Source organism: Mesorhizobium sp. M1143, from assembly GCF_040318435.1.
Classification (GTDB): Bacteria; Pseudomonadota; Alphaproteobacteria; order Rhizobiales; family Rhizobiaceae; genus Mesorhizobium.
Genome location: NZ_JAMYMJ010000047.1, coordinates 1 through 46,268 on the forward strand (window position 1 = coordinate 1; position 46,268 = coordinate 46,268).

The 46,268-nt window shown below is 63.3% G+C and carries 48 protein-coding genes and 1 pseudogene; 15 read left to right on the plus strand and 34 right to left on the minus strand.

Annotation, left to right across the window (positions count from 1 at the left end; genetic code table 11):
• Positions 1-156: 156 nt before the first annotated feature.
• Positions 157-501 carry a RidA family protein gene (locus tag NKH35_RS24680; protein WP_023672906.1) on the minus strand — a complete coding sequence of 115 codons (345 nt, stop codon included), beginning with the start codon at positions 499-501 and terminating at the stop codon, positions 157-159.
• 207 nt (positions 502-708) lie between these two features.
• Here NKH35_RS24680 and NKH35_RS24685 point away from each other — a divergent pair, with 207 nt between their 5' ends.
• A complete protein-coding gene (locus NKH35_RS24685; RefSeq protein ID WP_023689629.1) occupies positions 709-1,047 on the plus strand; it encodes a protein tyrosine phosphatase family protein in 339 nt (112 codons plus the stop codon).
• Positions 1,048-1,271: 224 nt separating this feature from the next.
• On the opposite strand, the gene NKH35_RS24690 is transcribed toward NKH35_RS24685, so the two are convergent.
• Complete coding sequence (locus NKH35_RS24690; protein ID WP_352916700.1) at positions 1,272-1,739, minus strand: Lrp/AsnC family transcriptional regulator; 468 nt, start codon at positions 1,737-1,739, stop codon at positions 1,272-1,274.
• Positions 1,740-1,873: 134 nt separating this feature from the next.
• Here NKH35_RS24690 and hppD point away from each other — a divergent pair, with 134 nt between their 5' ends.
• Entirely contained in the window at positions 1,874-2,989 is a 1,116-nt protein-coding gene (gene hppD / locus NKH35_RS24695; protein ID WP_352916702.1) for a 4-hydroxyphenylpyruvate dioxygenase, read from the plus strand.
• A 63-nt stretch (positions 2,990-3,052) separates the two neighbouring features.
• A complete protein-coding gene (locus tag NKH35_RS24700; protein WP_023672910.1) occupies positions 3,053-3,277 on the plus strand; it encodes a type II toxin-antitoxin system Phd/YefM family antitoxin in 225 nt (74 codons plus the stop codon).
• Positions 3,278-3,280: 3 nt separating this feature from the next.
• Here the strand turns inward: NKH35_RS24700 and NKH35_RS24705 are convergent, their stop codons facing one another.
• From NKH35_RS24705 to hmgA, 5 genes and pseudogenes are all read right to left on the minus strand, one after another.
• Positions 3,281-3,817 carry a DinB family protein gene (locus NKH35_RS24705; RefSeq protein WP_023672911.1) on the minus strand — a complete coding sequence of 179 codons (537 nt, stop codon included), beginning with the start codon at positions 3,815-3,817 and terminating at the stop codon, positions 3,281-3,283.
• On the minus strand, positions 3,814-4,110 hold the full coding sequence (locus NKH35_RS24710) for a hypothetical protein (protein WP_023672912.1): 297 nt from the start codon (positions 4,108-4,110) through the stop codon (positions 3,814-3,816). The genes NKH35_RS24705 and NKH35_RS24710 overlap by 4 nt, the downstream gene beginning before the upstream one ends.
• Positions 4,111-4,123: 13 nt before the next feature.
• Complete coding sequence (locus NKH35_RS24715) at positions 4,124-5,137, minus strand: fumarylacetoacetate hydrolase family protein (protein WP_023672913.1); 1,014 nt, start codon at positions 5,135-5,137, stop codon at positions 4,124-4,126.
• Positions 5,134-6,021 (minus strand): annotated as a pseudogene (locus NKH35_RS24720) (MBL fold metallo-hydrolase). The gene NKH35_RS24715 and the pseudogene NKH35_RS24720 overlap by 4 nt, the downstream one beginning before the upstream one ends.
• 10 nt (positions 6,022-6,031) lie before the next feature.
• Positions 6,032-7,345 (minus strand): homogentisate 1,2-dioxygenase, encoded by a 1,314-nt coding sequence (hmgA, locus tag NKH35_RS24725; RefSeq protein ID WP_031215466.1) that lies wholly within the window; start codon positions 7,343-7,345, stop codon positions 6,032-6,034.
• A gap of 124 nt (positions 7,346-7,469) precedes the next feature.
• Here hmgA and NKH35_RS24730 point away from each other — a divergent pair, with 124 nt between their 5' ends.
• Positions 7,470-7,907 carry a MarR family winged helix-turn-helix transcriptional regulator gene (locus NKH35_RS24730; protein WP_023724852.1) on the plus strand — a complete coding sequence of 146 codons (438 nt, stop codon included), beginning with the start codon at positions 7,470-7,472 and terminating at the stop codon, positions 7,905-7,907.
• Positions 7,908-7,938: 31 nt separating this feature from the next.
• Here NKH35_RS24730 and NKH35_RS24735 read toward each other — a convergent pair whose 3' ends face one another.
• The 4 genes from NKH35_RS24735 to NKH35_RS24750 all read right to left on the minus strand — a co-directional run bounded on the left by NKH35_RS24735 (position 7,939) and on the right by NKH35_RS24750 (position 10,971).
• Entirely contained in the window at positions 7,939-8,271 is a 333-nt protein-coding gene (locus NKH35_RS24735) for a hypothetical protein (RefSeq protein WP_027049637.1), read from the minus strand.
• Positions 8,190-8,561, minus strand: coding sequence for a DUF4304 domain-containing protein (locus tag NKH35_RS24740; protein ID WP_081839826.1), 372 nt, complete (start codon positions 8,559-8,561; stop codon positions 8,190-8,192). The genes NKH35_RS24735 and NKH35_RS24740 overlap by 82 nt, the downstream gene beginning before the upstream one ends.
• An 18-nt stretch (positions 8,562-8,579) precedes the next feature.
• Positions 8,580-9,614, minus strand: a complete 1,035-nt coding sequence (gene tdh, locus NKH35_RS24745) for an L-threonine 3-dehydrogenase (protein ID WP_023672918.1) — start codon at positions 9,612-9,614, stop codon at positions 8,580-8,582.
• Positions 9,615-9,783: 169 nt separating this feature from the next.
• Complete coding sequence (locus NKH35_RS24750) at positions 9,784-10,971, minus strand: glycine C-acetyltransferase (RefSeq protein ID WP_027049638.1); 1,188 nt, start codon at positions 10,969-10,971, stop codon at positions 9,784-9,786.
• 309 nt (positions 10,972-11,280) lie between these two features.
• Between NKH35_RS24750 and NKH35_RS24755 the strand changes: the two genes are divergently transcribed.
• Positions 11,281-13,347: a putative bifunctional diguanylate cyclase/phosphodiesterase gene (locus NKH35_RS24755; protein WP_352916706.1), complete on the plus strand. Its 2,067-nt coding sequence runs from the start codon at positions 11,281-11,283 to the stop codon at positions 13,345-13,347.
• A gap of 21 nt (positions 13,348-13,368) precedes the next feature.
• On the opposite strand, the gene NKH35_RS24760 is transcribed toward NKH35_RS24755, so the two are convergent.
• On the minus strand, positions 13,369-13,773 hold the full coding sequence (locus tag NKH35_RS24760; RefSeq protein WP_023672921.1) for a MarR family winged helix-turn-helix transcriptional regulator: 405 nt from the start codon (positions 13,771-13,773) through the stop codon (positions 13,369-13,371).
• Between the two features lie 192 nt (positions 13,774-13,965).
• On the opposite strand from NKH35_RS24760, the gene NKH35_RS24765 reads away from it, so the two are divergent.
• On the plus strand, positions 13,966-14,373 hold the full coding sequence (locus NKH35_RS24765; RefSeq protein WP_023715231.1) for a hypothetical protein: 408 nt from the start codon (positions 13,966-13,968) through the stop codon (positions 14,371-14,373).
• A gap of 220 nt (positions 14,374-14,593) precedes the next feature.
• Here the strand turns inward: NKH35_RS24765 and NKH35_RS24770 are convergent, their stop codons facing one another.
• On the minus strand, positions 14,594-16,639 hold the full coding sequence (locus NKH35_RS24770; RefSeq protein WP_352916730.1) for an oxidoreductase: 2,046 nt from the start codon (positions 16,637-16,639) through the stop codon (positions 14,594-14,596).
• Positions 16,640-16,779: 140 nt separating this feature from the next.
• On the opposite strand from NKH35_RS24770, the gene queF reads away from it, so the two are divergent.
• Together queF and NKH35_RS24780 are read left to right on the plus strand one after the other, a co-directional pair.
• A complete protein-coding gene (queF, locus tag NKH35_RS24775) occupies positions 16,780-17,241 on the plus strand; it encodes a preQ(1) synthase (protein ID WP_023715229.1) in 462 nt (153 codons plus the stop codon).
• Between the two features lie 36 nt (positions 17,242-17,277).
• Entirely contained in the window at positions 17,278-17,559 is a 282-nt protein-coding gene (locus NKH35_RS24780; RefSeq protein WP_023734223.1) for a hypothetical protein, read from the plus strand.
• On the opposite strand, the gene NKH35_RS24785 is transcribed toward NKH35_RS24780, so the two are convergent.
• The 7 genes from NKH35_RS24785 to NKH35_RS24815 all read right to left on the minus strand — a co-directional run bounded on the left by NKH35_RS24785 (position 17,537) and on the right by NKH35_RS24815 (position 24,930).
• Positions 17,537-18,139: a YqhG/Tai3 family protein gene (locus NKH35_RS24785; protein ID WP_023734224.1), complete on the minus strand. Its 603-nt coding sequence runs from the start codon at positions 18,137-18,139 to the stop codon at positions 17,537-17,539. The genes NKH35_RS24780 and NKH35_RS24785 overlap by 23 nt on opposite strands.
• A gap of 160 nt (positions 18,140-18,299) precedes the next feature.
• The gene (locus NKH35_RS24790) at positions 18,300-19,265 is read right to left on the minus strand and encodes a right-handed parallel beta-helix repeat-containing protein (protein ID WP_156937220.1); all 966 of its coding nucleotides are present in this window, start codon (positions 19,263-19,265) and stop codon (positions 18,300-18,302) included.
• Between the two features lie 450 nt (positions 19,266-19,715).
• Complete coding sequence (locus NKH35_RS24795; protein WP_050590409.1) at positions 19,716-20,633, minus strand: right-handed parallel beta-helix repeat-containing protein; 918 nt, start codon at positions 20,631-20,633, stop codon at positions 19,716-19,718.
• A gap of 78 nt (positions 20,634-20,711) precedes the next feature.
• On the minus strand, positions 20,712-20,999 hold the full coding sequence (locus NKH35_RS24800; RefSeq protein ID WP_352916710.1) for a hypothetical protein: 288 nt from the start codon (positions 20,997-20,999) through the stop codon (positions 20,712-20,714).
• A 97-nt stretch (positions 21,000-21,096) separates the two neighbouring features.
• A complete protein-coding gene (locus NKH35_RS24805; protein ID WP_023694426.1) occupies positions 21,097-21,576 on the minus strand; it encodes a DUF3828 domain-containing protein in 480 nt (159 codons plus the stop codon).
• Between the two features lie 92 nt (positions 21,577-21,668).
• Positions 21,669-23,318 carry an ABC transporter substrate-binding protein gene (locus NKH35_RS24810; RefSeq protein ID WP_352654879.1) on the minus strand — a complete coding sequence of 550 codons (1,650 nt, stop codon included), beginning with the start codon at positions 23,316-23,318 and terminating at the stop codon, positions 21,669-21,671.
• A gap of 61 nt (positions 23,319-23,379) precedes the next feature.
• Complete coding sequence (locus tag NKH35_RS24815) at positions 23,380-24,930, minus strand: trimethylamine methyltransferase family protein (RefSeq protein WP_023694427.1); 1,551 nt, start codon at positions 24,928-24,930, stop codon at positions 23,380-23,382.
• An 89-nt stretch (positions 24,931-25,019) separates the two neighbouring features.
• Between NKH35_RS24815 and NKH35_RS24820 the strand changes: the two genes are divergently transcribed.
• Positions 25,020-25,922, plus strand: coding sequence for a LysR substrate-binding domain-containing protein (locus NKH35_RS24820; protein WP_352916712.1), 903 nt, complete (start codon positions 25,020-25,022; stop codon positions 25,920-25,922).
• A gap of 274 nt (positions 25,923-26,196) precedes the next feature.
• Positions 26,197-28,050: a DNA mismatch repair endonuclease MutL gene (mutL, locus tag NKH35_RS24825; RefSeq protein ID WP_352652152.1), complete on the plus strand. Its 1,854-nt coding sequence runs from the start codon at positions 26,197-26,199 to the stop codon at positions 28,048-28,050.
• Between the two features lie 25 nt (positions 28,051-28,075).
• Here the strand turns inward: mutL and NKH35_RS24830 are convergent, their stop codons facing one another.
• Positions 28,076-28,618 (minus strand): hypothetical protein, encoded by a 543-nt coding sequence (locus NKH35_RS24830; RefSeq protein WP_352916714.1) that lies wholly within the window; start codon positions 28,616-28,618, stop codon positions 28,076-28,078.
• Positions 28,619-28,948: 330 nt separating this feature from the next.
• Positions 28,949-29,842, minus strand: a complete 894-nt coding sequence (locus NKH35_RS24835) for a DMT family transporter (RefSeq protein ID WP_352916716.1) — start codon at positions 29,840-29,842, stop codon at positions 28,949-28,951.
• A gap of 92 nt (positions 29,843-29,934) precedes the next feature.
• Between NKH35_RS24835 and NKH35_RS24840 the strand changes: the two genes are divergently transcribed.
• On the plus strand, positions 29,935-30,861 hold the full coding sequence (locus NKH35_RS24840; protein WP_352916718.1) for a LysR substrate-binding domain-containing protein: 927 nt from the start codon (positions 29,935-29,937) through the stop codon (positions 30,859-30,861).
• Between the two features lie 17 nt (positions 30,862-30,878).
• Here NKH35_RS24840 and NKH35_RS24845 read toward each other — a convergent pair whose 3' ends face one another.
• Positions 30,879-31,484, minus strand: coding sequence for a hypothetical protein (locus NKH35_RS24845; RefSeq protein ID WP_352916720.1), 606 nt, complete (start codon positions 31,482-31,484; stop codon positions 30,879-30,881).
• Positions 31,485-31,596: 112 nt separating this feature from the next.
• On the opposite strand from NKH35_RS24845, the gene NKH35_RS24850 reads away from it, so the two are divergent.
• Positions 31,597-31,830: a DUF2093 domain-containing protein gene (locus tag NKH35_RS24850; RefSeq protein WP_023694434.1), complete on the plus strand. Its 234-nt coding sequence runs from the start codon at positions 31,597-31,599 to the stop codon at positions 31,828-31,830.
• A 60-nt stretch (positions 31,831-31,890) separates the two neighbouring features.
• Here NKH35_RS24850 and NKH35_RS24855 read toward each other — a convergent pair whose 3' ends face one another.
• The 8 genes from NKH35_RS24855 to epmA form a co-directional block, all read right to left on the minus strand.
• The gene (locus tag NKH35_RS24855; protein ID WP_352916721.1) at positions 31,891-32,373 is read right to left on the minus strand and encodes a PM0630 family protein; all 483 of its coding nucleotides are present in this window, start codon (positions 32,371-32,373) and stop codon (positions 31,891-31,893) included.
• 89 nt (positions 32,374-32,462) lie between these two features.
• Positions 32,463-33,491, minus strand: a complete 1,029-nt coding sequence (gene lpxK, locus NKH35_RS24860; RefSeq protein ID WP_023734236.1) for a tetraacyldisaccharide 4'-kinase — start codon at positions 33,489-33,491, stop codon at positions 32,463-32,465.
• On the minus strand, positions 33,492-34,808 hold the full coding sequence (gene waaA, locus NKH35_RS24865; RefSeq protein ID WP_023671577.1) for a lipid IV(A) 3-deoxy-D-manno-octulosonic acid transferase: 1,317 nt from the start codon (positions 34,806-34,808) through the stop codon (positions 33,492-33,494). It lies immediately after the preceding gene.
• Complete coding sequence (locus NKH35_RS24870; protein ID WP_023682942.1) at positions 34,805-35,593, minus strand: lysophospholipid acyltransferase family protein; 789 nt, start codon at positions 35,591-35,593, stop codon at positions 34,805-34,807. Before NKH35_RS24870 ends, waaA begins: the two co-directional genes overlap by 4 nt.
• Positions 35,594-35,598: 5 nt before the next feature.
• Positions 35,599-35,844, minus strand: coding sequence for a DUF4170 domain-containing protein (locus tag NKH35_RS24875; protein ID WP_023682943.1), 246 nt, complete (start codon positions 35,842-35,844; stop codon positions 35,599-35,601).
• Between the two features lie 68 nt (positions 35,845-35,912).
• Positions 35,913-36,719 carry a 3'(2'),5'-bisphosphate nucleotidase CysQ gene (locus NKH35_RS24880; protein WP_023682944.1) on the minus strand — a complete coding sequence of 269 codons (807 nt, stop codon included), beginning with the start codon at positions 36,717-36,719 and terminating at the stop codon, positions 35,913-35,915.
• Positions 36,706-38,049: a TldD/PmbA family protein gene (locus NKH35_RS24885; protein ID WP_023709712.1), complete on the minus strand. Its 1,344-nt coding sequence runs from the start codon at positions 38,047-38,049 to the stop codon at positions 36,706-36,708. The genes NKH35_RS24880 and NKH35_RS24885 overlap by 14 nt, the downstream gene beginning before the upstream one ends.
• 197 nt (positions 38,050-38,246) lie before the next feature.
• Positions 38,247-39,293 (minus strand): EF-P lysine aminoacylase EpmA, encoded by a 1,047-nt coding sequence (gene epmA, locus NKH35_RS24890; protein ID WP_352916724.1) that lies wholly within the window; start codon positions 39,291-39,293, stop codon positions 38,247-38,249.
• A 129-nt stretch (positions 39,294-39,422) separates the two neighbouring features.
• Between epmA and efp the strand changes: the two genes are divergently transcribed.
• The 3 genes from efp (at position 39,423) to NKH35_RS24905 (ending at position 42,406) form a co-directional block, all read left to right on the plus strand.
• Positions 39,423-39,992, plus strand: coding sequence for an elongation factor P (gene efp / locus NKH35_RS24895; protein ID WP_023682947.1), 570 nt, complete (start codon positions 39,423-39,425; stop codon positions 39,990-39,992).
• Positions 39,993-40,063: 71 nt separating this feature from the next.
• Positions 40,064-41,524 carry a phospholipase D-like domain-containing protein gene (locus tag NKH35_RS24900; RefSeq protein ID WP_023697668.1) on the plus strand — a complete coding sequence of 487 codons (1,461 nt, stop codon included), beginning with the start codon at positions 40,064-40,066 and terminating at the stop codon, positions 41,522-41,524.
• 81 nt (positions 41,525-41,605) lie between these two features.
• Entirely contained in the window at positions 41,606-42,406 is an 801-nt protein-coding gene (locus NKH35_RS24905; RefSeq protein WP_023671569.1) for an endonuclease/exonuclease/phosphatase family protein, read from the plus strand.
• Between the two features lies 1 nt (position 42,407).
• Here NKH35_RS24905 and NKH35_RS24910 read toward each other — a convergent pair whose 3' ends face one another.
• The 3 genes from NKH35_RS24910 to NKH35_RS24920 are packed head-to-tail and all read right to left on the minus strand — an operon-like array spanning position 42,408 to position 46,191.
• Positions 42,408-44,375, minus strand: coding sequence for a glycoside hydrolase family 127 protein (locus NKH35_RS24910; RefSeq protein ID WP_352916726.1), 1,968 nt, complete (start codon positions 44,373-44,375; stop codon positions 42,408-42,410).
• A 38-nt stretch (positions 44,376-44,413) separates the two neighbouring features.
• Entirely contained in the window at positions 44,414-45,271 is an 858-nt protein-coding gene (locus NKH35_RS24915) for a carbohydrate ABC transporter permease (RefSeq protein WP_352916728.1), read from the minus strand.
• Positions 45,271-46,191, minus strand: coding sequence for a carbohydrate ABC transporter permease (locus NKH35_RS24920; protein WP_023747740.1), 921 nt, complete (start codon positions 46,189-46,191; stop codon positions 45,271-45,273). Before NKH35_RS24920 ends, NKH35_RS24915 begins: the two co-directional genes overlap by 1 nt.
• Positions 46,192-46,268: the final 77 nt, after the last annotated feature.

Below are 46,268 nucleotides of genomic sequence, written 5' to 3' on the forward strand. Positions count from 1 at the left end.
GGGGGGGGGGGGGGGGGCGTTCGGCGCCGCCGGGGGGCCGGGGGGCGGGGGGGGGGGGGCGGTGCAGCCTCGCCGACCCCACCCGGTCTCGCAGTCTCCGTTTCGCTTCGACTACTCGCCGACCCTCCCCTCGAGGGGAGGGTAAGGCACCGCGCTCTAAATCGCCGCCGTAACAATAATCTCGACAGTGTATTCCGGCCCTGCAAGCTTGGCCTCACCCGTGGCGCGGGCGGGCGTGTTGCCTTGCGGGACCCACTTGTCCCATTCCTTGTTCATCTCGGCGAAGGTGCCCATATCGGCCAGCCAGATGATCGCCTGCAGGATCTTGGTCTTGTCGGTGCCGGCCTTGGCCAGCAGTTCGTCGATAGATGCGAGGATCGACCTGGTCTGTTCGCCAACGCTGGCGCCGGGCGTTCCGACCTGGCCGGCGAGATAGACGGTGTTGCCGTGGATGACGATCTGGCTCATGCGCGGGCCAACATCGATGCGACGAATGCTCATGGGATGGTTCCTTCGTTTGTCGGTGCGCCTGTTTAGAGTCGCTGCCGCCTCCGGGCAAGGCCAACAGCGCGAAACCTCTTGAGCCTGGGTTGGATCTGGGGCCGCAAATGTCTATCTGCGCCGAGGGATTTCTTTCCGGCGCGGATTGCCGACCTCGTGTGAGAGTGGCAAGACTTCGCGCCAAACCAGATTGAGAGGATGAGAGCCATGGAATATCGAGAAATCAGCGAGGACTATTCGGTCTCGGGCCAGATCCAGCCCGAAGATGCCGCCGCCATCAAGGAAGCCGGTTTCAAGAGCGTGATCTGCAACCGGCCGGATGACGAGCAGCCCGACCAGCCTTCGGCCGACAGCGTCAAGGCGGCGGTCGAAGCCGCGGGGCTGGCCTTCCGCTACATCCCGGTAATCAGCGGCCAGATCACGGCCGAGAATGTCGAAGATCAGGCCAAAGCGCTCGACGCGCTCGAAGGCCCGGTGTTTGCTTATTGCCGCTCCGGCGCGCGCTGCACCAATCTCTACGGGCTGATTCAGCAGTCCAAGGGGTGAGCATCTGAGGCGCTGGCGATCCCTCACACCCCCCTCTGTCCTGCCGGACATCATCTCCCCGCAAGGGGGGAGATCGGATGTCGCCTTCGCTTTTCGCCAATCGCCGACGTTGCAGGATGAGCGCTATCGACAAAGCTGCTGATCTCCCTCCTTGCGGGAGAGATGACCGGCAGGCCAGAGGGGGGGTGCTGTCCCGCCGACGTATCAACTGAAACTCTCTCAAACTAGATCGGCAGCGCCCCGGTCTCCTTCAGCGTCTCCAGCACGATCGCGGTCTTTACATGCTGCACGGAGTCGTGCGGCAACAGCACGCCGTTGACGAATTCCGACAGCGATTTCAGATCGGGGGTCACCACTTTCAAGATGTAGTCCATCTCACCGGTCAGCGCGTGCGCCTCCTGCACTTCCGGCAGCCGCGCCAACAATTCGCCGAAGCGCCGCGCATTGTCGCGGTTGTGGGTGGCCAATGTCACCGAGATGACATTGACCAGCGAGAAGCCGAGCTTGTCGCGGTCGAGCACCGCCCGGTAGCCCTTGATATAGCTGTCCTCTTCCAACCGCTGGCGGCGGCGCGAGCATTGGGAGGCGGAGAGGTTCACCCGCTCCGACAGGTCGTTGTTGGTCAGCCGCGCATCGCCCTGCAGAAGTGCCATTATCTTGCGGTCGAACTGATCGATGCGCGTCTCATTCATGATCTTTGGCCCGTTTGTGCACAATTCACGCACGATCTATCATTTCAAGCGTTTGAATGCAAGCACCGTGCAGCCGCTCCGCGTTATGATTGCACGTGGTCCGCTGCGGCCACCGCCAGTTTTGGAGCAATGCCATGGGTCCCTTTCCGCACGACGCCTCGCCCGCCAAGATCAGCAAGGAAAACCCCGCCGGCACCGACGGTTTCGAGTTCGTCGAGTTCGCGCATGCGGAGCCGCAGAAGCTAGCAGAACTGTTCACCCGCATGGGCTATGTCGCGGTGGCCAAGCACCGCACGAAGGACATCACCGTCTGGCGCCAGGGCGATATCAACTATGTCGTCAATGCCGAACCGGGCTCGCATGCGATGAAGTTCGTCGACAAACACGGCCCTTGCGCCGCCTCGATGGCCTGGCGTGTTGTCGATGCCAAGCACGCATTCGAGCATGCGGTGTCGAAAGGCGCGACGCCCTATGAAGGCGACGACAAGGCGCTCGACGCGCCGGCCATTGTCGGCATTGGCGGCTCGCTGCTCTATTTCATCGAGACGTACGGCAAGAAGGGCTCGGCCTATGACGCCGAATCCGAGTGGCTGGGCGAACGCGATCCACGGCCGCAAGGCGTCGGCTTCTATTTCCTCGACCACCTCACCCACAATGTCTATCGCGGCCAGATGGACAAATGGTGGGATTTTTACCGCGAGCTGTTCGGCTTCAAGCAGATCCATTTCTTCGACATCGACGGCAAGATCACCGGCCTGGTCAGCCGCGCCATCACCTCGCCCTGCGGCAAGATCCGTATCCCGCTGAACGAGTCCAAGGACAACACCAGCCAGATCGCCGAGTATCTGAAGAAATACAATGGCGAGGGCATCCAGCACATCGCCGTCGGCACCGACGACATCTACGCCGCCACCGACAAGCTTGCCGACAACGGGCTGAAGTTCATGCCCGGTCCGCCGGGGACCTATTACGACATGTCGTACAACAGGGTGAACGGGCATGACGAGCCGATCGAGCGGATGAAGAAGCACGGCATCCTGATCGACGGCGAAGGCGTGGTCGACGGCGGCATGACCAAGATCCTGCTGCAGATATTCTCCAAGACGGTGATCGGCCCGATCTTCTTCGAATTCATCCAGCGCAAGGGCGACGAAGGCTTTGGCGAAGGCAATTTCCGCGCGCTGTTCGAATCGATCGAACAGGACCAGATCAAGCGCGGCGTGATCAAGGTGGACGGGAAAGCGGCCTGAAACCGTAAGCTTGTTTGCGGCTCGATCGGCTTTGATCTAAATTTCGATCACAAGGGTCAAGCCGTGAACGTCTCCATAACCGAAGCAAAGGCCAAACTATCGGAACTCGTCGGCCGCGCGGAGGCCGGCGAGGAGATAGTCATCACTCATCACGGCAAGATCGCGGCGCGGCTCGTGCCACCAGTTCGAGAAGACTTGTTGTCGCGCATAGGTGCCCTGAAGGGCAAGATTTGGATTTCTGACGATTTCGACAAACTCGGCCCTGAATGGAACGAGTACACCAGATAAAGGTCAGAGGCCCAGCCGCACGACCTCTTCCCTCCTCACCTTCAAATCATAATCGAGCAAGAACTCGTCCAGTTGCGGCGGCGCGACTGACGTGCCGGAGAGCATCGCGTGCACCTGGCCGCGATGGTGGATGTCGTGCAGGAAGACATGGGCGAGAATGTCGCCGATTTTTTCGGGGATCATGCCATCCTCGCGCCGGTCGGTGATGACCTGACGGTCGAGATCCGCCTCCGACAGCTTCTCGCAAAAGGCGATCAGGCGTCGATCTGCTGCGACCTGGGCGGCAAACAGCGCCTGCGGCACATCGAACGGCACGTAGTCGTCATAGGCGGCCGCACCGACGCCGCCTTCTTCGAGAAAATCGAGATAGAGATGATCGACCGCAAGGATGTGGTTGAGCGTTGCCTTGATCGACGGGAAGAAGTTGGTGCGTTCGGCTTCGAATTCGCCGGGGTTTAGCTGCAGCACGGCGCGATAGAGCCGGTCGTTCGACCAGAGATTGTTGCCGGCCATGCGGCTGAAATGCTCGAGCAGGGTCACGCGTTCATTCGTCTGATCAGGCCAATGCCTGCCGCCATCACCGCGAAGCCGGCGACGACGATCAGCAGCAGCCGGTTCATGCGCCGGCGCATGGCCTGTGTCTCCTCGTCGCGCGCCACGTTGGTGTTGGTGATGGTGTGAAACATCATCGCCTTGCGCGGGTAGCCACTGTGGTTGGTCAGATCGGGCGAGCGCGCCTCGATGCGGTAGCTCAGCCGGATCGCCTGGATGAAGACCACCAGAATGGCCAACGCCCAGACGACGGCCAGCAGGTAGAACGCCTCGCCCGTCATTGCATTGCCCCTCTTATGCCTGGGACTTCTCGACCTTCTGCTCGATGGCGCCGAAGATCGAGTTTCCGCTTTTATTCTTCATCTCGATACGCACTGTATCGCCAAAGCGCAGGAACGGCGTCTTGGGCTCGCCAGACTCAATGGTCTCGATCATGCGCAGTTCAGCGATGCAGGAATAGCCGGCGCCGCCGGCCGCCACCGGTTTGCCCGGCCCGCCATCCAGCTTGTTGGAGACGGTGCCGGAGCCGATGATGGTGCCGGCAACCAGCGGCCGTGTCTTTGCGGCATGGGCAATCAGCGCCGGGAAGTCGAAGGTCATGTCGACGCCGGCATTGGCACGGCCGAACGGCTTGCCGTTGACGTCGGCGAGCAGAGGCAGGTTGACCTTGCCGCCATCCCAGGCGTCGCCGAGTTCGTCCGGCGTCACCGCCACCGGCGAAAAAGCCGAGGACGGCTTCGACTGGAAGAAGCCAAACCCCTTGGCGAGCTCGGGTCCGGTGAGCGCGCGCAACGTCACATCATTGACCAGCATGACCAGCCGGATGGCGGCGCGCGCCTGGTCGAGGCTGGCGCCCATCGGCACATCGTCGACGATGACGGAGACTTCCGCCTCCATGTCGATGCCGAAGGCTTCGTCCGCCGTGCGGATCGGCTCGCGCGGCGCGATGAAGGAATCCGAGCCACCCTGGTAGATCAGCGGATCGGTCCAGAAGCTTGCCGGCATCTCGGCGCCGCGGGCTTTGCGCACCAGCTCGACGTGGTTCACATAGGCAGAACCATCGGCCCATTGATAGGCGCGCGGCAGCGGCGAATGGGCGTCATGCTCATGGAAGCGTGCCGACGGCACCGCATTGTTCTCCAGCGATTCGGCGATCGTCGCCAGGTGCGGCGAAATCCGCTGCCAGTCGTCGAGTGCCGCCTGCAGCGTGCGCGCCAGGAACGAGGCGTCGGTGAAGCGCGTCAGGTCGCGCGAGACGACGACAAGCTTTCCGTCGCGCGTCCCGTCCCTCAATGTGGCAAGCTTCATGCGGTTTCCTCTCCTGATGCGGCTTTGGCGCCGTCTAAGTTCACAACAAGGCCGTCGCGGGCAATCGTCAAGTCACCCGCCCACGATTTCCTGACGGCCGCCTCCCAGTCGGCCTCGCCGATCGCGGCATCATCGGCCGGAATGAGGTGGTTGAGCACCAGCCTCTTCACCCCGGCATCGCTGGCGATGCGACCTGCCTGCTCGGCAAATGAGTGGCTGGCAAGCAGATGCTCTTTCAGCCGCGCCCCGTTGCCGGTCCTGGCGACCAGCCGCTCGATGCCTTCTTCCAGCATGGCCTCATGGACGAGAATGTCGGCATTTCAGGCAAAGCCTGCGAGCGGCGGAAAGAAGGCTGTGTCGGCCGAGAAGACGATGCTTTTGCCAGCGTGGTCGAAACGCAGCGCGAAACAGTCCGTGACCGGCGGATGGTCGACGCGCAGTGCCGAGACCTTCAGGCCGCGCTGCGCAAAAATCTCGCCCTCGCCGAATTCCACGATCGAAGCCATTTCGCGAATGTCCGGCCTGCCCTCATCGACGATGCGAATTTCAATGTCGAACTCCATCGCCTGGCAGAAGCGGCGCCAGTATTGGCCGGTGCCGGGCGGTCCGAACAGCGTCACCGGGCTGGCGAGGCCGGCGGTCCAGGCGGTGTGGAGCAACGGACCCAGTTCCAGCACATGGTCGGAATGCAGATGGGTGATGAAGACCAGGTCGAGCGCCTTCAGGCTGACGGCGGAATCGACCAGGCCGCGCGTGACGCCGAGCCCGCAATCGACGACGATGGTTCGCCCGCCCAGTTCCAGCAGCGACGAACTCGGCCACGGCCCGCCCGGCCGCAGCGCCGGGCCGCCCTTGGAGCCGAGAAGCACCAGCCGGTCGTTCATCGGGCTGATCTCAAGACCAGTCGCCCTCCGGCGTGCCGTTGAAACGCTTCTTCAGATCGGTCCAGCAATCGATGTAATTGTCCTGCCTTGTTTCAAGCTCGGCGCCGTAGCGGGTGAGCATTTGCGGGAATCGGGTCTCGAACATGAAGGCCATGGTGTTGTCGAGCTTGACCGGTTTCAGCTCGGAGCGCGAGGCCTTTTCGAAGCCAGGCGCGTCTGGGCCGTGGGCCAGCATCAGATTGTGCAGGCTGATGCCGCCGGGCACGAAACCTTCCTCCTTGGCGTCATACTGGCCGTGGATCAGGCCCATGAACTCGCTCATGATGTTGCGGTGGTACCAGGGCGGCCGGAACGTATCCTCCGCCACCAGCCAGCGCGGCGGAAAGATGACGAAGTCGATGTTGGCAGTGCCTTCCTCGCCGCTCGGCGCCGTCAGCACGGTGAAGATCGACGGATCGGGATGGTCGAACAGGATGGCGCCGACCGGAGAAAACGTCGCCAGATCATACTTGTAGGGCGCGTAGTTGCCGTGCCAGGCGACGACGTCGAGCGGCGAATGGCCAATCTCGGTGACATGGAAATTGCCGCACCATTTCACCGTCAGCCGGCACGGCGTCTCCTTCTCCTCAAACCAGGCGCAGGGCGTCTTGAAGTCGCGCGGATTGGCGAGGCAATTGGCGCCGATCGGACCGCGGTCGGGCAGCGTCAGCTTGGCACCATAGTTTTCGCAGACATAGCCGCGCACTTCCTTGTCGATGAGCTCGACCTTGAACACCAGCCCGCGCGGCAAAACGGCGATCTCGCCGGGCCGCAGCTCGATGACGCCCATCTCGGTGACGAAGCGCAAGGCGCCGACCTGGGGGACGACCAGCAACTCGCCGTCGGCGTTGAAGAAATGATCGTCGACCATCGAGCGGTTGGCGACATAGACATGCGCCGCCATGCCGCTTTGGCCCAGCACGTCGCCGGCGGTGGTGATGGTGCGCATCCCTTGAATGAAATCGGTCGGCTCCTTCGGCATCGGCACCGGGTTCCAGCGGTACTGGCCGAGCGCCAGCTCGTGGTCGCCGACATTGGGAGCGGTCTTCCACAGGGGATAGCTCGCCGCCTTGAAGCGGCCGGTGTGTTTTACGCTCGGCCGGATGCGGTAGAGCCAGGAGCGCTCATTGGTGCCGCGCGGGGCGGTGAAGGGCGAGCCCGAGAGCTGCTCGGCATAAAGTCCGTAAGCCGGCCGCTGCGGGGAATTGCGCCCTTGCGGCAGCGAGCCGGGCAGCGTTTCGGTCTCAAAATCATTGCCGAAGCCCGGCATGTAGGAAAATTCCATCCGATCCTCCCTGATCCCGACCGCCGCGAAGCGCGGCCTGCCGGCGATGTTGACCAAACTGGTTTCGTTTGTAACCATCGAAAATGTAACTATCAACGGCTGATGCCGCATCCACGGTGCGCATATGGAAACCCTCGAACTCGAAAATTTCCTGCCCTACCGGCTTTACCGGCTGGCCGACGCTGTCAGCCGAGAATTTTCAAAAATCTACCGCGACCGTCACGGTCTGACGCGGCCGGAATGGCGCACACTCTCTGGGCTCGGACAGCGCGGCACGATGACCGCGACGGCGCTCGGCGAGCAGTCGGCCATGCACAAGACCAAGGTTTCGCGGGCGGTGGCGGAGCTTGAGCGGCGGCGCTGGCTGACGCGCACGCCGGACGAGAATGATCGGCGTGTGGAGCATTTGGCGCTGACCAAGGCGGGACTGGCCGCCTATCGCGAGATGGTGCCGCTGGCGAAAGCCTTTGAACGGCAGTTGCTGGCGAGGCTTGGTACGGAAGAGCGGGCGGCGATTGTGAATGGGGTGGCGGCGCTGGAGGCAAAACTCACCTTGGGTTGAGATCTTCCCATAAGTTCGACCGTCGCTGAAATCAGATCGCGAATGCGGCAGGCAACGCCCCTAGACCGTAATAGGCGCGTTCGGCTTCAATGAAGCCTCTGACACGGCTTCGAAATGCCGCCGGATCATCAATGTAGGCTAGAAGCGCCTGCGCTTGCGAAGCCGCGTGTCTTTGAGCGCTTTCAAACAGTCGCCTTGCCGTTTCAAAATCACCGGCCAAACCAGCCGCCACCCCGGCGTGGAAGGCCGCCCACTCGTCGTAGGCGCCCGGCTGCAATTCACTCACGAGGATTTTCGCTGTCGCCTGGACGGAAGGGAACATCGATCGGTGAACCTGATCGATTTCGACGACCTTCTTGGCCATTTGATCAACCGCGAGAAGAAACTGTGGGGGCTCTCGAACGGAACGAACTGTCCAATGCGCTCAACGCGATCGAAGGTAATCGTTTCCGGAAGCGAACCCCAGAGCCAGTGGACTGCTACGTTAAGGTAAGTGCCCTTGGACCAGGAACTGGGCTGGAACTCGACTACACTTAGCCAGAAGCCGCGATCGGCGATCCAGATTCGGGACTGCCCTTTGCGTCGAAATCCGGCCGGCTTCAGTACGAGCTTTGCCTGCGAGGCAATGATACGACCGTGCTCATTGTCCGCCATCTTGCACCCACACGTGCCTCACCAATCCATCACCACCTTGCCCGAACTGCCGCTCCGCATCGCGTCAAACCCCGTCTGGAAATCGTCGATCCCAATGCGGTGCGTAATCAGACCCGACACATCCAGCGGCCCCTGCACCAGGGCGATCATCTTGTACCAAGTCTCGAACATTTCGCGGCCGTAGATGCCCTTCAAGTGCAGCATCTTGAAGATGACCTTGTTCCAGTCGATTTCGAAGCCGGTCGGCGCGATGCCCAGAATGGCGATCTTGCCGCCATTGTTCATGGTGTCGATCATGTCGCGAAAGGCGGGCGCGGCGCCCGACATTTCGAGGCCGACGTCAAAACCCTCGGTCATGCCCAGCGCCGGCATAACGTCGCGCAGTTTTTCCTTCGAGGCATCGACGACATGCTGGACGCCGAGCTTTTTGGCCAGCGCCAGCCGCACCGGGTTGATGTCGGTGATGACGACTTTTCGCGCCCCCACACATTGGGCAACGAGCGCGCCCATGATGCCGATCGGCCCGGCGCCGGTGACCAGAACGTCTTCACCGACCAGGTCGAAGGACAGAGCGGTGTGGACGGCATTGCCCAGGGGATCGAAGATCGCGGCGATCTCGTCGGGCACATCGTCGGGGATCGGCACGACATTGTGCTGCGGGATCGCCAGATATTCGCCGAAGGCGCCGGGGCGGTTGACGCCGACGCCGAGCGTGTTACGGCAGAGATGCCCCCTGCCGGCGCGGCAATTGCGGCAATGGCCGCAGACGATGTGACCTTCGCCGGAGACACGCTGGCCGACCTTGTATTCGGTGACCGCAGCGCCGAAATCGGCCACCGTGCCGACGAATTCATGGCCGGTCACCATCGGCACCGGCACGGTCTTCTGCGCCCACTGGTCCCAATTGTAGATGTGGACGTCGGTGCCGCAGATCGCCGTCTTCTTGACCTTGATCAGCACGTCGTTGGGGCCGATCTCCGGCACCGGTACCTCTTCCATCCAGATGCCCGGTTCGGCCTTGGCCTTCACCAGCGCCTTCATCATGTTCGACATGCTACAACTCCTTACCCTCCCCCTTGTGGGGAGGGTGGCCCGAAGGGCCGGGTGGGGGTCAAAAACTGGCGGAGGTCATGACCCTGCAGACCCCCACCCCGCCGCCCGCCCGCTTGCTTCGCAAGCGGTCGAAAGTCGACCCTCCCCACAAAGGAGGAGGGTAAAACTCTCAGCCAATCACGCCCAGTTCCTTGCCGACCGCCGCGAATGCCGCCACGGCGCGGTCAATGTCGGCGCTGGAATGCGCCGCCGACATCTGCGTGCGGATGCGCGCCTGGCCTTTCGGCACCACCGGGAAGGAAAAGCCGATGACATAGATGCCGCGCTTCAGCATGCGCGCCGCCATTTCCTGCGCCAGGCTGGCATCGCCCAGCATCACCGGAATGATCGGATGATCGGCGCCGGCCAGCGTGAAGCCGAGCTTGCCCATTTCGGAGCGAAAGCGCGCCGCATTGGCATAGAGGCGTTCGCGCAGGGCGTCCCCATTGCGGATCAGCTCGAACACCTTGATGGAAGCGCCGGCAATCGCCGGCATCAGCGTGTTGGAAAAGAGATAAGGCCGCGAACGCTGGCGCAGCCAGTCCACGACCTGGCTTTTGCCGGAGGTGTAGCCGCCGGAGGCGCCGCCGAGCGCCTTGCCGAGCGTGCCGGTGATGATATCCACCCTGCCCTCGACGCCGCAATGTTCGGCCGAGCCGCGGCCGTTTTTGCCGACGAAGCCGACGGCATGGCTGTCATCGACCATGACCATGGCGTCGTATTTTTCCGCGAGGTCGCAGACGCCTTTCAGATTGGCGATGATGCCGTCCATGGAGAACACGCCGTCGGTGGCGATCAGGCGGAAGCGGCAATCCTTCGCTTCCTTCAGCCGCGCTTCGAGATCAGCCATGTCGTTGTTGGCGTAGCGGAAGCGCTTGGCCTTCGACAGTCGCACGCCGTCGATGATCGAGGCGTGGTTCAGCGCATCGGAGATGATCGCATCCTCCTCACCGAGCAGTGTCTCGAACAGGCCGCCATTGGCGTCGAAGCAGGAGCCGTAGAGGATGGTGTCGTCCATGCCGAGGAAAGATGAAATCGTTGATTCAAGCTGCTTGTGCTCTTCCTGCGTGCCGCAGATGAAACGTACCGACGCCATGCCGTAGCCATAGCGGTCCAGCGCGCCTTTGGCTGCGTTACGCAATTCGGCGCTGTCGGCGAGGCCGAGATAGTTGTTGGCGCAGAAATTCAGCACCTTGTCGCCACCGACCTCGATCTCAGCCGACTGGGTCGAGGTGATCACCCGCTCGGATTTGTAGAGCCCGGCGGATTTCAGACCTTGCAGTGCATTGTCGATATGGGAGAGGAATGCCGCGCTCATGATCGGGTCCTGTTGAGATTGGCGCGACTGTCGCGCTACGCGCACTAAAAATCCATCGCAAAAGCGACCGTTTCGGTGGCACGGCGGGCTCAACCCTGGCGCGACCCGATCGCATGGCCAGCATGCTGGAGTAGCAGGCACGCGAATACGGCCGTGCCGCGAAAGAACATGATAACCATCTCAGCAGCTTTCGTTTACTGCGGAAGCAACAGTTCCGCCGGCTTCCAAACCTGTTAACCCTTTCAAGGCAATGGTGTTCTTGCCACGAATCGGTGGCAGAAATCCGTCGACCGAGGGGTCACCTAGAATATGTCGCAGCAGCCGGCGCAAACCGTCTCGGGCAAACTCATCCTGCTGATCAAGAGCGGCTATTGGCTGGCGCTGCTGATCATCGCGGCTATGGTGATGGCTTCCTTCATCCTGCTGCAGCAGATGATGGCGGCGCAACAGCACAACCACACTCTGCTCGACATCGTCAGCACCCAGAAGGCGCTGTCGCAGCGCATCGTCTTTTTGACCAGCGCAACCGGCTCCGCCGCGCGTGACAAGCAGCCGGCCCTGGTTGCCGCGCTGAAACAGGCGACCGCCGAGTTCGAGACGAACTACGACCTGCTGCTCAAACAGACGGGAGCCGACCCGCTGTCACCGGCATTGTCCGATCCAAAGTCGATCGAGAGCGTGCTTTACGGCAAGCCGTTCCACCTCGACTATTTCTCGGTCGGGCTGGTCGCCAATGGCGAAAGGCTGATCTCGTCCTTCGAATCCCAGCTCTCCGGCAATGCCGCCTACAAGGGCGGCGGCGAGCGCGTCAATCTCGATGCTTCCGTCGCCAATGCGACGCTGTCGGGTTATGCCGCGCTCGGCCAACGCATCGCCGCATTCGCAGACGAGCGGTCGGAAAAGCTCCTCGATCTCCATCGCACCTTGTTCTACGCCACCATCGGCGTCATCGTCCTGGTGGCGCTTTTCATCTTCCGGCCGATGTCGAAGGCGATCCTGCGCAAGACGCACGAGCTTGTCGATGCCCGCAATTCGATGGCCTTCATCGCCGTACATGACGGGCTGACCGGCCTGCACAACCGCACCTTCCTGACCGATCACTTCGAAACGCTGATCAAGGGCGCGCATCGCCGGCGTGAGAGGCTGGCGGTGATCCAGCTCGACCTCGACCGGTTCAAGCAGATCAACGACACACTCGGCCACGCCGCCGGCGACTATGTTCTGGTCGTCACCGCGCAGCGCATGCGCGATTCCTGCCGCGCGTCGGATCTCTGCGCGCGCCTTGGCGGCGACGAATTCGTGATGATCCTCAATGGCGCCGGCGGCCCCGAGGACATCAACATGCTGGCCCGGCGCATCCTGGAGGAGATCAACGAGCCGATTACCTTCCAGGGCACGACCATCCTTCCAGGGGCCAGCGCCGGCATTGCCGTCTATCCCATCGACGCCGACAATGCCGAGGATCTGCTCGTCCACGCCGACCTCGCGCTCTATTCCGCCAAAAAGCTCGGCGGCGGCAGCTTCTCGTTCTTCTCCGAGGAACTCAGGCGCGAGCTAGACTACCGCAAGCAGCTCGAGCACGACATCAAGGTCGCGATTTCGGAGAACGCCTTCCAGGTCTATTTCCAGCCGCAGGTGTCGCTGAGCAACGGCGCCATCAGCGGCATCGAGGCGCTGGTGCGCTGGAAGCATGCCGAGCGCGGCATGATTGGGCCGGGCGAGTTCATTCCGGTCGCCGAAAAATGCGGCTTCATGCCCGAGATCGGCCGCATCGTCTTTACCAAGGCGATCGAGCAAGCAGCCGAATGGGATCGCGCCGGCATCGCTTTCGGCCGGCTTGCCGTCAACGTGTCCGGCACCGAGCTGCGCGAACCCGACTTCGACCGCTTCCTGTTCGCGACGCTGGAAAAGGCCGGCCTTGCTCCGCAGAAACTGTCGCTGGAAATCGTCGAATCCGTCATTCTCGACGACGAGAAGACGGGCATCGCGGCGAAGCTGCGCCACATCCGCGCTGCCGGCGTCCATCTTGAGCTCGACGATTTCGGCACCGGCTATGCCTCGCTCAGCCACGTCAATCCCAACGAGATCGACCGGCTGAAGATCGACCGCCGCTTCGTCCAGAACATCAACGAGAATGGCGACAACACCAAGATCGTGCGCGCCATCACCGAGCTGGCGCGCGGTCTCGGCATTTCGATCGTCGCCGAGGGCGCGGAAACCGAAGCCGAGCTCGATTCGCTGATGGCAATCGGCTGCGATCAGGTGCAGGGCTATTCCATCGCCTTCCCGATGCCGCAGGACAAAGCGCGCGAATGGCTGCTGGCGCGCAGCCCGAAGAAAGCCAAGCTGAAGGTGCTTCAGGGCAATTTAGCCTAGACTATTGCCCACCGGTGCCGGTCATTTGGCCGGCGCGACATTCGCCCGCAATGCCGCCAGCACCTCGGCGAACTCCGCCAGCCTGTCGTCCGGCAATCCCGCGCGCAGCCGCTTGTCGAAGATGAGAGCCGCCGCCCGCAGCTTCAGGAACATCGTTTCGCCCGCCTGCGTCAGTTCGACCAGATGAACCCGGCGGTTGTCCGGATCGCGGCGGCGCGTCAGCAAGCCTTGCGCCTCCATGGCGTTGAGATGGTGGGTGAGCGTGGCGCCCTGGATGCCGATCATGCCGGCAAGTTCGCGTTGGTTGGCAAGCTCGCTCGACTTGACCGAAAGCAAGGTCAGCCACACCGGCAGCGTGCCGCCGGCCTCGACCAAAGCGGCGTCAAAGGCCTGCGCCACCAGCTTGGAGGTGCGCGCGAGATTCATGCCGATTGGCGGACGGTCAAAGGGAGTCATGCGCCGACAGTAGAACAAGGCGCCGAGCGATGGAACGCGGCATTATACATTGACATCGAACCATTTGATACCTAACTATCATGCGTGTCGATCTACCGAGTTCGTATCATCCTGCATTCGACAGGGATCCGAGGACGGGCGGCGGGCAAGGAGGAAGCGGTCATGCAATATGTCTACATCGTCGTTATCGGCCTTCACGTCATGGCCGGTGTGTTCTGGGCCGGCACCACCATCACGCTTGCCCGCGACCCCGAGATCAGGGCGGAGCGCTTTATCGGACCGCAAATGGGCTCGGCCGGCATGGTGTTCGTGACCGGCGCCCTGCTCTGGTATTTCTTCCACGGCGCCTATTTCGGCTCGATGGAAATGGTGCTGGCGCTAGGCATCCTGGCCGCCTTCGCCGCTGCCGGCGTTCTCAACGTCGTCGTCCGCAAGACCAGCCGGCAGCTTGCCGGCGCGGACGTCGCAACGGAAGCGGCGCTGCGCACCAAAATGGCCCGCGGCGAGCGCATCGCCGCCTGGCTGCTGGTGCTCACCGTGCTTTGCATGGCGACCGCCAGGATGATTTGAGCCCTGCCGCACGTCGCCTCCCGGTTGAAGACCATTCCGCATCGTGCGTCGCCTGGCTCTCGGCTGGTAGCGTACGCGGCGCGCAGTTCGGACGGATGTGCAAGGTGGCTCTCCGCACAGAGGTTTGGCTGCGCGCCACCCATCACTTTGATCGATCGAGTTGCGCCCGCCGGAAGGGTGAGATCGAGCTTTGGAACAAGCCGTAGGCCGGCTTGTAGGCTCAAACCCGCAAGCCGAACCTGATGCCGTCATAGATGGCGGCATGGATGTTGCGCGAGGCGACCGCATCGCCGATGCGCAACAGCACGAAGCCGCCTTCAGGATTGCGTGAAGGAAAAATATCGCCGCCGCCGACCAGCCGCTCATAGTCGACCGCGCCACCATTCTTCGACAGCGGTTTCAGCTGGAGATAGAGATCGTCGAGCGGCGCCGTGCCGTGCTCGACCACCACCTGGTCGACCCGCCTTTCGCCACGCCAGCCATCGGCAAAGTCGGAGGCGAGTTCGGCGACCAGCTGGTTGCCCTCGCGCCGTACCGAGCGCAGCCTGGTGTTGATGGTGATGGTGACGCCCTTCTCCTGGAAGGCGCGCATATAGGGCACGTGGTTCATGCCGCCCATTTCGGGGGCGAAGAAGCGCTCCGGCGAAACCAGCTCCAGTTTTGACCCTGCATTGGCGATCAGCTCCGCCGCGCCCATGCCCTGGTGGCCACCATTGTCGTCGAAGAGTAGCACGTTCTCCGCCGGCTTGACACTGCCGGCCATGATGTCCCAGCTCGACGTGACGAGATTGTCGCCCGATGTCAGCGGCGGGTTCTGCGGCAGGCCGCCGGTGGCGATCACCACCACGTCGGGCGACAGCGCCAGCACATCGTCCTGCTCGGCCCATGTATCGTAGCGGATCCCGACGCCGAGCCGGTCGAGTTCGGCCAGCCGCCAGTCGATGATGCCGATCAGTTCCTTGCGACGCGGGTTCTGCGTTGCCAGCCGAACCTGGCCGCCGGCCTGACCGGAGGCTTCGAGCACGGTGACATGGTGGCCGCGTTCGGCCATGACGCGAGCTGCCTCCAGCCCGCCGGCGCCAGCGCCAACGACGACGACTTTCCGCCTGGGCCCTTCGGTCATGACGATGATATGCGGAATCTCGGCCTCGCGGCCGGTCGCGGCATTGTGGACGCACAGCGCCTCGCCGCCTTCATAGATACGATCGAGGCAATAGGTGGCGCCGACGCAAGGCCGGATCTCGTGCTCGCGGCCTTCCATGACCTTCTTGATGATGTGCGGGTCGGCGATATGGGCGCGGGTCATGCCGACCATATCGAGCTTGCCGGTCGCGATGGCGTGGCGCGCCGTGGCCACATCGGAAATCCGCGCCGCATGGAAGGTCGGAAATTTCGTTGCCGCCCTCACCTCGCCGGCGAAATCGAGATGCGGGGAAGATCGCATGCCGGCGACCGGGATAACCTTGGTGAGCGCCGCGTCGCTTTCGATCGAGCCGCGGATGATGTTCAGGAAATCGACCTTGCCGGAATTGGCGAGCCGTCTGGCGATCTCGACGCCCTCCGCCTTTGACAGGCCTTTGTCAAAATCCTCATCGGCGACCATGCGGATGCCGACGATGAACTTCTCACCGACGGCAGCCCGCACGGCATCCAGCACCATGTCGGTGAAGCGCAGCCGGTTGTCGAGCGAACCGCCGAACTCGTCGTCGCGATGGTTTGTGGCCGGCGACCAGAACCCGTCCATCAGATGGCCGTAGGATTCGAACTCGATGCCGTCGAGGCCAGCCGCCTGGCAGCGCTGCGCAGCGGACGCATAGTCGGCGACGATGCGCTCGATGTCCCAGTCCTCGATGGTTTTCGGGAACGCGCGGTGCGCCGGCTCACGCACCGGCGAGGCCGACAGCACCGGCAGCCAGTCGGCCTTGTTCCAGCCGGTGCGGCGGCCAAGATGGGTGATCTGGATCATCACCTTGCAGTCATACTCGTGGCAGGCGCCCGCCAGTTCGGCCAGCCACGGCACGATGCGGTCGTCATAGACATGCAGATTGCCGAACGCGGCCGGGCTGTCGCGCGAGACGATGGCCGAGCCCGCCGTCATGGTCAGCGCCATGCCGCCCTTGGCCTTTTCGGCGTGGTAGAGCCGGTAGCGCTGTTTCGGCATGCCGTCCTCTGAATAGGCCGGCTCGTGGCTGGTCGACATCACCCTGTTCTTCAGCGTCAGGTGTTTGAGCTGGTAAGGCTGGAGAAGCGGGTCGTTGCTGGTCATCATCTTCCTGCCGTTCCAGTTTGTGTCGGAGCAGCGCGCGCTGCTCCAGTTCTTGTCTTAAGCATCGAATTTATCCGAAAATCGCTGCACACTTTTTGATCCGATGCTAATGAGCGCGGAAAATCCCCAGGAAAACCACGATGATCGATACCAAAACCCTCACCCAGCTCGGCGCCCACGTCGGGACGCCACAGAGCCCGGAGACCGCGGTCCTGGAGACCGTGCCGTTCCAGCGCGGCGACGGGCCGCCGGCGATCGTGCGCTTCACCTGCCCGGAATTCACCTCGCTCTGCCCGGTAACCGGACAGCCGGATTTCGCTCATCTCGTCATCGACTACGCACCCGATGCCACCCTTGTGGAATCGAAGTCGCTCAAACTGTTTTTGACTTCGTTTCGCAACCATGGCGCTTTCCATGAAGACTGCACGGTGATGATCGGCCGCCGCATTGTGGCGGCAACGAAGCCGCTGTGGTTGCGCATAGGCGGCTATTGGTATCCGCGCGGCGGCATTCCGATCGATGTCTTCTGGCAGACCGGCGCTCCGCCCGAAGGCGCCTGGTTGCCCGACACCGGCGTTGCCCCCTATCGCGGCCGTGGCTGAACTGACGTCAGCCATAGGCGGCTCGGCGCCGCGCCCATGCAGCAGTACGACCGCGCCGCAGCTGCCCTTTCGATCAGCCGCCCAGCCGACCAGATCAGGAGCGCCGGGCTGGTCGAGCACGACGCGCTCGACGGGCAAATCGCCGGGAGCCGCCAAAGCTTGCCAAGGCGCGCGGGCGATCAGCATCGTGCCGATGTGCGAGTCGAGGCCGCAGCCGGCAGCGCCCAACCCGACCAGCGCGATCGCGAGCAAAACGCGAAGCTTCATTGCCGACCACCCGGAAACAATCGGCGGCTTATTCGCACTGATACTGGCTGAGCGCCCATTCACCGGTCACCGAAAGCAGATCGGATATCTTCCAGTCGCCGTCGACCTTCTTCAGCTTCCACTCCAGCCGGTGCTGGTTGCCTTCGACGACGAAGGCGACCACCACCTTGGCCTGATCACCATTGACGGCCTCGATGCTCTTCAGGCTCTTGTCGATTGCAAGCTTGTCGTAATCGGCATTGTCGAGCGCCATGTTGGGGTCGAGGCATTCGCCCTGCCCGGATTTGCGCAACGCGTCGCTCTTGTCGAGTACGGTCTTGGCCGGGTCGACGAAGTTCTTGCGCTGGGTCGGATCGAGCTCCAGTCCGAGATGTTCGTAGAACGGCTTGACCACAGCCGTCGGCGAGCCCGCCAGGACGGGCGCGGCCGGCTCGGCCGGCGACCACCCAACCGGCGGTGTCGCCGGTTCCACCGCTGTCCCGGGTGGATTTGCGGGCGGTGCTGCGCCGCCCGGCACTGTCTCGGCCGGGGCATTTGCAGGTGGCGAACCGAGCAGCCCTTGAGCGGCAGCCGTGTTCAATCCTGCCAGCAGGCTTACAGTCAGCAAAGTCGGAAGACGGCTATGGGCCATCACGCATCACTCCAGGCCCGATCAGTCACATACCGGCCGAAACGTTCAGCCATGTCATCGGCGCCTGGCGGCAAAGATGCAGACTTTGACGAAGCTAACAAGCCCTCGATTGCTTGCTTCGCCCTGGTGGTTCCCGCGCGAAGCGCTGCAATCCGCAAACCTATTTCTGCGCAATGGTTGGCGGGTTCGAACCGTCAGCCGTGTTGCCGTTGAGCTGATTGGTGCCATAGGACGATATGGCACCGCCATTAACGATGGCCGTGCCCGTCGTATTACCGGAGATCGTCGATCTGCCGACCCGGATGGTCGCGTTGGCGCCGTCGGCACGCAGGCCGCCTGCCGCTCCGTTGTTGGCCACGGCAACGCCGTCAACCATGATGTTGATCGCAGGCCCGCCGACCGGATTCAGGATGCTGATGCCGGCATTCGTGTTGCCCGACACGCTGCTATCCACGATCGTCGTGTTGGAGCCGCCCGTGTTGCTGGTGCCGTCAGCCTTCACGCCGGCCAGGTTGTTGTTCTCGATGGTCGAGTTCTCGATGATGACCTTGGCAACGCCGGCTGCGGTCGGCTGGATATGAACGCCGTCCGCGCCGTTGCCGGTGATGAAGCTGTTGGTGATATAGAGTTCGGACGCGCCCGACGGTGCGAACAGGATGCCGTTGCCGTTCGGCGCCGCAGAGCTGTTGCCACGAATGACGCAATCCTCGATGTGCAAGGCGGCGCCGACGAGAAAGCGGACGCCATTGATTCCAGGCGATGCCGTCGCTGTGTCGATATCGAGACCGCGCAGAACGACGACGTCGGTCGCTAGCGCGTTGATGGTCACTTGCGTCCCCGCATTCGATATGCCTGCCTCGACGTCCTCGCAAGCGATCGTTATCGACTTGGTGATCGTCACCGCGCCAAAGCCGCCCGGGTCGACGCAATTGATTTCGCCGCCGGCAGCCGTTTTCGAGATCGCGCCGGCGAAAGTCTTGCAAGGTGCGGTGCGGCTGCACGGATTGACGTCGTCGCCAACGCCGGAAACCCACGTCCGGGGCGCCTGCGCGGACGCCGGCGTCGCAAGACAAGCCATCACCATGGCGACTAAAATAGAAGATACCATGTATACAATTTTAATCATCTTCTCACACCCCCCAATGGAAAACTAGGAACTATTGCATATATGCAATATAAATCTAACACGCTACAGCCAAAAGAGCAACTAGAACACAATTCAATCTGAAATCGGCTCTGTTTCTCAGCCGGCAAAAGCGATCCCCGCGAAGATTGCGATGGTCTCACTGACAGCCCGGTGGAGCGGACCGACAAATCGGGCGCCCTTGGCAAGACATCGATTTGCAAGACATCGATTTCGGTCGTCTTGTAATCTGGCTGTCAGCCACGCCCTACTTCGCGTGGTCCTGCCTCGAGATCATGTCATCAGGACTGGCAGTCGACAACGACAGAGAGGACTGGTGGCAGTACTCCGGGACCCGCCCGGTCATTCAAGCTGGTTGCGCGTCCAGCCATAAAATGCACTTGGCGCGGTGTTGCCGCGCCAAGCGTTGCTATCAACAGTTAACCCCTGCAGCTATTTCAGCGCGATGGTTGGCGGATTGGGGCCGTCAGCAGTGTTGCCGTTGAGCTGGTTGGTGCCGTAAGACGAGATCAACCCGCCGTTGACGATGACCGTGCCGGTGCCATTGCCGGAGATCGTCGAGCGGCCGACGCGGATGGTTGCGTTGGCGCCATCGACACGCAGCCCGCCGACCACGCCGTTATTGGCGACGGCAACGCCGTCAACCATCATGCTGATCACCGGCCCGCCAGCCGGATTGAATATGCTGATGCCGGCGTTGGTGTTGCCCGACACGCTGCTGTTCACGATCGTCGTGTTGGAGCCGCCCGTGTTGCTTGTGCCGTCAGCCTTCACACCGGCCAGGTTGTTGTTCTCAATGGTCGAGTTCTCAATGATGACCTTGGCAACGCCGCCGGCGGTCGGCTGGATATGAATGCCGTCATTGTTGCCGGTGATGAACGAGTTGCTGACATAAAGTTCGGCTGTGCCCGACGGTGCGAACAAAATGCCGTTGCCGTTCGGCGCCGCAGCCGTGTTGTCGCGAATGACGCAATCCTCGACATGCAAGGCGGCGCCGGCAAGAAACCGGATTCCATTGAGACCTGGCCCAGCCGTCGCGCTGTCGATATCGAGACCGCGCAGAACGATGATGTCGGTCGCCAACGCGTTGACGATGATGCCATTCACCGACGCATTCAACACGCCCGCCTCAACGTCCTCGCAGGCGATCGTCATGGATTTGGTGATGGTCACCCCGCCGAAGCCGCCTGGATCGATGCAATTGATTTCGCCGCCGGCGGCGGTTTTCGAGATCGCACCGGCGAAGGTCTTGCAAGGTGCGGTACGGCTGCACGGATTGGCGTCGTCGCCAACACCGGAAACCCATGTCCGGGTCGCCTGTGCGGACGCCGGCGTGGCAAGACAAGCCACTACAATTGCAACTAGAATTGATGACAATAGATATGTGATCGATTTCACATGCCCACCCTCCAAATTTTGAGCAAGTTGCTACTTGCAGCCGAGCAAGGAAACATACCCCGCTACATCTAAAAAAGCAACTACTGATGTGACCAGCCCTGCGGATGCAACTGTTCCAAATCCGGCTTTTCTGCAACCGGGAAATATTGCTGAATCGCCGTAGAATATAGCGACCATCACAAAGGATGTTACGATATTTTGCTTAGCAATTTTATGGCTGTCGCGCTGAGAAACCGCCGTTACAGCATGAAAACAATCACTGACCCAGGGTGCTGACCGTTGCACGATTCGGCAAGCCGCGACAATTCCGGCTGTCATGGGCCGAATACACCCTCGCCTGGACCCGGCGGCGGCGATTATGTCTGAATGCTGCCAATATGCTGGCGAGCCGCGACGCCGGAACAGCGCGTCGGGATCACTCCGGCGCTTTGTCGGGCATGCATTCCAGCGCGCTCAGCGTCCAGCTGCTGGTCTTGGAGGTAATGTCGGCGACCTTCCATTTGCCGTCGATTTTCTTCAGCGACCACAGCATTTCGCGTTTGGAATCATCGCCTTCCGCAAAAAGGCTGAAGGTGGCGGTGACTTCGGCCGTATCGCCATTGACGGTCTCGGCCAGCTTCAATGTCTTGGCAATCGACTTCTGGTCGAAATCCTGGGCGTCGAGACCGGGATCGAAGTCGAGGCAGGCGACTTCGTCGGGCTTGTTCTTCGTTGCCTGGTCGTTGAGATCGAACAGCTTGGTCACCGGCTCGGTGAAGCGGTCGCGGTACTTTGCATCCCCCTCGAATTTCACCTCGGGCACATAAAAGAACTTCACGGCGTTGGAAGCCGGCCCGGCCAGCACCGTTGCTGGCAAGGCAATCGAAAAGACAGCGGCAAGCACTATCGGTTTCATGCAGGATCTCCGGACGTTTGGCGGCAAGGTGCAATACCAGACATCCTGCATATCGGTTTTTTTGCGGCTCATGAAGCCCCGGCTGCACCGTCTCAGCCATCAAGCCAGACGTTCTGCAGGTCCATCTCGAAGGTCTGGTGGACGCCGTAGTTCTTCACCTTCTTGTTCATGTGGCTGTAGAGCTTCTGCCAGAAGGGTTGAATGATGACGCCGGAATCCTGCAGGATCTGCTCGACATCCTTCATTACCTCACGCCGTTTCTCCACGTCGATCAGCGCCAGCGCCTGCTTCAGCTTGGCGTCGAAGTCCGGGTTGGAATAGGCCGATTCATTCCAGGCTTCGCCGGTGCGATAACCAAGCGCCAGCACCTGGACGCCAAGCGGGCGCATGTACCAGATGGTCATCGAATAGGGATACTTCGTCCAGTCGTTCCAGAAGGTCGAGCCCGGCAGCACCGTGCGCTTCACCTTGATGCCGGCGTCGCGCAGCTGGCCCGCAATCGCGTCGCCGGTGTTCTTCTGCCAATCGTCCTCGACGGTGATCAGCTCGTGCTCGAAATCGGCCTGCCCAGCGTCGGCCATCAGTTTCTTGGCGCCGGCCGCGTCGCGCGTCTTCTTGGGCAGCGCGAAATATTCAGGATGGATAGGGCTGACATGGTGGTTTTCACCGACCGTCCCTCGCCCGGCATAGCCGAGTTCCAGCACCGCATTGTTGTCGACCGCCATCTGCAGCGCGTTGCGCACCCGCTGGTCGTCATAGGGCTTGTGGGTAACGTTCGTGCGGGCAACCAGCGTGGTTGCCGTCGCAACCTCGGACTTCTCCAGCCCCATCTTATCCAGGATGTCGATGAAGTCGGCCGGCGTCTCGAAATTGAGGTCTATCTCGCCGGATTCGAAGGCGTTGATCGAAGCGTTGAAGTCGGTGCCGTAGTCGATGAACTCGACGCTGTCGAGCGGCGCTTCACCACCCCACCACTTGCCGTTTTCACGACGCTTGACCACCGCCTTCTGGCCGACATCGTAGGAGACCAGTTCGAACGGGCCCGTGCCGATCGGCTTCTTGACCGGGTCGGCGCCTTCGGCGTCGAAATTGCGGTGGACGACGAGCGCGGGATAATCGGTGAGGTTCGGGATCAGCGAAATGTCGGGCGCGCTGAGCGTCAGCTTGACCGTATTGTCGTCGACCTTGGCGATCGCGCCTTCCCTGGCCTTGCCCGACTTTTCGTCGATCAGCCCGCCGACGCGAGCGGCCATGGAGTTGCCGGCGACCTTCTTCTCGCACCAGCGGGTAACATTGAAGACCACGTCATCGGCGTTGAAAGCATCGCCATTGTTCCAGGTGATGCCCTTGCGCACATGCAACGTGTATTCCGTGGCGTCGTCATTGATGTCCCAGCTTTCGAGCAGCACTGGCTCGAAGGTGAATTCCCTGGTGTAGCGGACCAGCGGCTCCAGCCAGCAGCGCGAGATGTTGGCGAGTTCCACCCAGTCATAGGTGCGCGGATCTTTTTGGGCCTTGACCGACATCGATATGTGCAGCGTGCCGCCCTTCTTCGGCTCCTCGGCAAAAGCCTGTCCCGGCGCGGCAAGGCCGATCATGCCGTAGGCCAGCGCCGTCGATGCGCCGAACGCACTTGCCAATGCAAGAAACTCGCGCCGGTCCATACGGCCAGCACGCGTCTCTTGCGCCATCGCCTCGATGGCCGTTGGCACGCGATCGCCATTGCTTTTGAAAAGTGTCATGTCTTTCTCCCTTGCGGTTCCCATCGGGTCTTCGCCCGTTATCAACTCATTCGTCGTTCTCTTAGCTAACGCTGTCGGGCAGCCTCTCTTCGCGCTGCGCGATAAAGTCCCTGAGGCCCTCGGCAATGCCCTCATCGAGTTTCGGCTCTTCATAGTCGGCCAGCATGTTGCGGGCTTTCTCGCGGCCGCGCGTGTCGTGGTCCTTCGCCCCTCCAGCCTTCCATTGTTCGTAGGAGTTGAAATCCATGATGGTGGGCATGAAGAATGCCGACTCGTAATGATCGAGCGTGTGCTGGGTGCCGAGGAAATGGCCCTGCGGCCCGACTTCGCGGATCGCCGCCATGGCCTCCTTGAAATCGTCGAACGGCAGGCCGCCGGCATATTTATACCAGCCGACAAGCTGCTCGCAGTCGGTGGCGAATTTCGAATAGCCGCATGTCAGCCCGGCCTCCAACCAGCCGGCGGAGTGCCAGATATAATTGGCGCCGGCGAGGATGGCGGCATGCATCAGCATGTTGGATTCATAGCCGGCCTGGGCGTCGTTGAGCTTGGAGCCGACATGGAAGCCGGAGGTTCGCCAGGGCAGTTTGTATTTCCGCGCCAGCGCGCCCATCAGATACATCATCTGGGCGGCTTCCGGCGTGCCGCCCATCGGCGCGCCGGTCTTCATGTCGACCGTCACCATGAACTGGCCGTAGATTTGCGGCGAACCCGGGCGCAGCAGCTGGGTGAAAGCGACGCCGGCCAGTGCTTCGGCATTGACCTGCGCCACCGCGCCGACGGCCGAGGCCGAAGTCGATGCGCCGCACAGCGCAAAGGGAGCCAGGATCAGCGGCTGATTGCTGCGTGCATAGACCTTCATCGCGTCCAGCATGGTGGCGTCCCACACCAGCGGCGAGTTGCAGTTGGTAATCGACACCAGCACCGGGTTGTCGCGAACGAAATCTTCGCCAAAGACGATGCCCGCCATCGCCATCGTGTCTTCGGCGCGGTCTTTGGAAGTAACGATGCCCATGAACGGCTTGTCGGAATGCTTCAGCGCCGAATGGATGATGTGGAGATGCCGTTTCGGCACCGCGATCTCCATCGGCTCGCAGATGATCGAACTCGACGAATGCAGCGCCGGGGCCATGTAGGCGAGCTTGTGGAAATTGTTGAGGTCTTCAAGCGTGCCATAACGCCGGTTGTTGTCGAGGTCGCGCACGTAAGGCGCGCCATACATCGGCGCGAAGATGGAGTTCTTGCCGCCGACGCGCACGGTGCGCTCGGGATTACGCGCATTGAGGGTGAATTCGGACGGAACCTTCGCGACCAGTTCCATCAGCAGGCCGCGGTCGATGCGGACGCGTGTCTCGGACACGTCGGCGCCCGCCGCCTTCCACATGGCGATCGCCTCGTCGTCGCGGAACTCGCAACCGACCTCTTCGAGGATGGCGAGTGACTCCTGGTGGATCAGTTCCACCGCCTCGTCCGGGACCATCTGGTAGGTGGGGATCTCGCGGACCAGCGTCGGGAACGAGGTGACGGGGGCGCTCCTCAGCGCCTTGCGTCCGAGGCGACCGCCGCCGCGGCGGTGGGTTTGCTCGGTCAGTTCAGTGGCCGGTGCGTTCATGGAGCCTCCTCATTCCGTCCAACCAAGTTAGCGAGAGGAAATATGGATGTGATGCTGGAAAATCCTGATCTCTTGTATAAGCTCAGCTTATGCGGAGCCTGCGCCACCTCCTGCCCTCGGCCGGCAGCCTGATCGTCTTCGAGGCGGCGGGCCGGCTGTCGAGCTTCACCGCTGCCGGGCGCGAGCTCGGCATGACGCAGGCCGCCGTCTCTTATGCGGTGCGCGGGTTGGAGGAACAGCTCGGCGCGCAGCTGTTCCAGCGCCGCCACCGCCAGGTCGTCCTGACAGAAGCGGGCGAACGCTTCCATGCCGACGTCTCGCTCGGTCTGTCGCATATCCGCAAATCGGCCGAGGATCTGCGCCTGCAGGCGAGCGGCGGCCATGTCACGCTGGCGGCGTCGACCGCCTTCGGCTCGTTCTGGATGATGCCGCGCCTGCAGCAGTTCCGCGACGAACTGCCGGGCATCGACTTGCGCATCCAGACCGCCGACCGTGATCTCGACATCATCGCCGAGGGCATCCCGCTCGCCGTTCGCGGCGGCGAACCGCGCGACTGGGCCGATTATCATTCGCTGCCGCTGGCCGACGAGGAGATTTTTCCGGTGGTTGGCGCCAGCTATCTCGCGAAATTCGGCATGCCAAGGAGCGTCGCGGAGCTGGCGACGCATCGCCTGATCCACCTCGAGGAGCCCTACCGCGAGGCGGCTAGCTGGGACGAATGGTTCCAGTCTGCGGGCGGCAGGCTCGACAACACCGCGCGCGGCCTGCGCATCAACGATTACGGCCTCGTGATCCAGGGCGTCATGGAGGGCCAAGGCATCGCGCTCGGCTGGCGGCATCTGGCCGAACGGCTCCTGGCGTCGGGGCTGCTGGTGCCGGTGACCGACCATGTGCTGAGAACCGGCAAGGCGTTCTATGTGGTTTGGCCGAAGAACCGGGAGTTGAGCGAGAATGCGCGGAAAGTCAGGGACTGGCTGGCGGCGCAGGCTTGAAATCGGTTGCAGCGTAGTCACTATCGCGGAGTTCCTTCACACCCCCCTCTGTCCTGCCGGACATCTCCCCCGCAAGGGGGGAGATTGGCAGTTCATATGTCGCGTCACCCTTCAAGCATTGAAGATTGGCGAAAGCCGTCGTGACATCTGATCTCCCTCCTTGCGGGGGAGATGGCCGGCAGGCCAGAGGGGGGTGCTGTCCCGCTGGCGTCTCCAATGTCCGGCATTCATTGAAGCCTTCCGCACACCCTTCGAATCCCCCTATAGTACCCCAATGCCCATTCGTCAGCTTTCCGAAACGATGATCAACCAGATCGCCGCCGGCGAAGTCATCGAGCGTCCGGCGAGCGTGGTGAAGGAACTGGTCGAAAACGCGCTCGACGCCGGCGCCTCCCGCGTCGAGGTCGTCACTGCCGGCGGCGGGCTGAACCTGATCCGCGTCACCGATGACGGCTCCGGTATCCCCGAACAGGAACTGGCGCTGGCCATTGCGCGCCACTGCACCTCGAAACTTGCCGACAACATTCACGATATCCGCTCGCTCGGGTTCCGTGGCGAGGCATTGCCGTCAATTGGTTCGGTGTCGCGACTGTCGGTTCGCTCGCGCACGGCCGCAGGCGACGCTGCAGCCGAGATCGCCATCGAAGGCGGCCGCGTTTCGGCGGTCAAACCGGCGGCGGCCAACCGCGGCACCACGGTCGAGGTGCGCGACCTGTTCTTCGCCACGCCGGCCCGGCTCAAGTTCATGAAGGGCGAGCGCGCCGAAAGCTCCGCCACCAGCGACGTGCTCAAGCGCATCGCCATCGCCTTCCCCGCCGTGCGCTTCACGCTGGCCGGCTCGGACCGCTCGACGCTGGAATTGCCGGCGACCGACGACACGGCGGAAGGCAGCCTGCGCCGCGTCGCGCAAGTCATGGGCGCCGAGTTTCCCGACAATTCCATCGCTATCGACGCCAGCCGTGACGGCGTGCATCTGACCGGCCATGTCTCGATCCCCTCCTTTACCCGCGCCAACGCGCTGCAGCAATATGCCTATGTCAACGGCCGTCCGGTGCGCGACAAGCTGATTGCCGGCGCCATCCGCGGCGCCTTCGCCGATGTGCTGCCGCGCGACCGGCACGCGGTGACCGTGCTGTTCCTGACGCTCGATCCGGCGACCGTCGACGTCAACGTCCACCCAGCCAAGGCCGATGTGCGCTTTCGCGACCCCGGCCTGGTGCGCGGGCTGATCGTCGGCGCCATTCGCGAGGCGCTGGCCAATGCCGGCATCCGCGCCGCCACCAGCGGGGCCGCCGGGATGGTGGCGGCGTTCCGGCCGGGAGCCGCCTCCTACGCCCATGCGGGTCCTGCCAACGGTCATCGCAGTTATGACGCGGCCTACCGGGCCTCGGGCTTTTCGGGCTTTGACCGCTCGCCACAGCGGCCGCTGGATATGGGATTTGACGGCGCCGGCTTCCGCGAAAACGACCAGGCTGCATTCGACGCCGGTCCGCTCGCCAGCGCCGATGCGCGTGCCGGCTTAGCCGAGCCGGCCGAGACGCTGCTCGGCACCGCGCTGGGCGCCGCCCGCGCGCAGGTCCACGAGAACTACATCGTCGCCCAGACCAGGGATTCGCTTGTCATCGTCGACCAGCACGCGGCGCATGAGCGGCTGGTCTACGAGGCGCTGAAGAATGCCCTGCACTCGCGCGCGGTGCCCTCGCAGATGCTGCTTCTGCCGGAGATCGTCGACCTGCCGGAGGAGGACGCCGAGCGGCTGGCCATGCATTCCGAAACGCTGGCCCGGTTCGGCCTCGGCATTGAGCGTTTCGGTCCCGGCGCGGTGGCGGTGCGCGAGACGCCGTCGATGCTCGGCGAAACCAATGTCCAGCAATTGGTGCGTGATCTTGCCGACGAGATCGCCGACAACGACACGATCGAGACGCTGAAGGAACGACTGGACAAGATCGCCGCGACTATGGCCTGCCACGGCTCGGTCCGCTCCGGCCGCCTGCTCAAGCCTGAGGAGATGAACGCGCTGCTGCGCCAGATGGAAGCAACGCCGGGCTCCGGCACCTGCAACCACGGCCGCCCGACCTATATCGAACTCAAGCTCGCCGATATAGAGCGGTTGTTCGGAAGGCGGTGAGCACAAGCCAGGTCAGGGCACACGCTCAATTCACCAACAGGCGATAATCCTTGAACCTATGAGAGAAAACGTAATCCCTTGAGTAACCGGCGCTACCGCCGCGAAAATTCACGGAGATTATCTCGAAGCTTCTCCCAACCTGTTTTTGAACATTCATGTAGATGGGAGTCATCAGCATGCCGGCATCGCAATCGTCGTCATCGAAAGCGATCTCCTGAACGACCTTCTTTTTCTTCTTATCGATGACCCGCAGCTTATTCATGCAGACGAGAAAGCCCGCTTTCTCGTAGACCCCGGCAAATCTGTGGGTGGCTGTCTGCGCCCAGAAGGGAATCTCGACGGTGCCGTCAACCTTCGCCTCACCGGTATCGTCGAGGTTTGCGACCTTCTTCAGCGTGATCGGGAACTTGTCCGAGCCCTTGCTCCAAGTCCCTGTTGCGCCGCTTTCGCCAAGGTCGAGAGAAAACGGACATCCGGTGGTGCCAACGGGCGTTTTCGATCCCATGACCAGCACCCGGTCGAACTCCCTGTCGTCCGCAATCTCGCAAAGGAAGACCCCTGGTGCCACTGATCTTGCCGTACACCGCTATCGGGCTTTGCTTCGCGTCGTGGAAATAGCTCCCCTCGACCGTAATCCCGCTGCCGAAACTGTCATATCTCTGCAGCGATAGGTGGACGGGGTTAGGTCCGATGGAGCCTTCGTAGTTTTCGACCTGATACCAGCCCGCAGCGGCTTTCCCGGTCAGCAGCAAAACGCAAAAAATTGCCGATATGAACAGTCTTCCCATTCCGTCCCCCAGTGAAGGCAGCATACCACAGCTGTCCTTCCTCTGGGTGTCTGCATTCTGATGGAATGCGGTTCCCGGTTTGAGTCCGAAAACAGCTCAAATCATTTGTTTTAACGCTTTAAATTCACCACGATCACGCCGCCGAGCGCCAGTGCGCCGCCGAGGATACCAAGTAGCGTCGGCACTTCGCCCAGCCAGAAGAAGCCGATCAGGGCTGACATGGGCGAGACCAGATAGAGGAAGTTCGACGCGCGCGCTGCCGGAAGACGCGACAGTGCGGTTGCCCAGGCGGCATAGGCGATCAGGCTGGGCACGATGCCAAGAAAGATCACGGCGCCGATACCGGCCGTGTTGGCGACCGCGGCCTGCGCAAAGCCGCTCGGCAGAAAGGGTGCCAGGCAAAGAGCGCCAAGAATCATGTTCGAGGCCGAAATGGTCAGCGGGTGATGGTGGGCAAAGAGCGGCTTCTGGACGATCGTGTTGACGGCCGAGCACAGCGCGGAGCCAAGAACCAGCAGCGCGCCGGTGTCGAAACTCAAGCCATTCCCGTCGGCCACGGCTATGATGCCGATGCCGGCGAAAGAAATCGCCGTGCCGAACCAGGCCCAGCTTGAGAAGCGCTCGCCGAGCAATGCCATTGCCATGATGGCGGTGAAGATCGGGCTGACATTGATGATGAAACCGGCGGCACCCGCCGACACGGTCAGTTCGCCGAAATTGAGCATGACAGTGTAGAGCGCGACGAAGATGGCGCCGCCAAAAACCAGGCGCCACACTTCGTCGAGCCTCGGCAGCGCCGGGCGCTTGACGGCAAGAAAGATCGCTGCCGGCACCGCGGCAATGGCAAAGCGCAGCGCACCGAGTTCCAGCGGCCCGAAAGCGGCGAGGCCGGCACGGATCGCGGGAAAGGCCGAGGCCCAGCCAACCACCGTCAAGGCCACGGCGATGGCCGCCGTGGTGTCCATCCGCTGTGTCGGATTCGACGTGCTGGTCGTTGCGCTCATCTGCCTGTCCTCGGGTTCCCAGAGTGTTGAAAGGCAGAAAGCGCCTTTTCGGCGCCGTTGACAAACGATCAAATCGAGGATCACCTGTGACTATGGATCACAGCTCAGACACAATGGTGCCGCTCGAGACCCTGCGCGCCTTCGATGCGGCGGCGAGAACGGGGAGCTTTTCGGCCGCGGCCGAGAAGCTCAACATCACCCACGGCGCCGTCAGCCGGCAGATCGCCAAGCTGGAGGACTGGCTGGGCTTGAAAGTGTTCGACCGCGGCGCGCGCGGCGTCTCGCTGACCATCGAGGGCAACCGCCTGCATCTGCGCACGGCCGAAGCCTTTGCGCTGATCTCCAGCCATTCCGACCGCTGGGTCGAGCCGCGCGGCACCGCCGTGGTGCGGCTGACCTCGATACCCTCCGTCAGCGGGCTGTGGCTGATGCCGCGCATGGCGGCGCTGGAGAACAATCCCACCAAGCTGCGCATCGTCCTCGACGTCGACATCCGCCAGGCCGACCTTGCCGATGAAGGGATCGACCTGTCGGTCCGCTGCGGCCGCGGCGGCATTCCGGGCCGCATCTCGGTGAAGCTGTTCGAGGAACATGTCTTTCCCGTCGCCGCGCCCGGCCTTGCCCGCGAGATCGGCCGCGGCGACCCGGCCCGGCTGCTGAGGTTTCCACTGATCAACGATTCCGACGCCTCCGGCTGGCGTGCCTGGTTTGCCGCGCAAGGGATGGACTACCGCCCGCGCCCGCAGGATCGCCGCTTCGAGGACTACAATCTGGTGCTCGACGCCGCAGCTTACGGGCTCGGCATCGCGCTGGCGCGGCCACCGCTGACCGGACACCAGTTGGAGGCAGGCCGCATCGTCGCCGTCGACGAGCGCAGGGCGCTGAACCCGGTGTCGTACTGGCTCGACCGGCCGCTGGGGCGGCCGCGCACGGCTGCCGCCGAGCTTTCGCGCCGCATCGCAATTGAGGCTGGGCTGGCGATGGAAAAGATGGAAGCGTTCCTCGAAGCCGAGCGATAGCGGCGATTGTTCGGTGCTCAGCCAAGCACCAGCAAGGCGAGCCCGACAATGGCGACGGCCAGAAACCCGGCTGCCAGCGCAATCAGGCCGACACGCATCTGCTGCCGGCCTTCGGGCTGGACCGTGTCATTCGACCCAGACATCGCCTGCTCCCGCCTCATTGGCATATCGGTGGTGGCAGCGCGGCGCTGCGGCGAAACCACGGGTGCGAGAAGCGCAAACCAGGGCAGTCCTGCGGGCTTTGCGGCAGCGCCATCTTCGGCCTTGGCCGACGGCAGCGGCAGACCGCGCTGTGCATCGTCGTTGGCTGGCGTCGCCTTGCCTATCGCAGCCGCTATTGGCCCGGAAACGTCGGGCGCCTCGACGCCAGGTTCAGCAAGGGCCAGATAGGCTTGCAGGACCTCGGCAGAACCCGTCTGCTGCCCCTTTGCGGTGGCTGCGGACAACAGCGCCTGCAGCGCCGGCGCCGCTGCCGGCTGCAAAGGCGCGCCGGACGGCGTCGGCGGCTGCACCAGCGCCTTTATAAGTGCTGCTTTCGCCGGATCGGCCTTCGCCGACGGCAACGCTGCCAACATCATGGCCTCACGCAGCAGCGCGGTCAGGCGGGCGGATGAAATGTCCATGCCGGTCCCATAAGAATGGTTTGGAGCGACAATAGCGCCTCAGCATTGCGTCAAGCTTGACCTTGCCGGCAATTTATGGCGATGAAATCAGCATGAACCTTGGCACCACTCCATGATGAACCGCTTCGAAGGCCCCGGCGGCAAGGAAGCCCGTATCCGCTATCTCGACGGCGACTTCCAGGTCACCAGCCCCGGCGCCTTCGTGCGCTGCGCGGTGACCGGCGAGAGCATTCCGCTGGACGAGCTCAAATATTGGAGCGTCGCCAGGCAGGAGCCCTATGTCAGCGCCGCCGCCTCGCTGCGCCGCGAGATCGAGATGCATCCGGACCTGCGCAGCCGGGGTTAGATCGGCACACCGGAAAGCAAGGCTCACCGTCGATCTGATTTTCCTGGAACGCCTGCAGGACTATGGCTTTGAGGATGCCGGCGCGTTTTCGACCGAAAAGTCGAATTTATGAACAAGCCGATCTCCGACAAGCACTTTGATGGAATACGGCCCGATCGGATCACCCTCGGCCATGCACCAGCCATGCGAGATCCATCCGTCCTGCGGTTTGTAGAACATGGTGGTCTTGGAGACCCTTCGATCGCCCGATAGCTTGCTCAAGCTGTATTCGTTTCCGTCGATACCACCCCACTGCCTGGGCTCCGCGGGAAGCGCGAACACCTCGGTGACCGATACCAGTCTGTCGCCTTGCGCCAGACGTACGCGCCATTCAAAGCAGGCGCTATCGGGGATAAGCGGTACAATGTTTGAGGGCCGAACGTGGGTAGCACCGTCCGCTTCGGTGACCGAGACCAGAAATTCGCTGTCGGTCGCGGTGGGTGCCTGCGCCGAAGATGGGTTCGCCATCGCCACAAGAACAAAGCCCACAAAGAGTGCCCGCAACCTAACCATTCCACCCCCCGCGCTGAAGCCGGTCTGACTTATAATAGTGATAAGCGGCGAGAAATATCCTGTGTCAACGCGGGAGCGCCCTACCCTCGCAGCCGGCGCTGTCTCCAGGCATCCAGCGTCTCGTCGATGATGCGCTCCGGCACAGTGTCGAGTTCGAACGTGGCGTCGATCTCCAGCACGGCGAGTTCAGCGAGGAAATCGGCCGGGGCAGCGCCGTGGCGCAGCCGGGCGGCGTCCTTGGCGGTGGTGACGAGGCCCAGTCCATCGCGGCGCGCGGTTGCCGCCAGTTCCGCGAGTTCATCAGGGGCATAGAAGTGATGGTCCGGAAACGATCGGCTCAGCGCCACTTCCGCACCAGTGCCGCGCAGCGTGTCGAAGAATTTTTCGGGGTGGCCGATGCCGGCAAAGGCGAGGAACCGCCGGCCGGCGAACCGCTCCTTGGCCGCGGGCTCGGCATGCGCCTCGAAGATCGGCCGGCCGGCGCGCGCCGCTTGGCGCACGACCTGGTCGGCGGCAGCGCCCTCGCCCATCTTCAACAGCCCGTCGGTGAACACCAGTTGGTCGACGATGTTGGCTCTCAGCGGACCGCCCGGAATGACCCGGCCGTTGCCGATGCCGTAACGGGCGTCGACGACGACCAGCGCATAATCGATATGGATGCGCGCGCTCTGAAAACCGTCATCCATGATCAGGAAATCGCAACCATGGGCTTCCAGGAGCAGCTTGGCGCCGGCAGCGCGGTTGGGGCTCACCGCAACCGGCGCGTGCTCGGCCAAAAGCAGCGGCTCGTCGCCGACATGCTTGGCAGCGTCGTGACCGGCATCGACGACATGCGGCTGCGCGAACGAGCCGCCATGGCCGCGCGACAGGAATCCGGGATTGAGTTGCATGCGCCTGGCCTGCTTTGCCAGCGCGATGGCGACCGGCGTCTTGCCGCTGCCGCCGACGGTGAAGTTGCCGACGCAAAGCACTGGCGCGTCGATCTTTTCACGTACCGCCCGATGCATGCGGCGGCCGGCGACGATGCCATAGACGGCTGATAGCGGCGACAGCGCAAAGACCCGCCAGTCCGGCGCTTCCCACCAGAAAGGTGGTGCTTCCGACGCCACCTATCGCCCGTCGGCGCCCTTCAGGCGCGACTTGACGATCAATGGCTGGATATAAGGCTCGAGCGACTTCAGCGTGTGCGCCAGCGCACCGCGCATCTGGTCGACTGTGGCGGCACCGGCCGCCATCATCTCATGGCGCGCAACTTCATTGCTCAGCAGGAAATTGACGGCGCCGGCCAGCATGTCGCGGTCGCGCACCAGCTTGGCGCCGCCGCTGTCGAGCAGGCGCTGATAGGCCTCGCGAAAATTCTGGACGTTGCGGCCGGCCAGCACAGCGGTGTCGAGCATGGCCGGCTCCAGCGGATTCTGGCCGCCTTCCGAGGTCAGCGAGCGGCCGACAAAGGCGATTTCCGTCAGCCGGAGATAAAGCCCCATCTCGCCGATCGTATCGCCAAGGAGGATATCGGTGTCGGCGGTGATCCGGTCGCCCTTGCTGCGCCGCGCCAGCTTCAGGCCCATGCCGGAAATCTGTGCGGCCAGCGCTTCGGCGCGGTCGGGATGGCGCGGGACGATAATCGTCAGCAGGCCATGGTGGCGCTTGTAGAGCGTGGCGTGGACTTCCGCCGCGACCACCTCCTCGCCGTCATGGGTCGAAATTGCCGCCCAGGTCGGGCGGCCGGCGATCTGGCGCTTCAGCGTCGCCAGCGCCCGTTCGTCGACGGGCGGCGGCAAGGTGTCGACCTTGAGGTTGCCGGACACGGTGACCGGCCGGGCGCCAAGCGCGCGAAACCGTTCGCCGTCGACATCCGACTGGGCAACGACATGTGCAAGGTTCTCGAACAGCGCCTCGGCGATGTTGGCGCGCTTCTTCCAGGATTTGAACGAACGGTCGGAGAGCCGGCCGTTGACCAGCACCTGCGGCACGTGGCGGGCGCCGAGCTCGAGGATCGTCATCGGCCATATCTCGGATTCGGCGATGATAGCCAGGTCCGGCCGCCAGTGATCGAGAAAGCGGCTGACGGCCGGCTTGAGGTCGAGCGGAACATATTGGTGGATGATGCGGTCGCCCAGCCGTTCGTCGGCAACCTGCGCCGAGGTCACTGTTCCCGTCGTCAGCACGATGTTGACACCGTAGTCGAGGATGCTTTGCACCAGCGGCACGACCGCAAGGGTCTCGCCGACGCTTGCCGCATGGATCCAGATCACCGGCCCTTCGGGGCGCGGCCGCCCGGCAACGCCGTAGCGCTCACGGCTGCGGCTGCGGTCTTCCTTGCCCTGCGATGTGCGCCAGGCGACATAGGGACCCATCAGCGGATAGGCGGCTGCACCGGCAAGGCGGTAGGCCGCCAGGAAGGCGCGCGCCCAGCCGACGCTCATGGCCTGCCGTCCACGAGCCGATAGGCCTCGGCGGTTGCGGCATTGAGCGCGGCCGTGACTTCCTGGCGCTTGCGCTCCATTTCGGCCTCGTCGGCATTGGCCGGCACGAAAACCGGCGTTCCGATGACGATCGAGGAGCGGCCGAACGGCAGGTTGATGGTGGTCTTGTCCCAGCTCCTTTCCAGCACCTTGCGGCGGCTGGTGGCGATGGCGGCAGGCATGATCGGCCGGCCGGAAAGGCGTGCCAGCAGAACGATACCAAGCCCCGCGTCGCGCGGCGTGCCGTGGGGAATGTCGGCGATCATGGCGACGTTCTTGCCGGCCACGAGTGACTTTTTCAGGGCGATGAGCGCCTTGGCGCCGCCCTTGTCGAGATGCTTCGTGCTTTCACGCCCGCCGGAGCCGCGCACCGCCTCGATGCCGAATTTTTCGATCATCAGCGCGTTGAGTTCGGCGTCGGCGCTGCGCGAGACCATGGCGACCAGCGGCCGTCCCTTGGGATAATAGGCTGGGGTCAGCAGATGCTGGCCATGCCAGAGCGCGATGATGCCGGGTTCGAATTCGGCGTAGTCGCCGCCTGAAAATTTAGCCGAGCCTTCGACCACGCGGTTGGTCAGGCGCACCAGGCGGACGAACTGGGCGAGCAGGCTGACGATCATGCTCTTGACGATTCGCGACTGCGCCAACGGCTCGCGGATCTTGCGCCAGAATGTCTTCGAACTGCCGCCGCGTCTTCTTCGGACCGCGGCGCCGGTGGGCTGCCCTTTCACCGCTTCATGCTCCATCGCTGTCAACCGGCGGCCTTGCTTTCAGGGTCGAGCAGCCGGTGCAGATGGACGACGAAATAGCGCATATGGGCATTGTCCACGCTGGCTTGCGCCTTTGCCTTCCACGCGGTGTGCGCGGTTTGATAGTCCGGATAAACGCCAACGATGTCGAGCGCGTCGAGATCGCGGAACTCGGTGCCTCCCAGCTTCTTCAGCTCGCCGCCGAACACCAGGTGCAAAAGCTGTTTCTTTCCGTCTTCCGCGGCCATTTCGGTCCTTCACATATTGTGAGTTTGCGACAGGTCTAGCCCAAAGCTGCCGACTTTGGAACCTTCGATCACGCTTCCGTATCGGCAATGACGCCGGCAAGCACGGTCAGCAACTGCCCGCTGCCGGCGACCAGCGCGCCGTGACGGATGATCTCCCCGGCATAGAGCGGCGCGCGGCCATGGCCGTCGAGCACGGCGCCGCCAGCCTCGCGCAAGATGAGATCGGCGGCGGCGATATCCCAGTCATGCGCGTTGGGCTTGACGAAGGTTGCGTCGAGCGTGCCGTTGGCGACCATCGCCAGCCGGTAGGCGAGAGAGGGAATGTGCGCCGCCCGCCGCACCCGGCCCTGCCATTGCGCCGGCATCAGGTCGATCAACTGCTTCAGCCCGCCGATCTCGACCGTCTTACCCAGGCCGCGCACGGCAATCGGCTTGCCGTTGCGGAAAGCTCCATGGCCAGGCAGCGCCCAATAGGTTTCGCCCTTGGCCGGACATTCGAGCACACCGGTGAGCGTGCGGCCATTCTCGACCACCGCGACGCTGACGCACCACGAGCGCAGACCTTCGAGGAAGCCGCGGGTGCCGTCTATGGGGTCGACGACAAAGGTGCGCCGCGCCAGAAGCCGCGCCGGATCGTCAGTCGTTTCCTCTGATAGCCAGCCATAGTCCGGCCGCGCCGCAAGCAGGGTCTCGCGCAGATAGGCGTCCGCCGCGTGGTCGGCTTCGCTGACCGGCGAGGTGCCGCCCTTCATCCACACTTGCGGGTTCTTGCCGAAATAGCGCATGGCGATCGCGCCCGCCTCGCGGGCGGCGTCGCGCAGCAGATCGAGGTCTTCCGAGGCCCCGGCCGATATGACCGGGTCACGCTCCGGCAAGGGTCATTCCTTCGATCAGCAGCGTCGGTGCGGCAGTGCCGAAATCGCGGTCAAGATCGCTCGCCGGAACCATATTGAGGAACATCGTCTTCAAATTGGAGGCGATGGTCACCTCGGCCACCGGATAGGCAAGCTCACCATTGTCGATCCAGAAGCCGGATGCGCCACGGCTGTATTCGCCGGTCACCATGTCGACGCCCTGGCCGAACACTTCAGTGACATAAAAGCCGGATTTTAGCGACCTGATCAGGTCTTCCGGCGTCCTGTCGCCCGGCTCGATGGCGAGATTGGTCGAAGACGGCGATACCGACGAGCCGCTGCGCGCGCCGCGTCCGTTGGTGGTCAGCCCCAATTCCCGCGCGGCGGACGTCGACAGGAACCAGTGCTTCAGCACGCCGTTCTCGACCATCAACAGCTTTTCGCCCTCGACGCCTTCGCCGTCGAACGGGCGCGAGGCCTGGCCGCGACGCCGTAGCGGCTCGTCGGTGACGGTGATGGCAGCCGACGCAACCTGCTTGCCCATCATCTCGCGCAAAAAACTGGTCTTGCGCGCCACCGAAGCGCCGTTGATGGCGCCGGCGAGATGACCGGCAATGCCGCGCGCGACGCGCGGATCGAACACCACGTTGACCGGACCGGTCGCCGCCTTGCGGGCGCCGAGGCGGCGCACGGCGCGCTCGCCGGCCTTGCGGCCGATCAATTCCGGTGCGTCCAGATCGGAAAAATGCTGGTTCGAAGAGTATTCGTAGTCGCGCTCCATGCCGGTGCCTTCACCCGCAATCACGCTGGCCGAACGCGAAAAGCGCGACGCGACATAGTGGCCGACGAAGCCGTTCGACGTGGCAAGCACCAGCCCGCCGAGGCCTGCGCTGGCGCCGCTGCCGGCCGAATTGGTGACACCCTTGACTGCAAGGGCCGCTTCCTCGGCGGCAAGGGCCGCTTCCTTCAACTGATCGGCCGAAACCTCGGTGGCGTCGAACAGATCGAGGTCGCGCACCTTGCCAACCAGCAAAGCCGGATCGGCGAGACCCTGATAGGGGTCCTCGGGCGAGACTTTGGCCATGGCCACGGCGCGCTCAGCCAGCGCCTTGGGGTCCGATGCCGCCGTCGCCGAGACGCTCGCCACCCGGTTGCCGACGAAGACGCGCAGCGAGACATCGTCGCCCTCGGACGCTTCGGTGTTCTCGACCTTTCCCAGCCGCACCGACACGCCGATCGAACGGCCGCGCACGGCAACCGCGTCGGCGGCGTCGGCGCCGGCCCGCTTGGCAGCCTCGACCAGTGCCGCGACGCGGTCGGTCAATTTCGCTGCCTCTGATGTATCGGTCATGCGCGTGGTCCTGGCTGAAGCCGCGCCGGGCGGTAGCGGCTGCTGCACCATCTATTGTCCCAATGCGGCTTGTGCAATGGCGCACGGGCAATTGTCCCGCTGCGGCATAGCGCCCAAGCGGCCCGCAAAGCCATCCGCGGCGGCGCCACAGACGCGCGGCTTGACCGGTTTGTGAGTTTAACCGAGGCCGATTTCCGTCAAGGAGTGGCGACCGGCGTCCAGATCACGTCATCGATCCTCGTCGCGCCCGTTGCCAGCATCACCAGCCGGTCGAAGCCAAGCGCCGAGCCGCTGGCTTGCGGCATGATGGCGAGGGCGGCGAGAAAATCCTCATCCAGCGGATAGCGCTCGCCATAGACGCGCTCCTTCTCGTCCATCTCGGCGGCAAAGCGCCGGCGCTGCTCGGCCGGATCGGTCAGTTCGCCAAAAGCATTGGCGAGCTCGACGCCGCAGCAATAGAGCTCGAAGCGCTCGGCCACGCGCTGGTCCTCCGCGCTCGGCCGGGCCAAGGCGGCCTCGGAGATCGGATAGCCATAGAGGATTGTGGCCCGCCCCTGCCCCAGCATCGGTTCGACCTTTTCCACCATCACGCGGCTGAACAAATCGGCCCAGTTGTCATCGTCGGCCGTGCGCAGGCCGGCCTTGACCAGAGCATCATGAAGTGCGGCGCGGTCTGTGCCGCCATCGGCAGAAACGGTGGCAAGAAGATCGATGCCGGCGTAACGCGCAAAAGCTTCCGCCACGCTCACGCGTTCCGGCTCGGCAAACGGATCGGCCTCGCGGCCGCGAAAGCGGAAGGTTTTGGCGCCGGCCAGCTCAGCCGCGAGCTTCAGCAGTTCGGCGCAATCAGCCATCAGGCTCTCATAGGTTTCGCCGACTCGGTACCATTCGAGCATGGTGAACTCCGGGTGATGCAAAGGACCGCGCTCGCGGTTGCGCCAGACGGCGCCCAGGCTGAAGATGCGCCGTTCGCCGGCGGCAAGCAGCTTCTTGCAGGCGAATTCCGGTGAGGTGTGGAGGTAAAGCGGCCGGCGCGCACCGTCGGCGCCGATAGCCTCGGTGGCAAAGGCGGAGAGATGCGCCTCATTGCCCGGTGATATCTGCAGCGCCGCCGTCTCGACCTCGATGAAGTCGCGCTCGCCAAACCAGCTGCGCATTGCGGCAGCTATGGCGTTACGCGCCATCAGCCGCGGCCGGCGGTCGGCGTGAACATCCGGCGTCCACCAGGGCGAAGCGCCAGTCATGGGTTTGCCGGGCAACGGAATTGCTGACAGGGCTGGCGGTTCGGGCCAAGATGCGCTACGGCGACGGCTCTCGCAGCCGATTTGCGCCGAACGATCGTTTCAGGCCAACGAAGTCTAGGATTGAAAACCGTGGTGAAGGTCATCGCCAGTTCGCTCCGTAAAGGCAATGTCGTCGACAAGGACGGCAAGCTTTACGTGATCCTCTTTGCCGAAAACATCCACCCTGGCAAGGGTACGCCGGTCACCCAGCTCGACATGCGCCGCATCTCCGACGGGGTGAAGGTTTCGGAGCGCTACCGCACCACCGAGCAGGTCGAGCGCGCCTATGTCGAGGAGCGCGAGCACACCTTCCTCTACGCCGACGCCGAGGGGTATCACTTCATGAACCCGGAAAGCTACGACCAGGTCGCGGTGCCGGAAAGCGTGGTCGGCGACATGGCGCCCTACCTGCTCGAAGGCATGGCGGTGCAGATTTCGCAGTTCAACGGCATCGCCATAGCCCTGGTGCTGCCGCAGCGCGCTACTTTCGAAGTGGTCGAGACGGAGCCGACGACCAAAGGCCAGACGGCGTCCTCGTCATACAAGCCGGCCGTGCTTTCCAACGGCGTGCGCACGCTGGTGCCGCCGCACATCGCGCCGGGTACCCGCGTGGTGGTGATGACGGCCGATGGCGCTTATGTGGAGCGGGCGAAGGACTGAGGCGCGAGCGCCTCCGTCCTGGTTGATCCGTTGCATTGCCTTCTGCGGCCGCTGGCTCGATAGTCCTGCCGATGTGGCAGACCTTTGTGACCTACTGGCCTCTAATCCTTGTGATCATTCCGATGCTGATGGCCGCCATCGGCATCGTCCACGCAATCATGACCAAGGAAGACGTGCGCGCCGCCACCGGCTGGGTCGGCGTGATGATCTTGTCGCCGTTCCTTGGCGCGATCATCTATGCCATTGCCGGCATCAACCGCATCCGCCGCGCCACGATCAGCGCCATGCGGCCCGTCGCCGGTGAAGCCGAGACAGCCAAACACGACCACGACATTGCGCTCGAAACACTCATCTCAGCCGAATTCGGCCAGCGCTTTGCCGGCCTGAAGACGCTAGGCGACAGGGTGGCGCGGCGCGGCCTGCTTTCGGGAAATGCAATCACCATCCTGAGGACCGGCGACGAAGCCTACGCGGCAATGTGCGGGGCGATCGACGGCGCACGGCGCAGCATCCTGCTCGAGACCTACATCTTCGACAATGACGAGATCGGACGACGTTTTGTCGGATCGCTGGCCGGAGCGGTCCGGCGCGGTGTGACGGTTCGCGTGCTGATCGATGCGGTGGGCGTGCGCTATTCCGTGCCCAGCATTCTTGGGACACTCCGGGAAGCCGGCGTCACCGTCGATCTGTTCAACGGCAACATCGTCATGGGCCTGAGACTTCCCTACGCGAATTTGAGGACGCACAGGAAAATCCTGATCGTCGACGGTGTGGTGGCGTTCACGGGAGGCATGAACATCCGCAAGGGATTCTCGGCCGAATTCGCCGGCAGCGCCAGTTCGGCGGATACGCATTTCCAGGTCACGGGGCCCGTCGTGGCCGACCTGTTCGCGGTTGCCGCCGAAGACTGGCGTTTTGCCGGCAACGAGGCCCTCAAGGACGAGGTCTGGCACGTGGAAAAGCCCTCGCCGCCTCCCGGTCAGCCGATCCTGGTGCGGGCGGTGGCGTCGGGGCCGGACGCCAGCATCGAAACCAACCACAAATTGCTGACGGGGGCATTTTCCGTCGCCCGCAAATCGATCCGCATCATGTCGCCCTATTTCCTGCCGGACCGGGAATTTGTCAGCGCGCTGGTCACGGCTGCCCGGCGCGGCGTCGAGATCGACATCGTCGTGCCCGCGGTCAACAATCTCTTCCTGGTCGGCCGCGCCATGACGGCGCAGTACGACCAGGTGCTGAAGCACTATTGCCGCGTCTGGCGTCATGAAGGGTCATTCGACCATTCGAAGCTGTTGTCGGTCGATGGCGTCTGGGCCTATGTCGGCTCTTCCAACCTCGACGCCCGGTCGCTGCGGCTGAATTTCGAAATCGACCTGGAGGTGCTGGATACCGGCTTTGCCGCCGAGATCGAAGGGCGCATCGGAGCGGCAATCGCTTCCGCCAAACCCGTCACACTCGCAACCTTGAAAGCGCGGCCATTTCTCATCCGGGTTTTTGACCGGTTGTTATGGCTGGGATCGCCCTATCTCTAATGCATACCGCCTCGAAGTGGTCCCGGTTGTGAGAGAACGATATGCATAGAACAAAGAATCAGGACATCGAATAGCAGGCCTATGGACATAAACGGACGCAGCCTTCCTGAAACAGTGCTCCTGTCGATCCGCGGCAGGAAAGCGCGCAAGGCGAACGCGACGCCGCGCAAGCACATTGAAGGCGCCCAGATGGTGGTCGCCTCCTACAACGTCCACAAATGCATCGGCACCGACCGCAGGTTCGACCCCGAACGCACCGCCCGCGTCATCCGCGAGATCGGCCCCGACGTCATCGCGCTGCAGGAGGCCGACAACCGCTTCGGCGATCGCGCCGGGCTGCTCGACCTTGCCCGGATCGAACACGAAACCGGGCTTGTGCCGGTGCCGGTTTCCGGAAGCGGCAAGGGCCATGGCTGGCGCGGCAACGTGCTTTTGTTCAAGCGCGGCACCGTGCGCGACGTCCATCAGATCAAGCTTCCGGGACTGGAGCCCCGCGGCGCGCTGGTTGCCGAGATCGACCTCGACGAAACGCGCACTCTGCGCGTCATCGCCGCGCATCTCGGCCTGTTGCGCCGCTCGCGCTCGGAGCAGGCCCGCGTCGTGCTCGACATCATGAGCAACCAGGATGAAAGGCCGACCTTGCTGCTCGGCGACCTCAACGAATGGCGGCTGGGCAACCGCTCGGCGCTCAAGACGCTGCACGCCACCTTTGGTTTCACGCCGGCGGCGGTGCCGACTTTCCCCTCAGGCCTGCCGGTACTGGCGCTCGACCGGATCATGGCCAACCGGCACGGCATGGTCTCGTCGGTGGAAGCCCATGACACGCCGCTGTCGCGGGTTGCGTCGGATCATTTGCCGCTGACGGCGTTTGTCAGCCTCTAACTCATCCGTCCCGCAGCCAGACCAGCATCTCGCCGGGTTCACGGTTGTCCCAGGCGTAGTAAGGAACGGCGGTGATTTTCGTTTCGCTCACCGCCGGCGGATCGGTGCGATAGAGCCCGGGTTCCCAGTTTTCCTGCGCTTCCTTGCTGGCAAGTGCCGAAAGCGTGACGATGCCGCCGAGCAGGTTCGGCTCGGCATGCGCCTCGATTTTTGCCGTTCGCGGCAGAGCGATCCGATGCAACTGGCCGGCATTGTCGGTCTCCTCGACGCAATAGATCAGCGGACCGCGCGCAAGTGCGACGCGGCCGATGTCCTGACGCACCTCCGGATTGGCGAACAGACGAGCGATCGACATTTCGAGATCGAGTTCGACCCGGTCGCCCTGGCGCCACTCGCGCCGGATCGCGGCATAGCCGTCGCTGGTGATGTCATCCAGACCGACCGCGGCGCCGTTGACCTTGAGCGCCGCCTTGCCGCACCAGGAGGGGACGCGCAGGTGCAAGGTGAACTCGACCGGCGCGTCGGCTTCGATCCGGATCGAGACCGCGCCATCCCAAGGATAATTGCTGGTCTGAATCAGACTGACCGCCCGGTTCGATATGTCGAAGCGCGCGGTGCTGTCGCCGTAGAGATGGACGGCCAGCGCGTCGTCCGAGAGGGAGTAGAAATAGCTGCCGATGGAGGCGACCATGCGGCCGATATTGGGCGGGCAACAGGGGCAGCGATGCCATTTCCAGCGATTGTGCCTGCCCCGGCTCTCCAGCGGGTTCTCGTAGAAGAACAGCGAGCCGTCGAGCGACAGGCCGGAGATCGAGCCGTTGTAGAGCGCCCGCTCCATCATGTCGGCGTAGCGGGCGTTGGGACCCATGCCGAGCATGCGGCTGGCCCAGAACACGAGGCCGACCGAGGCACAGGTCTCGGCATAGGCGGTTTCGTTGGGCAGGTCGTAGTCGCTGGTAAAGCCCTCATTGTGCGCCGATGGCCCGAGGCCGCCGGTGATATAGAGGTTTTTGGTGGTGAGATCGTTCCACAGCCGGTCGAGCGCTACCCTGAGCGTATCGTCGCCATATTCGGTGGCGATGTCGGCCATGCCGGAATAGAGGTACATCGCCCTGACCGCATGGCCGACGACCTTTTCCTGCTCGCGCACCGGCTTGTGCGACTGGTTGTACTCATAAGTCTTGAAATGATAGGCCTTCGGGTCGGCGCCGCGCGCACGCGCCTCCTCGTCGAAATAATGCGGCTGTTGCCCGCGCTGGTCGATGAAATACCTGGCCAGGTCCATGTATTTCTGCTCGCCGGTCGCCCGCGCCAGCTTGACCAGCGCCAGCTCGATCTCCTCATGGCCGCAATAGCCCTTCTTCTTGCCCGGCTCCGGACCGAAGGTGTCGGCGATATGGTCGACATAGCGGCACATGATATCCAGCAGCTTGCGCTTGCCGGTGGCCTGGTAGTAGGCGACCGCGCCTTCGATCAGATGGCCGGCGCAATAGAGCTCGTGGCAATCGCGCAGATTGGTCCAGCGCTTGCCGGGCTGGATGCGCTGGTACCAGCTGGAGAGATAACCGTCTTCCTGTTGCAGTTTGCCGTACAGGTCGATGACGGCATCGATCTTCGTCTCGAGCGCCGCGTTCTTGCGCCGGTAGAGCGAATAGGCCGCGGTCTCGATGGTCTTGCCCCAATCGGAGTCCCAGAACATCTGCGTCGTCACCGTCGAGCCAGTGAAGCCGGGGCTGGCCGCCTCGTCGGGCGACGGCGAATGGAACGGAATGACGACGCCCGGCGAGGGCCGGTCCGGGTCGATCTGCTCCAGCATGCGCGCCTCGACGCAGCGCTCGTAGAGGATGTCGGCGGTGCGCGACGCCACGGCATCGACACGGTCGCCCCAGAAGCCGCGCACATCGACCTGCGGCACCGGCAGCGGGCGGAAGGCGAGTTTGCCGGGCTTGGCGGATGGTTGAACGGTCATCGTGTCACTCCGTTGGATATTGGTCATTTCACGGGGGGTCATTTCACCGCGCCGGCCATCAGGCCGCGGATGTAGAAGCGCTGCAGCAAGAGGAAGAGCACCAGGCACGGCACCATCATCACGGTGACGCCCGCCTGCACCGCGCCCCAGTCGACGGCGCCGAAGCGGCCCGACTGAAGTGCGGTCATCATGATCGGCAGCGTGAATTTGGACTGGTCGGTCATCAGCACCAGGGCGGCGAGGAACTCGTTCCAGGCGCCGAGGAAGGCGAACAGCGCGATGGTGACGATGCCCGGCCAGACCAGCGGCAGCATCACCTTGAGCAGCATGGTGACGTTGTTGGCGCCGTCCATGCGCGCGGCCTCCTCGATCTCGCGCGGCACCGCGTCGAAGGCGTTGCGCATCATGAAGATCGAGAACGGCAATTGCAGCGTGGTGTAGACCAGGACCAGCCCGGTCAGCGTGTTGTGCAGGCCGACCTTGGTCAGCACCAGGAAGATCGGCGTCAGGATCGACTGGAAGGGGATCATGATCGTCGACAGGATGACGATGAAGAGCACATCCTTCATGGGAAACCGGAAGCGCGAAAAGCCGTAGCCGGCCAGCACGCTGACGACGACCGACAGGATCACCGTCATCGAGGCGACATAGAGGCTGTTTTGCGCCGGCAGCCAGAGGCCGTCGCCAAAGGTGTCGAGCGTGCGATAGTTCTCGACCGAGAAGCCTGTCGTCGGCCATGGCGGCAGCGGCGGCTGGCGCGCCTCCTGCGCCGGCTTGAAGGTCGACAGCACGGCCCAGACGATCGGCGCGATGAACAGCACCGAGGCGATCATGCCGGTCGAATGCTCGGCGATCCTGAGCCAGAGGCGGCTGCTGCGGCTTCTTGCCTGCGCCATCAGTCGATGCCCTCCGGCTTGCGCAGCAGCCAGAGCTGAACCAGGCTGAGCGCCACCAGTATGGCCAGCAGGATCATCGACAGTGCTGCGCCATAGCCGAGCTTGAACGAGACGAAGGATTGGTTGAAAATCCAGTAGACGGCGGTCAGCGTCTGGTTGCGCGGGCCGCCGCGCAGGATGATGTAGAACTGGTCGAAGGCGAGGATCGAGCCGGCGATCGACAGGATCAGCGCCAGCGCCAGCGTGCGGCGCATCAGCGGCAGGGTGATGGCGCGAAAGCGCGCGAACGGCCCTGCCCCGTCGATCATCGCGGCTTCCTGCAGATCGGTCGGGATCGACTGCAGGCCGGTCATCAGGATGATCATGGTGAAGCCCGCCACCTTCCAGACGACCATGGCGATGATCGACCAGAAGGCCGGCTGGAACGTCGCCAGGAGGTTGAACTTTTTCGCGGTCAGGCCGAGGTCGTAGGCGGCCGGGCTGAACAGACCGGAATCGACATTGAGCAGCCACGACCACAGCAGGCTGGCCGAGGCGAAGCCGACGACCGCCGGCATGAAGAAGGATGTCCGGTAAAAGCCGGTCAGCCGCCTGGGCTTTTCGATGAACAGCGCCAGCGGAAAGGCAACGGCGAAGATCACGATGGTGACGATCACGGTGTAGTAGGCGGTGAAGCTCAGCGCGTTCCAAAAACGGTTGTCGCGCAGGATCGCCCGGTAATTGTCGAAGCCGATGTAAAAATGCTCGCCCATCAGCGGCCAGTTGTGCAGCGACATCCAGGCGGTCATGCCGAGCGGAATGATGAAGAACACGACGACCAGCGCCACGGCCGGCGCGACATAGAGCAGGCCGATCCACTGCCGGCGGCCGGCGCCGACCAGTTTTCTGGCGCGTGGCGGGGTGGTGGTGGTGGCGGTCATACGTGGGCTCCGGGTCCGGTGATCCCCCTCCCCCGCGAGGGGAGGGTCCGGCCGCCGGCCGGGGCTGGGGTCCTCCG

Coding starts and splice junctions, on each gene's coding strand:
- NKH35_RS24680 (WP_023672906.1), bottom strand. CDS start 501: ATGAGCATTCGTCGCATCGATGTTGGCCCGCGCATGAGCCAGATCGTC.
- NKH35_RS24685 (WP_023689629.1), top strand. CDS start 709: ATGGAATATCGAGAAATCAGCGAGGACTATTCGGTCTCGGGCCAGATC.
- NKH35_RS24690 (WP_352916700.1), bottom strand. CDS start 1,739: ATGAATGAGACGCGCATCGATCAGTTCGACCGCAAGATAATGGCACTT.
- hppD (WP_352916702.1), top strand. CDS start 1,874: ATGGGTCCCTTTCCGCACGACGCCTCGCCCGCCAAGATCAGCAAGGAA.
- NKH35_RS24710 (WP_023672912.1), bottom strand. CDS start 4,110: ATGACGGGCGAGGCGTTCTACCTGCTGGCCGTCGTCTGGGCGTTGGCC.
- NKH35_RS24715 (WP_023672913.1), bottom strand. CDS start 5,137: ATGAAGCTTGCCACATTGAGGGACGGGACGCGCGACGGAAAGCTTGTC.
- hmgA (WP_031215466.1), bottom strand. CDS start 7,345: ATGGAATTTTCCTACATGCCGGGCTTCGGCAATGATTTTGAGACCGAA.
- NKH35_RS24730 (WP_023724852.1), top strand. CDS start 7,470: ATGGAAACCCTCGAACTCGAAAATTTCCTGCCCTACCGGCTTTACCGG.
- NKH35_RS24735 (WP_027049637.1), bottom strand. CDS start 8,271: ATGGCCAAGAAGGTCGTCGAAATCGATCAGGTTCACCGATCGATGTTC.
- NKH35_RS24740 (WP_081839826.1), bottom strand. CDS start 8,561: ATGGCGGACAATGAGCACGGTCGTATCATTGCCTCGCAGGCAAAGCTC.
- tdh (WP_023672918.1), bottom strand. CDS start 9,614: ATGTCGAACATGATGAAGGCGCTGGTGAAGGCCAAGGCCGAACCGGGC.
- NKH35_RS24750 (WP_027049638.1), bottom strand. CDS start 10,971: ATGAGCGCGGCATTCCTCTCCCATATCGACAATGCACTGCAAGGTCTG.
- NKH35_RS24755 (WP_352916706.1), top strand. CDS start 11,281: ATGTCGCAGCAGCCGGCGCAAACCGTCTCGGGCAAACTCATCCTGCTG.
- NKH35_RS24760 (WP_023672921.1), bottom strand. CDS start 13,773: ATGAATCTCGCGCGCACCTCCAAGCTGGTGGCGCAGGCCTTTGACGCC.
- NKH35_RS24765 (WP_023715231.1), top strand. CDS start 13,966: ATGCAATATGTCTACATCGTCGTTATCGGCCTTCACGTCATGGCCGGT.
- NKH35_RS24770 (WP_352916730.1), bottom strand. CDS start 16,639: ATGACCAGCAACGACCCGCTTCTCCAGCCTTACCAGCTCAAACACCTG.
- queF (WP_023715229.1), top strand. CDS start 16,780: ATGATCGATACCAAAACCCTCACCCAGCTCGGCGCCCACGTCGGGACG.
- NKH35_RS24780 (WP_023734223.1), top strand. CDS start 17,278: ATGCAGCAGTACGACCGCGCCGCAGCTGCCCTTTCGATCAGCCGCCCA.
- NKH35_RS24785 (WP_023734224.1), bottom strand. CDS start 18,139: ATGGCCCATAGCCGTCTTCCGACTTTGCTGACTGTAAGCCTGCTGGCA.
- NKH35_RS24790 (WP_156937220.1), bottom strand. CDS start 19,265: ATGATTAAAATTGTATACATGGTATCTTCTATTTTAGTCGCCATGGTG.
- NKH35_RS24800 (WP_352916710.1), bottom strand. CDS start 20,999: ATGACAGCCGGAATTGTCGCGGCTTGCCGAATCGTGCAACGGTCAGCA.
- NKH35_RS24805 (WP_023694426.1), bottom strand. CDS start 21,576: ATGAAACCGATAGTGCTTGCCGCTGTCTTTTCGATTGCCTTGCCAGCA.
- NKH35_RS24810 (WP_352654879.1), bottom strand. CDS start 23,318: ATGACACTTTTCAAAAGCAATGGCGATCGCGTGCCAACGGCCATCGAG.
- NKH35_RS24815 (WP_023694427.1), bottom strand. CDS start 24,930: ATGAACGCACCGGCCACTGAACTGACCGAGCAAACCCACCGCCGCGGC.
- NKH35_RS24820 (WP_352916712.1), top strand. CDS start 25,020: ATGCGGAGCCTGCGCCACCTCCTGCCCTCGGCCGGCAGCCTGATCGTC.
- mutL (WP_352652152.1), top strand. CDS start 26,197: ATGCCCATTCGTCAGCTTTCCGAAACGATGATCAACCAGATCGCCGCC.
- NKH35_RS24835 (WP_352916716.1), bottom strand. CDS start 29,842: ATGAGCGCAACGACCAGCACGTCGAATCCGACACAGCGGATGGACACC.
- NKH35_RS24840 (WP_352916718.1), top strand. CDS start 29,935: ATGGATCACAGCTCAGACACAATGGTGCCGCTCGAGACCCTGCGCGCC.
- NKH35_RS24845 (WP_352916720.1), bottom strand. CDS start 31,484: ATGGACATTTCATCCGCCCGCCTGACCGCGCTGCTGCGTGAGGCCATG.
- NKH35_RS24850 (WP_023694434.1), top strand. CDS start 31,597: ATGATGAACCGCTTCGAAGGCCCCGGCGGCAAGGAAGCCCGTATCCGC.
- waaA (WP_023671577.1), bottom strand. CDS start 34,808: ATGAGCGTCGGCTGGGCGCGCGCCTTCCTGGCGGCCTACCGCCTTGCC.
- NKH35_RS24870 (WP_023682942.1), bottom strand. CDS start 35,593: ATGGAGCATGAAGCGGTGAAAGGGCAGCCCACCGGCGCCGCGGTCCGA.
- NKH35_RS24875 (WP_023682943.1), bottom strand. CDS start 35,844: ATGGCCGCGGAAGACGGAAAGAAACAGCTTTTGCACCTGGTGTTCGGC.
- NKH35_RS24885 (WP_023709712.1), bottom strand. CDS start 38,049: ATGACCGATACATCAGAGGCAGCGAAATTGACCGACCGCGTCGCGGCA.
- epmA (WP_352916724.1), bottom strand. CDS start 39,293: ATGACTGGCGCTTCGCCCTGGTGGACGCCGGATGTTCACGCCGACCGC.
- NKH35_RS24900 (WP_023697668.1), top strand. CDS start 40,064: ATGTGGCAGACCTTTGTGACCTACTGGCCTCTAATCCTTGTGATCATT.
- NKH35_RS24905 (WP_023671569.1), top strand. CDS start 41,606: ATGGACATAAACGGACGCAGCCTTCCTGAAACAGTGCTCCTGTCGATC.
- NKH35_RS24910 (WP_352916726.1), bottom strand. CDS start 44,375: ATGACCGTTCAACCATCCGCCAAGCCCGGCAAACTCGCCTTCCGCCCG.
- NKH35_RS24915 (WP_352916728.1), bottom strand. CDS start 45,271: ATGGCGCAGGCAAGAAGCCGCAGCAGCCGCCTCTGGCTCAGGATCGCC.
- NKH35_RS24920 (WP_023747740.1), bottom strand. CDS start 46,191: ATGACCGCCACCACCACCACCCCGCCACGCGCCAGAAAACTGGTCGGC.